This is a genomic window from Enterobacter cloacae complex sp.6700776 (assembly GCF_048284255.1).
GTDB lineage: Bacteria > Pseudomonadota > Gammaproteobacteria > Enterobacterales > Enterobacteriaceae > Enterobacter > Enterobacter intestinihominis.
In genome coordinates, this window is sequence record NZ_JBLVYK010000007.1 from 170,539 (window position 1) to 227,012 (window position 56,474).

Annotated in this window: 53 protein-coding genes and 1 tRNA gene (2 of these 54 only partly in view); 20 read left to right on the top strand and 34 right to left on the bottom strand. The window is 57.2% G+C overall.

Features of this window, described 5'->3' with window-relative positions; genetic code table 11:
- The 4 genes from mzrA to ACNQ0T_RS13345 all read right to left on the bottom strand — a co-directional run.
- Positions 1-265, bottom strand: the 5' portion of a protein-coding gene (gene mzrA, locus ACNQ0T_RS13330; protein WP_022649476.1) for an EnvZ/OmpR regulon moderator MzrA. 119 nt of this gene lie to the left of the window's left edge; only the first 265 of its 384 coding nucleotides appear in the window; the start codon lies at positions 263-265; the stop codon falls past the left edge of the window.
- Positions 266-267: 2 nt separating this feature from the next.
- Positions 268-930 carry a DedA family general envelope maintenance protein YqjA gene (gene yqjA / locus ACNQ0T_RS13335; RefSeq protein ID WP_022649475.1) on the bottom strand — a complete coding sequence of 221 codons (663 nt, stop codon included), beginning with the start codon at positions 928-930 and terminating at the stop codon, positions 268-270.
- A gap of 341 nt (positions 931-1,271) precedes the next feature.
- The gene (gene exuR / locus ACNQ0T_RS13340; RefSeq protein ID WP_063147859.1) at positions 1,272-2,048 is read right to left on the bottom strand and encodes a transcriptional regulator ExuR; all 777 of its coding nucleotides are present in this window, start codon (positions 2,046-2,048) and stop codon (positions 1,272-1,274) included.
- 196 nt (positions 2,049-2,244) lie between these two features.
- Entirely contained in the window at positions 2,245-3,543 is a 1,299-nt protein-coding gene (locus ACNQ0T_RS13345) for an MFS transporter (protein WP_022649474.1), read from the bottom strand.
- 475 nt (positions 3,544-4,018) lie between these two features.
- Between ACNQ0T_RS13345 and uxaC the strand changes: the two genes are divergently transcribed.
- Both uxaC and ACNQ0T_RS13355 read left to right on the top strand, forming a co-directional pair.
- On the top strand, positions 4,019-5,431 hold the full coding sequence (gene uxaC / locus ACNQ0T_RS13350) for a glucuronate isomerase (RefSeq protein ID WP_023307034.1): 1,413 nt from the start codon (positions 4,019-4,021) through the stop codon (positions 5,429-5,431).
- Positions 5,432-5,448: 17 nt separating this feature from the next.
- Positions 5,449-6,936: a UxaA family hydrolase gene (locus ACNQ0T_RS13355; protein ID WP_063163510.1), complete on the top strand. Its 1,488-nt coding sequence runs from the start codon at positions 5,449-5,451 to the stop codon at positions 6,934-6,936.
- 139 nt (positions 6,937-7,075) lie between these two features.
- Here ACNQ0T_RS13355 and sstT read toward each other — a convergent pair whose 3' ends face one another.
- From sstT to ACNQ0T_RS13375, 4 genes are all read right to left on the bottom strand, one after another.
- Positions 7,076-8,317 carry a serine/threonine transporter SstT gene (gene sstT / locus ACNQ0T_RS13360; RefSeq protein WP_023298692.1) on the bottom strand — a complete coding sequence of 414 codons (1,242 nt, stop codon included), beginning with the start codon at positions 8,315-8,317 and terminating at the stop codon, positions 7,076-7,078.
- A 275-nt stretch (positions 8,318-8,592) separates the two neighbouring features.
- Positions 8,593-9,558 carry a TerC family protein gene (locus ACNQ0T_RS13365; RefSeq protein ID WP_022649470.1) on the bottom strand — a complete coding sequence of 322 codons (966 nt, stop codon included), beginning with the start codon at positions 9,556-9,558 and terminating at the stop codon, positions 8,593-8,595.
- A 252-nt stretch (positions 9,559-9,810) separates the two neighbouring features.
- Positions 9,811-10,809: a Gfo/Idh/MocA family protein gene (locus ACNQ0T_RS13370; RefSeq protein WP_022649469.1), complete on the bottom strand. Its 999-nt coding sequence runs from the start codon at positions 10,807-10,809 to the stop codon at positions 9,811-9,813.
- 70 nt (positions 10,810-10,879) lie between these two features.
- Positions 10,880-11,383, bottom strand: coding sequence for a M48 family metallopeptidase (locus ACNQ0T_RS13375; protein WP_023298690.1), 504 nt, complete (start codon positions 11,381-11,383; stop codon positions 10,880-10,882).
- Positions 11,384-11,466: 83 nt separating this feature from the next.
- Here ACNQ0T_RS13375 and rlmG point away from each other — a divergent pair, with 83 nt between their 5' ends.
- A complete protein-coding gene (rlmG, locus tag ACNQ0T_RS13380) occupies positions 11,467-12,603 on the top strand; it encodes a 23S rRNA (guanine(1835)-N(2))-methyltransferase RlmG (RefSeq protein ID WP_023298689.1) in 1,137 nt (378 codons plus the stop codon).
- Positions 12,604-12,685: 82 nt separating this feature from the next.
- Here rlmG and ACNQ0T_RS13385 read toward each other — a convergent pair whose 3' ends face one another.
- The 3 genes from ACNQ0T_RS13385 to lsrR form a co-directional block, all read right to left on the bottom strand.
- Positions 12,686-14,707: an FAD-dependent oxidoreductase gene (locus tag ACNQ0T_RS13385; RefSeq protein ID WP_417930129.1), complete on the bottom strand. Its 2,022-nt coding sequence runs from the start codon at positions 14,705-14,707 to the stop codon at positions 12,686-12,688.
- Positions 14,708-14,904: 197 nt separating this feature from the next.
- Positions 14,905-16,491: an autoinducer-2 kinase gene (lsrK, locus tag ACNQ0T_RS13390; RefSeq protein WP_063152832.1), complete on the bottom strand. Its 1,587-nt coding sequence runs from the start codon at positions 16,489-16,491 to the stop codon at positions 14,905-14,907.
- 33 nt (positions 16,492-16,524) lie between these two features.
- On the bottom strand, positions 16,525-17,496 hold the full coding sequence (lsrR, locus tag ACNQ0T_RS13395) for a transcriptional regulator LsrR (protein WP_022649464.1): 972 nt from the start codon (positions 17,494-17,496) through the stop codon (positions 16,525-16,527).
- 215 nt (positions 17,497-17,711) lie between these two features.
- On the opposite strand from lsrR, the gene lsrA reads away from it, so the two are divergent.
- From lsrA to lsrG, 6 genes are read left to right on the top strand one after another with little or no spacing between them, the layout of a single operon-like run.
- Entirely contained in the window at positions 17,712-19,199 is a 1,488-nt protein-coding gene (gene lsrA, locus ACNQ0T_RS13400) for an autoinducer 2 ABC transporter ATP-binding protein LsrA (RefSeq protein WP_417930141.1), read from the top strand.
- Positions 19,196-20,227 carry an autoinducer 2 ABC transporter permease LsrC gene (gene lsrC, locus ACNQ0T_RS13405; protein WP_150312440.1) on the top strand — a complete coding sequence of 344 codons (1,032 nt, stop codon included), beginning with the start codon at positions 19,196-19,198 and terminating at the stop codon, positions 20,225-20,227. Before lsrA ends, lsrC begins: the two co-directional genes overlap by 4 nt.
- Positions 20,228-21,205, top strand: a complete 978-nt coding sequence (gene lsrD / locus ACNQ0T_RS13410) for an autoinducer 2 ABC transporter permease LsrD (protein WP_023298683.1) — start codon at positions 20,228-20,230, stop codon at positions 21,203-21,205.
- 1 nt (position 21,206) lies between these two features.
- On the top strand, positions 21,207-22,208 hold the full coding sequence (gene lsrB, locus ACNQ0T_RS13415) for an autoinducer 2 ABC transporter substrate-binding protein LsrB (protein ID WP_046620839.1): 1,002 nt from the start codon (positions 21,207-21,209) through the stop codon (positions 22,206-22,208).
- Between the two features lie 11 nt (positions 22,209-22,219).
- The gene (gene lsrF, locus ACNQ0T_RS13420; protein WP_022649459.1) at positions 22,220-23,107 is read left to right on the top strand and encodes a 3-hydroxy-5-phosphonooxypentane-2,4-dione thiolase; all 888 of its coding nucleotides are present in this window, start codon (positions 22,220-22,222) and stop codon (positions 23,105-23,107) included.
- Positions 23,104-23,397, top strand: coding sequence for a (4S)-4-hydroxy-5-phosphonooxypentane-2,3-dione isomerase (lsrG, locus tag ACNQ0T_RS13425; protein ID WP_022649458.1), 294 nt, complete (start codon positions 23,104-23,106; stop codon positions 23,395-23,397). Before lsrF ends, lsrG begins: the two co-directional genes overlap by 4 nt.
- Positions 23,398-23,590: 193 nt before the next feature.
- On the opposite strand, the gene ACNQ0T_RS13430 is transcribed toward lsrG, so the two are convergent.
- Positions 23,591-24,280 (bottom strand): B3/4 domain-containing protein, encoded by a 690-nt coding sequence (locus ACNQ0T_RS13430; RefSeq protein WP_023298680.1) that lies wholly within the window; start codon positions 24,278-24,280, stop codon positions 23,591-23,593.
- 42 nt (positions 24,281-24,322) lie between these two features.
- Between ACNQ0T_RS13430 and ACNQ0T_RS13435 the strand changes: the two genes are divergently transcribed.
- Complete coding sequence (locus ACNQ0T_RS13435) at positions 24,323-24,925, top strand: helix-turn-helix domain-containing protein (RefSeq protein ID WP_045308009.1); 603 nt, start codon at positions 24,323-24,325, stop codon at positions 24,923-24,925.
- A gap of 85 nt (positions 24,926-25,010) precedes the next feature.
- On the opposite strand, the gene ygjG is transcribed toward ACNQ0T_RS13435, so the two are convergent.
- Complete coding sequence (gene ygjG, locus ACNQ0T_RS13440; protein WP_022649457.1) at positions 25,011-26,390, bottom strand: putrescine aminotransferase; 1,380 nt, start codon at positions 26,388-26,390, stop codon at positions 25,011-25,013.
- A 422-nt stretch (positions 26,391-26,812) separates the two neighbouring features.
- Between ygjG and ACNQ0T_RS13445 the strand changes: the two genes are divergently transcribed.
- Both ACNQ0T_RS13445 and ACNQ0T_RS13450 read left to right on the top strand, forming a co-directional pair.
- Positions 26,813-28,333 (top strand): PAS domain-containing methyl-accepting chemotaxis protein, encoded by a 1,521-nt coding sequence (locus ACNQ0T_RS13445; RefSeq protein WP_063146541.1) that lies wholly within the window; start codon positions 26,813-26,815, stop codon positions 28,331-28,333.
- 239 nt (positions 28,334-28,572) lie between these two features.
- A complete protein-coding gene (locus ACNQ0T_RS13450) occupies positions 28,573-30,132 on the top strand; it encodes a methyl-accepting chemotaxis protein (protein ID WP_126315194.1) in 1,560 nt (519 codons plus the stop codon).
- On the opposite strand, the gene ACNQ0T_RS13455 is transcribed toward ACNQ0T_RS13450, so the two are convergent.
- Positions 30,129-30,623: a PadR family transcriptional regulator gene (locus ACNQ0T_RS13455; protein WP_284097913.1), complete on the bottom strand. Its 495-nt coding sequence runs from the start codon at positions 30,621-30,623 to the stop codon at positions 30,129-30,131. The genes ACNQ0T_RS13450 and ACNQ0T_RS13455 overlap by 4 nt on opposite strands.
- A 145-nt stretch (positions 30,624-30,768) precedes the next feature.
- Between ACNQ0T_RS13455 and ACNQ0T_RS13460 the strand changes: the two genes are divergently transcribed.
- Positions 30,769-31,533: a siderophore-interacting protein gene (locus ACNQ0T_RS13460; protein ID WP_048966113.1), complete on the top strand. Its 765-nt coding sequence runs from the start codon at positions 30,769-30,771 to the stop codon at positions 31,531-31,533.
- Here ACNQ0T_RS13460 and ACNQ0T_RS13465 read toward each other — a convergent pair whose 3' ends face one another.
- Together ACNQ0T_RS13465 and ACNQ0T_RS13470 are read right to left on the bottom strand one after the other, a co-directional pair.
- Positions 31,534-32,703 carry a DNA repair protein gene (locus tag ACNQ0T_RS13465; protein WP_284097914.1) on the bottom strand — a complete coding sequence of 390 codons (1,170 nt, stop codon included), beginning with the start codon at positions 32,701-32,703 and terminating at the stop codon, positions 31,534-31,536.
- A gap of 112 nt (positions 32,704-32,815) precedes the next feature.
- Positions 32,816-33,532, bottom strand: a complete 717-nt coding sequence (locus tag ACNQ0T_RS13470; RefSeq protein ID WP_417930130.1) for a hypothetical protein — start codon at positions 33,530-33,532, stop codon at positions 32,816-32,818.
- 716 nt (positions 33,533-34,248) lie between these two features.
- Between ACNQ0T_RS13470 and ACNQ0T_RS13475 the strand changes: the two genes are divergently transcribed.
- A complete protein-coding gene (locus tag ACNQ0T_RS13475; protein ID WP_023298674.1) occupies positions 34,249-34,410 on the top strand; it encodes a hypothetical protein in 162 nt (53 codons plus the stop codon).
- A gap of 50 nt (positions 34,411-34,460) precedes the next feature.
- Here ACNQ0T_RS13475 and ACNQ0T_RS13480 read toward each other — a convergent pair whose 3' ends face one another.
- The 3 genes from ACNQ0T_RS13480 to ACNQ0T_RS13490 form a co-directional block, all read right to left on the bottom strand.
- A complete protein-coding gene (locus tag ACNQ0T_RS13480; RefSeq protein WP_250116158.1) occupies positions 34,461-34,856 on the bottom strand; it encodes a hypothetical protein in 396 nt (131 codons plus the stop codon).
- A 103-nt stretch (positions 34,857-34,959) separates the two neighbouring features.
- Positions 34,960-35,766 carry a Zygote formation protein zyg1 gene (locus tag ACNQ0T_RS13485; protein WP_417930132.1) on the bottom strand — a complete coding sequence of 269 codons (807 nt, stop codon included), beginning with the start codon at positions 35,764-35,766 and terminating at the stop codon, positions 34,960-34,962.
- A gap of 628 nt (positions 35,767-36,394) precedes the next feature.
- Positions 36,395-36,470, bottom strand: a tRNA-Ile gene (locus ACNQ0T_RS13490).
- Between the two features lie 124 nt (positions 36,471-36,594).
- On the opposite strand from ACNQ0T_RS13490, the gene mug reads away from it, so the two are divergent.
- The gene (mug, locus tag ACNQ0T_RS13495) at positions 36,595-37,101 is read left to right on the top strand and encodes a G/U mismatch-specific DNA glycosylase (protein ID WP_023298636.1); all 507 of its coding nucleotides are present in this window, start codon (positions 36,595-36,597) and stop codon (positions 37,099-37,101) included.
- Between the two features lie 101 nt (positions 37,102-37,202).
- Here the strand turns inward: mug and rpoD are convergent, their stop codons facing one another.
- The 3 genes from rpoD to rpsU all read right to left on the bottom strand — a co-directional run bounded on the left by rpoD (position 37,203) and on the right by rpsU (position 41,277).
- Positions 37,203-39,047 carry an RNA polymerase sigma factor RpoD gene (gene rpoD, locus ACNQ0T_RS13500; RefSeq protein WP_006812010.1) on the bottom strand — a complete coding sequence of 615 codons (1,845 nt, stop codon included), beginning with the start codon at positions 39,045-39,047 and terminating at the stop codon, positions 37,203-37,205.
- 153 nt (positions 39,048-39,200) lie between these two features.
- Complete coding sequence (gene dnaG / locus ACNQ0T_RS13505) at positions 39,201-40,946, bottom strand: DNA primase (RefSeq protein ID WP_003862574.1); 1,746 nt, start codon at positions 40,944-40,946, stop codon at positions 39,201-39,203.
- Positions 40,947-41,061: 115 nt separating this feature from the next.
- Positions 41,062-41,277 (bottom strand): 30S ribosomal protein S21, encoded by a 216-nt coding sequence (rpsU, locus tag ACNQ0T_RS13510; protein ID WP_001144069.1) that lies wholly within the window; start codon positions 41,275-41,277, stop codon positions 41,062-41,064.
- A gap of 236 nt (positions 41,278-41,513) precedes the next feature.
- Between rpsU and tsaD the strand changes: the two genes are divergently transcribed.
- Positions 41,514-42,527: a tRNA (adenosine(37)-N6)-threonylcarbamoyltransferase complex transferase subunit TsaD gene (tsaD, locus tag ACNQ0T_RS13515; protein ID WP_022649449.1), complete on the top strand. Its 1,014-nt coding sequence runs from the start codon at positions 41,514-41,516 to the stop codon at positions 42,525-42,527.
- Positions 42,528-42,614: 87 nt separating this feature from the next.
- On the opposite strand, the gene ureG is transcribed toward tsaD, so the two are convergent.
- The 10 genes from ureG to plsY form a co-directional block, all read right to left on the bottom strand.
- Entirely contained in the window at positions 42,615-43,232 is a 618-nt protein-coding gene (ureG, locus tag ACNQ0T_RS13520) for an urease accessory protein UreG (RefSeq protein WP_023298635.1), read from the bottom strand.
- Between the two features lie 9 nt (positions 43,233-43,241).
- Positions 43,242-43,916: an urease accessory protein UreF gene (locus ACNQ0T_RS13525; protein ID WP_417930134.1), complete on the bottom strand. Its 675-nt coding sequence runs from the start codon at positions 43,914-43,916 to the stop codon at positions 43,242-43,244.
- Positions 43,916-44,455, bottom strand: coding sequence for a HupE/UreJ family protein (locus tag ACNQ0T_RS13530; protein ID WP_003862561.1), 540 nt, complete (start codon positions 44,453-44,455; stop codon positions 43,916-43,918). The genes ACNQ0T_RS13525 and ACNQ0T_RS13530 overlap by 1 nt, the downstream gene beginning before the upstream one ends.
- A 9-nt stretch (positions 44,456-44,464) precedes the next feature.
- Positions 44,465-44,929, bottom strand: coding sequence for an urease accessory protein UreE (gene ureE, locus ACNQ0T_RS13535; RefSeq protein ID WP_023306979.1), 465 nt, complete (start codon positions 44,927-44,929; stop codon positions 44,465-44,467).
- Positions 44,930-44,938: 9 nt separating this feature from the next.
- Complete coding sequence (ureC, locus tag ACNQ0T_RS13540; RefSeq protein ID WP_045308002.1) at positions 44,939-46,642, bottom strand: urease subunit alpha; 1,704 nt, start codon at positions 46,640-46,642, stop codon at positions 44,939-44,941.
- The gene (locus tag ACNQ0T_RS13545; RefSeq protein ID WP_045308001.1) at positions 46,635-46,949 is read right to left on the bottom strand and encodes an urease subunit beta; all 315 of its coding nucleotides are present in this window, start codon (positions 46,947-46,949) and stop codon (positions 46,635-46,637) included. The genes ureC and ACNQ0T_RS13545 overlap by 8 nt, the downstream gene beginning before the upstream one ends.
- A 10-nt stretch (positions 46,950-46,959) precedes the next feature.
- A complete protein-coding gene (locus ACNQ0T_RS13550; protein ID WP_003862556.1) occupies positions 46,960-47,262 on the bottom strand; it encodes an urease subunit gamma in 303 nt (100 codons plus the stop codon).
- Positions 47,263-47,272: 10 nt separating this feature from the next.
- Positions 47,273-48,100, bottom strand: a complete 828-nt coding sequence (locus ACNQ0T_RS13555) for an urease accessory protein UreD (protein WP_058646838.1) — start codon at positions 48,098-48,100, stop codon at positions 47,273-47,275.
- Positions 48,101-48,255: 155 nt separating this feature from the next.
- On the bottom strand, positions 48,256-49,722 hold the full coding sequence (locus ACNQ0T_RS13560) for an MFS transporter (protein WP_417930135.1): 1,467 nt from the start codon (positions 49,720-49,722) through the stop codon (positions 48,256-48,258).
- Positions 49,723-49,814: 92 nt separating this feature from the next.
- On the bottom strand, positions 49,815-50,429 hold the full coding sequence (plsY, locus tag ACNQ0T_RS13565; RefSeq protein ID WP_017384031.1) for a glycerol-3-phosphate 1-O-acyltransferase PlsY: 615 nt from the start codon (positions 50,427-50,429) through the stop codon (positions 49,815-49,817).
- 107 nt (positions 50,430-50,536) lie between these two features.
- On the opposite strand from plsY, the gene folB reads away from it, so the two are divergent.
- Positions 50,537-50,905, top strand: coding sequence for a bifunctional dihydroneopterin aldolase/7,8-dihydroneopterin epimerase (gene folB, locus ACNQ0T_RS13570; RefSeq protein WP_063149085.1), 369 nt, complete (start codon positions 50,537-50,539; stop codon positions 50,903-50,905).
- Positions 50,906-51,012: 107 nt separating this feature from the next.
- Positions 51,013-51,834, top strand: coding sequence for an undecaprenyl-diphosphate phosphatase (gene bacA / locus ACNQ0T_RS13575; protein WP_417930136.1), 822 nt, complete (start codon positions 51,013-51,015; stop codon positions 51,832-51,834).
- A 13-nt stretch (positions 51,835-51,847) separates the two neighbouring features.
- Here the strand turns inward: bacA and ACNQ0T_RS13580 are convergent, their stop codons facing one another.
- Positions 51,848-53,089, bottom strand: coding sequence for a multifunctional CCA addition/repair protein (locus tag ACNQ0T_RS13580; protein WP_023298627.1), 1,242 nt, complete (start codon positions 53,087-53,089; stop codon positions 51,848-51,850).
- Between the two features lie 60 nt (positions 53,090-53,149).
- The gene (locus ACNQ0T_RS13585) at positions 53,150-53,770 is read right to left on the bottom strand and encodes a TIGR04211 family SH3 domain-containing protein (RefSeq protein WP_001303390.1); all 621 of its coding nucleotides are present in this window, start codon (positions 53,768-53,770) and stop codon (positions 53,150-53,152) included.
- 237 nt (positions 53,771-54,007) lie between these two features.
- Between ACNQ0T_RS13585 and ACNQ0T_RS13590 the strand changes: the two genes are divergently transcribed.
- Complete coding sequence (locus ACNQ0T_RS13590; protein ID WP_063163859.1) at positions 54,008-55,309, top strand: inorganic triphosphatase; 1,302 nt, start codon at positions 54,008-54,010, stop codon at positions 55,307-55,309.
- Positions 55,310-55,330: 21 nt separating this feature from the next.
- Positions 55,331-56,474, top strand: partial view of a bifunctional [glutamate--ammonia ligase]-adenylyl-L-tyrosine phosphorylase/[glutamate--ammonia-ligase] adenylyltransferase gene (gene glnE / locus ACNQ0T_RS13595; protein WP_154051798.1) — the 5' end (the start) only. Its footprint extends 1,712 nt past the window's final position; the window shows 1,144 of its 2,856 coding nt (coding positions 1-1,144); its start codon is at positions 55,331-55,333; the stop codon falls past the right edge of the window.

Below are 56,474 nucleotides of genomic sequence, written 5' to 3' on the forward strand. Positions count from 1 at the left end.
CCGCGGCGCTTTGCGCACTGGAGTCAAATTTTATCAGCAGCACATCGTCTTGCGGCGTGATGCTCTTAAAGCGGATCCCGTTAGCGTCCAGATGATGCCAGATGGAAAAACCATCCGGCACGCTGGTTCCTTGACTCACAGGACGGATAGTCAGCGTCGACTCCTGGTGCTGTAGGGCAGACCATAGCAGGATGAGAGCGCTGAACATCATTAGCGCGACGATGGCGTAAGAGAAGCGGCGCAGCGCGAGCGGGGAGATAACCATCGTTAACCCCTGGCTCCGTATTTCTTTTTCCACAGTACGACCAGTGAACCGACCAGGCCAAACACCAGCAGGACGACGGGCAGCAGCATCAGGCAAGACATCAGCTGGTCTTCATATTTCATAAAGACCGGCGTTTTACCGAGCGCGTAGCCGAGCGTGGTCAGGATCAGAACCCACAGCAGGCCGCTCATCCAGTTAAAGAACTGGAAGCGCGCGCTGCTCAGGCCGGACAAGCCCGCAATGGTCGGCAGCAGGGTGCGTACGAATGCGATAAAGCGGCCAATCAGCAAGGCGGAGAGCCCGTGCTTATGGAAAAGGTGGTGCGCTCGCTGGTGATAATGTGCCGGAAGATGCGAAAGCCAGTTCTGAACGATTCGCGTGTTGCCCAGCCATCGCCCCTGAATATAACTCACCCAGCAACCCAGGCTGGCGGCAATGGTCAACAGCAGAACCGTTTGTGGGAAAGCCATCGCCCCTTTTGCACAGAGCACCCCAACCAGCACCAGCAGGCTGTCGCCCGGTAAAAAGGCAGCAGGCAGCAGACCGTTCTCAAGGAACAGGATCATAAATAACACAAAGTAGAGCATGCCAATCATGGACGGGTTGGCCAGCGTTTCGAAATCCTGAGCCCAGAGGGCGTTCAGTAGTTGGGTCAAAAGTTCCATTCAGTGTTCCTGGAAATCGGTTAACGTCACGCCTGTCATTCGGGAAAACAGCACGGCGACATTGTTATGATTTCATTATGGTCGCTCGCGGACACAATGATGTGTGGCCAACACTGTTCCCTGTTAATTGGCTGGTTAGCAAGCACTAACTTACAAAATAACGAAGTGAATCCAATTGTAACAAAGCCCGACGTTCTGCGTCACAGAATTTGAGGGGAAACACGATTTTGGCGTAAGCCACGGAGGGGAGCGAGAGATTTTACAAAGGCTGACACTATAGAGGTTTTCTTACCCTGTCTGGCCGGAAGGCGCGGCGGTGCGCCTGCCAGCAGTTCAGGAGGTTATTTTGCGATATTGGTCGCGGTATCGAGGTGAACCACCGGATTATCAGCAAAAAGATAGCGGTCAGCGTTAAATTCAAAGTCATCACTCGTTTCATTAAAAAGCATCTGCTTGGTGTTCTCCAGATGCTGCCACATTGCCAGTTTCGCCGCATGCGGATCTTTACGAATCAGGGCCTTAAGAATCTGGTCGTGGTCGTCACACCAGTTATCTACCGTGCGGGAATCAATGTGATCGTGCAGTTTCTTCCAGTACGGGTTGTGAACGCGCTGAGTCCACATTTTTTCAACGATTGCCGCCAGCGCCGTGTTTTGAGTCGCAAGGGCGACCTGGACGTGGAATTGCAGGTCCCATTCGGAATCGCGGAAACATTTTTCTTTACGCGCATGATCCTGGATTTCCATCAGCTTCATGATGTCCTGCTTGGTGACCTGCGTCGCTGCGAATTCTGCGATATTGCTTTCAATCAGCTGGCGAGCCTGGAGAAGCTCAAACGGACCGTAGCTGGCAAATTCCAGACTTTCGTCCGGCGTGGGGGAGTGTTTCGCCTGGCTGGAAATCACGTGAATACCGGAACCTTTGCGTACCTCAACATACCCTTCAACTTCCAGCATGATGATGGCTTCGCGGACCACCGTGCGGCTGACGCTTTTTTCATCCGCAATAAAACGCTCAGCGGGAAGTTTATCACCGACAAGATAGACCCCTTGCTCGATGCGATCTTTCAGCTCGGCGGCAAGTTGTTGATATAAACGACGTGATTCGGTGATTTCCATATGCGCTCCAGGCAGGGTACGGCGAATGATTTGTTATACCACTTTTGCTTGCCACTCTCCAGATTTCGCCATTAAAAAAGCCGCCCGGAGGCGGCTTTTGCGACGTTTTTGCCGGGTGGCGCTACGCTTACCCGGCCTACGGTTTTATCGTGTGTTGTAGGCCGGGTAAGGCGGAGCCGCCACCCGGCACAACAAGCTAACTCTGCGTCGCCGGTCCCCCAAGGGACTCTTTCGCCAGTTCCTCGGCGGATTTACTCTTCAGCACCGTCCAGATAACCACTGCACCCAGCAGGTCGAAGATGGCCAGTACCGCGAACAGCGGGCTGAAGCCGATGGTGTCTGCCAGCGCGCCGACCACGAGGGCGAACAGGGTACTTGCGGTCCAGGCGGCCATCCCGGTCAGACCGTTGGCGGTGGCAACTTCGTTACGACCAAACACGTCGGACGAGAGCGTAATCAGTGCGCCAGACAGAGACTGGTGAGCAAAGCCCCCGATACACAGCAGGGCGATAGCCACGTAAGGACTGGTGAACAGGCCAATCATGCCAGGGCCAATCATCAGCAGGGCGCCCATGGTGACCACCATCTTACGGGACACAATCAGGTTCACGCCAAACCAGCGCTGGAACAGCGGTGGCAGGTAGCCGCCGACAATACAGCCCAGGTCTGCAAACAGCATTGGCATCCAGGCGAACATCGCGATCTCTTTCAGGTTAAAGCCGTAGACTTTGAACATGAACAGCGGGATCCAGGCGTTGAACGTACCCCAGGCCGGTTCCGCCAGGAAGCGTGGCAGGGCGATACCCCAGAACTGACGGGTACCCAGGATCTGCCAGACGGACATTTTTTTACCGTTGTCGGTCTGATGATGAGATTCCTGACCATTGATAATGTAGTCACGTTCTTCGGTAGACAGCTTTTTCTGATCGCGCGGGTGTTTATAGAAGATCAGCCACGCCATGGCCCAGGCAAAACTCAGCACACCGGAGATGATGAACGCCATTTGCCAGCTGTGCATCACAATCGCCCACACCACCAGTGGCGGAGCAATCATCGCCCCGATGGAGGAACCCACGTTGAAGTAACCGACAGCGATTGAACGTTCTTTTGCCGGGAACCATTCAGAGCTGGCTTTCAGACCCGCAGGGATCATCGCCGCTTCGGCAGCACCTACCGCACCACGCGCCAGCGCCAGCCCGCCCCAGCTGCCAGCCAGCGCCGTCGCCCCGCAGAAGACGGCCCATGCTACAGCGAAGAAGGCATAACCAATTTTTGTACCCAGAATATCAAGAACATAACCTGCAACAGGCTGCATTACGGTGTAAGCGGCAGAATACGCCGCAATGATGTAAGAGTATTGTTGTGTGGAGATATGTAACTCTTCCATCAACGTTGGCGCCGCTGCTGCCACGGTGTTACGTGTCAGGTAGCCCAGCACGGTGCCGAGCGTCACCAGTGCGATCATGTACCAACGTAACCCTTTAATTTTACGCATGTAAAACCTCATCGTTATGTTATTTCCGTGTCGGGACACGGCAACAACTCAACCGTTGCCGGGAGCTGTTCTGTAACGGGAGGGGCGTAACCGGGAACCTGTCCCGGAACGGCCCGAACCTTGCCATAAGTCATCGTGCTAAGTCGGCTTCCGTACCGTTAAATCCGATGTAACAAACACCGGTAATGCATTCCGTCGGCTTATAATTTGCGACGGCGAAAAGATAACTTGTCATACAACTTTAAAAGGTGAGTGACATCACAAAAGAGTGAATCTTTGTAGGGATATTATGAGGCGTGCGCAAAGCCAGATCTGGCGCGGCCTGCAAGAAGGTTTACCCCTTTGAGGGTAATTTATTTGTCGACGTTTATTGATCTAACTCACGAAAAAAACGTCGGACTCTGGAAATTGGTGTGATAACTTTGCAGCATCTGAACATAAGCTTTCTGACGCTCCCGTAATGAGGAAGACGATAATGACACCGTTTATGACCGAAGATTTCCTGTTAGATACCGAATTTGCTCGCCGCCTGTACCACGACTACGCAAAAGATCAGCCGATTTTCGACTACCACTGCCATTTACCGCCGCAACAGGTTGCCGAAAATTACCGTTTCAAAAACCTGTATGATATCTGGCTGAAGGGTGACCATTATAAATGGCGCGCGATGCGCACCAACGGCGTGGCCGAGCGCCTGTGTACCGGCGACGCGACCGATCGCGAGAAGTTTGACGCCTGGGCCGCTACCGTTCCCCACACCATCGGTAACCCGTTATACCACTGGACGCACCTCGAACTGCGTCGTCCTTTTGGTATCACCGGCAAGCTGCTCTCTCCCGCCACGGCGGATGAAATCTGGGACCAGTGCAACGAACTGCTGGCGCAGGATAGCTTCTCGGCGCGCGGCATCATGCAGCAGATGAACGTGAAGATGGTGGGCACAACCGACGATCCGATCGACTCCCTGGAGCACCACGCGGTTGTCGCGAAGGACAGCACCTTTGACATCAAAGTGCTGCCAAGCTGGCGTCCGGATAAAGCCTTCAACATTGAGCTGCCGACCTTTAATGACTACATGACGAAGCTGGCGGAAGTATCGGATACCGATATCCGTCGTTTCGCCGATCTGCAATCCGCGCTGACCAAACGTCTGGATCACTTTGCCGCACACGGCTGTAAAGTGTCTGACCACGCGCTGGACGTGGTGCTGTTCGCGGATTCCAGCGAAGCCGAGCTGGACAGCATCCTGGCGCGTCGTCTCTCCGGCGAAGCCCTGAGCGAGCATGAAGTCGCCCAGTTCAAAACCGCGGTGCTGGTGTTCCTCGGTGCGGAATATGCCCGTCGCGGCTGGGTTCAGCAGTACCATATCGGCGCGCTGCGTAATAACAACCAGCGTCAGTTTAAACTGCTGGGCGCGGACGTGGGCTTCGACTCCATCAACGACCGCCCTCTGGCGGAAGAGCTGTCAAAACTGCTGAGCAAACAGAACGAGCAAAACCTGCTGCCAAAAACCATTCTCTACTGCCTGAACCCGCGCGATAACGAAGTACTGGGCACCATGATCGGCAACTTCCAGGGCGAAGGGATGCCGGGCAAGATGCAGTTCGGTTCCGGCTGGTGGTTTAACGATCAAAAAGACGGCATGGAGCGTCAGATGACGCAGCTGGCGCAGCTCGGCCTGTTGAGCCGCTTCGTTGGCATGCTGACCGACAGCCGCAGTTTCCTCTCCTATACCCGCCATGAATATTTCCGCCGCATTCTGTGCCAGATGATTGGCCGCTGGGTGCACGCGGGCGAAGCGCCAGCGGATATCCAGCTGCTGGGCGAAATGGTGAGAAACATCTGCTTTAACAATGCGCGTGACTACTTCGCCATTGAACTGAACTAAGGCCGTTTGAGGTTGATATGCAATACATCAAAATCCATTCGCTGGATAACGTTGCCGTCGCGCTGGCCGATTTAGCCGAAGGGACGGAAGTGACCTTCGACAACCAGTCGGTGACGTTACGCCAGGCCATTGGACGTGGACATAAGTTTGCCCTGATCCCCATCGCGAAAGGGGAGAACGTGGTGAAGTACGGTTTGCCCATCGGTCATGCGCTGGCGGATATTGCGCCGGGTGAATACATTCATTCCCACAATACCCGCACCAATCTCAGCGATCTGGACGAGTACAGCTATCAACCTGACTTCCAGCCAGAAGAAGGACAGGCGGCCGATCGTGAGGTACAGATCTACCGCCGCGCCAGCGGCGAGGTGGGGATCCGCAATGAGCTGTGGATCCTCCCGACTGTCGGCTGCGTGAACGGGATCGCGCGTCAAATTCAGACGCGTTTCCTGAAAGAGACTAATGATGCTGAAGGCACCGACGGCGTGCATCTGTTCAGCCACACCTACGGTTGTTCCCAGCTGGGCGACGACCACATCAATACCCGCACCATGCTGCAAAACATGGTGCGCCACCCGAACGCGGGCGCGGTGCTGGTGATCGGCCTCGGCTGCGAGAACAATCAGGTCGACGCCTTCCGCGACACGCTGGGCGAATTTGACCCTGAGCGCGTGCACTTTATGGTGTGTCAGCACCAGGACGACGAAGTGGAAGCGGGCGTTGAACAGCTGCATCAGCTGTACGAGGTGATGCGTCACGACAAGCGCGAGCCGGGCAAGCTGAGCGAACTGAAGTTTGGCCTGGAGTGCGGCGGATCTGATGGCCTTTCCGGCATTACCGCTAACCCAATGCTGGGTCGCTTCTCGGATTACGTGATTGCCAACGGCGGCACTACGGTGCTGACCGAAGTGCCGGAAATGTTCGGCGCAGAGCGCATTCTGATGAGCCACTGCCGCGACGAAGAGACCTTTGAGAAGACCGTCACCATGGTCAACGACTTCAAACAGTACTTCATCGCCCATAACCAGCCGATATACGAGAACCCCTCGCCGGGTAACAAAGCGGGCGGGATCACCACGCTTGAAGAGAAATCCCTGGGCTGCACTCAAAAAGCGGGCGCCAGCCAGGTGGTGGACGTGCTGCGCTACGGTGAGCGGCTGAAAACGCACGGCCTGAACCTGCTCAGCGCACCGGGCAACGATGCGGTCGCCACCAGCGCGCTGGCAGGCGCGGGCTGTCACATGGTGCTGTTCAGTACCGGGCGCGGTACGCCGTACGGCGGGTTTGTGCCGACGGTGAAAATCGCCACTAACAGCGAACTGGCGGCGAAGAAAAAGCACTGGATCGACTTTGACGCGGGCCAGCTGATCCACGGCAAAGCGATGCCGCAGCTGCTGAGCGAATTCGTGGACACGATTGTGGAATTTGCCAGCGGCAGGCAGACCTGCAACGAGAAGAACGACTTCCGCGAGCTGGCGATCTTTAAGAGTGGTGTGACGCTATAAGTCGGGTGCGGGCTGGTGCCCTCACCCCGGCCCTCTCCCACAGGGAGAGGGTGCAAACACTAAAAACGGCAACACATGTTGCCGTTTTGCATTTACCTTGTAGGCCCGGTAAGGCGTAGCCGCCACCGGGCTTTTCTTTTTAACTGCGCAGGGCGTTCTTCGCTAAACGCGCATCTTCCGCCTGACAGGCTGCGGCGGTAAACAGCACGTCGGTAGAGGAGTTCAGCGCGGTTTCGCAGGAATCCTGCAATACGCCGATAATGAAACCGACCGCGACAACCTGCATGGCAATCTCGTTCGGAATACCGAACATGTTACAGGCCAGCGGGATCAGCAGCAGAGAGCCGCCCGCCACGCCGGATGCGCCACAGGCACACAGTGATGCAACGACGCTCAGCAGCAGCGCGGTTGGCAGATCTACCGGAATACCCAGCGTATGCACCGCCGCCAGCGTCAGCACGGTGATGGTAATCGCCGCACCGGCCATGTTCACGGTTGCACCCAGGGGAATCGACACCGAATAGGTATCGCGGTCCAGGTTCAGCTTCTCCGCCAGCGCCATGTTCACCGGTATGTTCGCCGCTGAGCTGCGGGTGAAGAAGGCATACACGCCGCTCTCGCGCAGGCAGGTCAGCACCAGCGGATACGGGTTGCGGCGGATCTGCCAGAACACCAGCAGCGGGTTGATCACCAGCGCCACCAGCAGCATACAGCCGACCAGGACGACCAGCAGCTGCGCGTAGCCCCACAGTGCGTCGAAACCGGTGGTGGCCAGCGTCGAAGAAACCAGACCAAAGATACCGACTGGTGCAAAGCGAATCACCAGCTTCACCATGAAGGTCACTGCATTGGACAAATCGTTAACCAGGTTTTTCGTGGTCTCGTTGCCATGACGCAGCGCGAAGCCCAGACCAATCGCCCAGACCAGGATGCCAATGTAGTTTCCGTTCATCAGTGCGGTGATGGGGTTAGAGACCATGCTCATCAGCAGGCCGCGAAGGACTTCCACAATCCCGGACGGCGGGGTGATATCACCGGCCGCGCTGGTCAGGTGCAGCGTGGACGGGAACAGGAAGCTAAACACAACGGCCGTTAAGGCAGCAGAGAAGGTTCCCAGCAGATACAGGAACAGAATAGGGCGAATGTTGGTTTTTTGTCCGTGCTGGTGGTTGGCAATCGACGCCATCACCAGCATCAGCACCAGTACCGGGGCGACGGCCTTCAGTGCGCCAACGAAAAGGGTGCCGAGCAGTCCCGTCGCTTCCGCCGCAGGTTTTGACACCATCGCCAGCAGAATACCCAGTACCAACCCGACCAGAATTTGTTTTACAAGACTGCCCTGCGCCAGGCGCGCAAGCAGGCCCTTAGATTGTGTGCTCATACGTTATTCCTGAGTGAAATTGCGTTCCATCCTGGATGTGCTCTAAGTCACATTTGTATCCGGATGTAAGTATTTGTTTGCCTGGTTGAGTATCAGGGAAAGCAGCGAAAGGCGGAAGCGTAAAATGCTGGATTTTACGTGTTGCGTCATGTTTTTTAACTATTGGTTAACGAAAGTGCCGGGTGGCGCTGCGCTTACCCGGCCTGCATTGCATTTCCCCCTCTCCCCGTGGGAGAGGGGTGGGGTGAGGGCATCAGCCCGCACCGAACGTTGCACTAAGCCTGCTGCTTCTTATCGTGCTGGCGGTTAACCCAGGTATTGATAATCAGCGTCACCAGCAGAATGCCAAACACCACGCCGAGCGAAATGGCGATCGGGATATGGTAGAAATCAACAATCAGCATCTTGATACCGATAAAGACCAGAATCACCGACAGACCGTACTTCAGCATTGAGAAGCGCTCTGCCGCGCCCGCCAGCAGGAAGTACATCGCACGCAGGCCGAGGATCGCGAACAGGTTCGAGGTCAGGACGATGAACGGGTCGGTAGTGACCGCGAAGATAGCCGGGATACTGTCCACCGCGAAAATCACGTCGCTCAGCTCGACCAGAATCAGCACCAGCAGCAGCGGGGTGGCGAACAGCAGGCCGTTCTTACGCACGAAGAAATGCTCGCTCTCGATCTTGTCCGTCATGCGCAGATGACCCCGGATCCACTTCACCAGCGGCTTATCACCGATACCGGTATCGTCTTCTTTCGCCAGCGCCATTTTGACCCCGGTGAACAGCAGGAACGCACCAAACACGTACAGCAGCCATTCGAACTGGGTAATCAGCCAGCTACCGGCGAAGATCATGATGGTACGCAGGATGATGGCGCCCAGCACGCCGTATACCAGCACGCGGCGTTGCAGGGCCGCAGGCACGGCGAAGTAACTGAACAGCATCAGCCAGACGAAGACGTTATCAACCGCCAGCGCTTTTTCAATCAGATAGCCGGTGAGGAAGGCGAGTGCCTGAGGATCGGCCACCGCGCGACCTTCGGTTGAGGCCAGATACCACCAGAAGGCGGCGCAGAAAAGAAGTGAGAGGGTAACCCATACCAGCGACCAGACGGCGGCTTGCTTAACGCTCATGCCGTGTTCGCCGCGACGACCCTGCAAAAAGAGGTCGATCGCCAGCATGATGAGCACGACAACCGCGAATCCGCCCCACAGCATTGGAGTGCCGACAGAATGCATACTATTTTCCTTACACATAAAAAAACAAAAACGGCTATGGTCAGAAGACGATAGCCGTTAGCTTTTTATGCATAGACCTCGCCTTCCGGCAAGGTCTCACTTACAACCACGAAGGTTGCCCGGCGACCGGATGCGGTTTTGCACGCATCGTAATGACGATCCACCGGCGAAGAAGTTACTCCCCTTTGCAGGTAACAAATTATGTCAGACCATCGATTTCGTCAATGGTCTGCACGATTTCATTACACAGCTTTACGCGACGGCTTCCACATTCACGCCGTCTGCGGGGAAGATTACGCCGGTCTGTCGGCGGATCTCCGTTTGCAGCTTCGCCGTGGTGCGGCTGATCGCCAGTCCCGGGTGGTTCACTTCGTTGTCTTCTACCAGACGGGCGAAGACCTCTGCCTCATAAAGCATAGTGTTAATATGCTGAGGCTGCGTCAGCTCCTGCGCTTTTCCGCCGCGCGGAACGATGCTGAGCTTCTGGCATTCGGAGATTTTTTCGATCACCAGCGAGCCGTCTTCGCCCTGAATTTCGCTTGGCAGCACGGAGTCGCTGACCTTCGAGTGCTGCAACGTCACGCTGAAATCACCGTAGTCCAGCACCACAACGCCGTGTGCATCCACGCCGCTCTCCAGCAGGCTGGCGGTGGCCGTCACGCCGTGTGGTTCCCCCCACAGCGCAACCGCAGAGGCCAGGCAGTAAAAACCGATATCCATAATCGAGCCATTCGAGAAGGCCGGGTTAAAGGTGTTCGGGTTTTCGCCGTCCAGATAGCGCTGGTAGCGCGAGGAATACTGGCAGTAGTTGATAAAGGCTTTACGCACTTTGCCAATTTTCGGCAGGGACTGCTGCAACAGCAGGAAGTTGGGCAGGCTGGCGGTTTTGAACGCTTCAAACAGCACCACCTGGTTTTCGCGGGCAAGCGCAATGGCGGCTTCCACTTCGTGGATATTCGACGCCAGCGGCTTCTCGCAGATCACATGCTTTTTATGGCTGAGGAACAGCTTCGTTTGCGGGAAGTGCAGAGCATTCGGGCTGGCGATATAGACCGCGTCAATGGCGTCGCTTTGCGCCATCTCATCGAGTGAGGTGAACAGATGTTCAACCAGGTAGTCATTCGCAAAACTTTGCGCCTGCTCAAGGCTGCGGGAATAGACTGCGGTGAGCTTATATTTGCCGGTTTCGTGGGCGGCGTCGACGAACTGGCGCGTGATCCAGTTCGTACCGATGACTGCGAAACGTATCATAAACGTTTACGTACTCCGTAGCAGGGAACCTAAAGCCACTGTAGCACGTCCTCATGACATTTCGCGTGCGCTACTGCGCATTACTCTTTAACGATAAATGCGTCAGCCACAAACGGGTATCAAACTCCAGCTGGTGGTACTGCGGCTCCATATGGCAGCACAGGGAATAGAACGCTTTGTCGTGATCTTTCTCTTTCAGGTGCGCCAGCTCGTGCACCACGATCATCCGCAGAAAGGCTTCCGGCGCATTGCGAAAGACGGTCGCGACGCGGATCTCCGCTTTGGCCTTCAGCTTGCCGCCCTGCACGCGGGAGATGGCGGTATGCAGGCCGAGCGCGTTTTTCAGCACGTGGATCTTGTTGTCGTACATCACCTTGTTGATCGGCGGGGCGCTCTTCAGATACTGGCTTTTCAGATCCTGCGTATACTGCCAGAGGGCTTTGTCAGTCGCGAAATCATGCGTGCCCGGGTAGCGTTTTTCCAGCACCGCGCCGAGCTTTCCCGCGGCGATCAGGTCGCGAACCTGGGATAGTAATTGCTCCGGGTAGCCCTGGAGATAAGTCAGCTGGTTCATCAAAACCCCAAAATAGTGTGAAAACGGGTATACTCACGCACCCTTTTCAGGGATACGCCAAATTTTACCATTCAGGAGGGCCGATGAGCCACTTAGACAACGGTTTCCGTTCACTCAACCTTAAACGTTTCCCGGAAACGGACGACGTGAACCCGCTTCAGGCGTGGGAAGCGGCGGATGAATATCTGCTGCAGCAGTTGGATGAGACTGAAATCCGCGGCCCGGTTCTGATCCTGAATGACGCGTTTGGCGCGCTGGGCTGTGCGCTGGCGGAACATGCGCCTTACAGTATCGGCGATTCTTACTTAAGCGAGCTGGCGACGCGTGAAAACCTGCGTCACAACGATATCGACGAATCCAGCGTGAAGTTCCTCGACAGCACCGCGGACTACCCGCAGGCGCCAGGGGTGGTGCTGATTAAAGTGCCCAAAACCATGGCGCTGCTGGAGCAGCAACTGCGCGCGCTGCGTAAAGTCGTGACGCCAGAAACGCGCATCATCGCGGGCGCCAAGGCGCGTGATATTCACACCTCGACGCTGGAACTGTTCGAGAAAGTGCTCGGCCCGACCACTACGACGCTGGCCTGGAAAAAAGCGCGCCTGATCAACTGTACCTTCAGCGCGCCGGAACTGGCCGACGCGCCAGAGACCCTGAGCTGGAAGCTGGAAGGGACCGACTGGACCATCCACAACCACGCGAACGTCTTCTCCCGTACCGGTCTGGATATCGGCGCACGCTTCTTTATGGAACATCTGCCGGAAAACCTGGAAGGGGAGATTGTCGATCTCGGCTGCGGTAACGGCGTGATTGGCCTGACGCTGCTGGCGAAGAACCCGGAGGCCAGCGTGGTGTTCAGCGACGAATCTCCAATGGCGGTGGCTTCAAGCCGTCTGAACGTGGAAACCAATCTGCCGGAGGCGCTGGATCGCTGCGAGTTTATGATCAATAACGCACTGTCCGGCGTAGAGCCTTTCCGCTTCAACGCGGTGTTTTGCAATCCTCCGTTCCACCAGAAGCACGCCCTGACGGATAACGTCGCGTGGGAGATGTTCCACCACGCGCGCCGCTGCCTGAAAATCAACGGCGAGCTGTATATCGTGGCCAACCGCCATCTGGACTACTTCCACAAGCTGAAGAAGATTTTCGGTAACTGCGTCACCATTGCGACAAACAACAAGTTTGTGGTGCTGAAGTCGGTGAAGCTGGGGCGTCGTCGATAAGATCGTTTTGCCTGGCGGCGTTTCGCTTGCCCAGGCCTACGGTTTTGTAGGCCCGGTAAGCGCAGCGCCACCGGGCAAGAAATCAAATCGCTAATGCCAATGTTGTCCCCTGCGCTATTGCCCGCCGCGCATCCAGCTCCATCGCCACGTCGCACCCGCCAATCAAATGTACCGTTTTCCCTGCCTCACGCAGCGGATCGGCCAGATCGCGCTTCGGCTCCTGCCCGGCGCACAAAATCACATGATCCACGTCCAGCAGCTGCGGCTCACCGCCGATCAGAACGTGTAGCCCGTCGTCGTCGATCTTCTGGTAGCTCACCCCCGGGATCATCTTTACCCCGCGCGAGAGCAGGGTGGCGCGGTGGATCCAGCCTGTGGTTTTCCCCAGCCCTTCACCCGGCTTGCTGGCTTTACGCTGGAGCATCACGATCTGACGCGGGCTTTTCGGCAGCTGCGGACCTTCCGGGCGTAAACCGCCGGACTGACTGAGACTGGTATCAATGCCCCATTCCACGCAGAACTCAGCGATGTTCTGGCTGGTGGCTTCGCCCGGCTGGCTTAAATACATCGCAGTATCAAAACCGATCCCGCCGCAGCCGATGATCGCCACCTTCTCGCCAACCGGCGCTTTGTCGCGCAGCACGTCCAGATAGCTCAATACCTTCGGATGATCGATACCCTCGATCGCAGGGGTGCGCGGGGCGATCCCACTCGCGAGGATCACCTCGTCGAAACCGATCAGATCCGCCGCGCTGACAACCTGATTGAGCCGCAGATCGACGCCCGTCACCTCGATCATCCGGCGGTAATAGCGCAGCGTTTCATAGAACTCCTCTTTGCCGGGGATCTGTCTGGCGATAGTAAACTGCCCGCCGATTTCCGCCAGCGCATCAAACAGCGTCACGCTGTGCCCACGCGAGGCGGCATTGACCGCAAACGCCAGGCCAGCGGGTCCTGCGCCCACCACGGCCAGACGCTTCTTGTTGGTCGCAGGAACGATCGGCATTTTGGTTTCATGGCAGGCGCGGGGATTCACCAGGCAGGAGGTGACCTTGCCGACGAAGATCTGATCCAGACACGCCTGGTTACAGCCGATACAGGTGTTGATCTCATCCGCACGGCCGCTTTGCGCTTTGGAGAGCAGTTCGGCATCCGCGAGGAACGGACGCGCCATCGACACCATATCGGCGTCGCCGCGGGAGATCACATCGTCCGCCACCTGCGGATCGTTAATGCGGTTAGTGGTCACCAGCGGAACGGAGACTTTGCCTTTCAGCTTGCGCGTTACCCAGCTGAACGCCGCACGCGGCACCGGCGTGGCGATGGTGGGGATGCGCGCTTCGTGCCAGCCAATCCCGGTGTTGATAATGGTGGCACCGGCGGCTTCAATCGCCTGCGCCAGCTGCACGGTTTCGTCGAAGGTGCCGCCGCCTTCCACCAGGTCGAGCATCGACAGGCGGAAGATGATAATAAAATCCGCACCCGCACGTTCACGCACCGCACGCACCACCTCCACGGCAAAACGCATGCGGCGGGCATAGTCGCCGCCCCATTCATCCTCGCGCTGGTTGGTGCGCGCGGCGAGAAATTCGTTGATCAGATAGCCCTCGGAGCCCATCACCTCCACGCCGTCATAGCCCGCTTCACGCGCCAGCGCGGCGCAGCGGGCGAAGTCCTCAATCAGCGCCAGGATCTCGTCATGGCTGAGGGCATGGGGAGTAAAGCGGTTAATCGGTGCCTGAATAGCCGAGGGGGCAACCAGGTTCGGCTGATAGCTGTAGCGCCCGGTATGCAGAATTTGCAGGGCGATTTTGCCGCCCTCGTTGTGAACCGCGTCGGTCACAATGCGGTGGTGCGGCAGCTGTGTCGCATCGTTCAACACTGCGCCGCCCTCCATCGTCACTCCGGAAGGGGCAGGGGCTACGCCGCCGGTGACAATCAGCGCCACCCCGTGGCGCGCGCGCTCGGCATAGAAGGCTGCCAGACGTTCAGCCCCGTCCGGACGCTCCTCCAGCCCGGTGTGCATTGAGCCCATTAACACGCGGTTTTTGAGGGTAGTGAACCCCAGATCGAGAGGGGCGAATAACGACGGGTAGCGGCTCATAGTCTCTTCCAGTGTAAAATTATTGTTATGTGGTCGGATGAGTTACTAATTTAGCCAGCGGCGGCAGAAAGGTAAAAGCGGGATCGAATGATTGTGATAGATCTCAAAGAACTTCACCCCTCACCCCGGCCCTCTCCCCAGAGGGGAGAGGGTGAAAGGCCGCACGGAGCAGTCCCCTCTCCCCTCTGGGGAGAGGGTTAGGGTGAGGGGCGTGTGTCGCGCATCAGGCCCGGCGCCTGCCACATCGAGGTTGTCAGCCCGCTGTCCACCAGCCCGAGCTGGTCCGCGTATACCGCCTGCCATTTCTGCATCATGCCGTCGTACAGCTCGCGGTGCGCCGGGTTTGGCGTGAACTCGCGGCTCCACTTCACCAGCCGCTCGCCCGTCGAGGCCATATCCGCGAACAGCCCCGCGCCAGCTCCTGCGGCAATGGCGCAGCCGAGCGCCGTTGCCTCTTTGACTTCTGGCACGCGCACCGGCAGGCCGGTGACGTCGCTTAAAATCTGGCTCCACAGGGCGCCCTTTGCGCCGCCGCCGGCAAACACCAGGCTCTCAAACGTCACGCCGGAGAAGCGCGAAATCTGCGCCAGGTTGCAGGCCGAGACGATCGCCGCGTTCTCTTCCAGCGCGCGGAACAGCGTCGCTTTGTTGCACTTTTCCGGGTCAATGGAGAGGTTAATAAACGACGGCGCGGCGTGGTACCACTGTTTGAAATGCATCGCGTCGGAGAAGATCGGCATCACCCCGTGGGAGCCCGGCGGGACGCGGCTCGCCATCTCTTCGAGCAGGGAGTAGGGGTCCATTCCCATGCGTTCGGCAATCAGCTTCTCTTCGGCGCAGAAGGCGTCGCGGAACCAGCGCATGGTCAGCCCGGTAAAGAAGCTGATCGACTCTGCCTGCGCCATGCCGGGGATAACGTGCGGGTTTACGCGGATGTTCATCTCAGGGTCGGTGCGCACCTGCGGCAGGTTCACCACCTGTTGCCAGAAGGTGCCGCCCAGCACCGCCGTTTGTCCGGCGCGCACCACGCCCAGCCCCAGACAGCCCAGTTGCACGTCGCCGCCGCCCATCACCACCGGGGTGCCCTCGCGCAGGCCGCTCTGTTGTGCGGCTGCTTTGGTGATGGCCCCCAGCACGGTGCCGGTCTCTTTTACCGGGGAGAGGATATCGGCGCGCAGCCCGGCCATGTCGAGCAGCGCCGGACGCCAGTCGCGGGAGAAGAGATCCAGCATGCCCGTCGTGCCCGCATTGGACGGGTCCACCGCCAGCTCGCCGGAGAGCTTCGCCGCCAGCCAGTCGCTGATCATAGTGATGGTGGCGGCTTTACGATAAATATCCGGACGATGGTGCGCCAGCCACAGCAGGCGCGGCATGGCGCTGAGGGCAAGCGTCTGGCCGGAAACGTCATACACTTCGGATTCAAACCGGTAGTCGTGGATCTCTTTGAGTTCAGCTACCTCTCGGCTGGCGCGGGCGTCGACGTTGGCGCAGGCCCAGATAGCCTCGCCGTTGCGGTCGTACAGCACAATCCCTTCGCGCATCGAACAGCAGGCGACGGACTGAATATCCGCCGCGCTCAGGCGCGCGCGCTCCAGCGCCTGATGAATACACCGGCAGGCCAGCTGCCAGTTGGTGTCGAGGTCGAACTCCATCGAGCCCGGCACGTTCTCGACGCTCAGGTGTTTCCACTCGGCCTGGCCAACGGCAATCTGGTTGCCCTGCAAATCGAAAACAACGGCGCGAACGCTGCCTGTCCCTGCATCTAACGCTAAAAGGTAACTCATGAGCATGCCTCATTGTTAGCGCAGGGAGGGCTCTTAAATGGCCAGAGCCAGCACCGCGCGGGCTGTCGTCTCTTCCGTCACCAGGCCATTAATACGGCGGCCCTTAAGTGCGGCATAAATCGCATCGGCTTTCTCTTCCCCCCCGGCCACGCCTACGATGGTGGGCAGCTGTGCCAGTTCATCGAGCGTGACGCCCAGTAGTTCTTTGTGGATCTCCAGCTCCTCGACGCATTCCCCTTCGGCATTGAGGAAATAGCCAAGGATATCGCCCACCGCGCCCTTGCGGGCGTACATCAACTGTTCACCTTCGCTGATATAGCCGGAGCGCAGTATCGTCGCGTCACGGCGCTGGTTCACCGAGCCAATGCCGACCACCGCCACGTCAGCGGCGGTGGCGGCGAGGATCACGTCCCGCACGCTGGTTTCGCGCTTTAAGATCCCGGCGACTTCAGCGGATGACACGCGAAGCGGGGCAGGGATCATGCTGACGCTACAGGCCGCATCCAGCTGGCCGATACCGGTCATATACGGCCCCACGCCGCCGGAGAGCGTCACCAGGCGGATCTGCTGTGAGCTAATAAAGCCGCTCAGGTGTTGCAGGCTGCTCATGGTGGTTTCACCGAAGCCCACCGCTAACAGCTGGCCGGGCTCCAGCACGCCCATCAGCGACTGGGCCGCGCCAATGCCTAACCGCACGTTCATCGGCGGCGTATTCAGGGCGGGCATCACGCGCACCAGCTTCAGGCCAAATCGTTGTTGCAACTCGGTTTCCAGCGCCAGGCAGCCCTCGTAGCGGGAGTTTATCTGCACGCGGATCACCCCGGACTGACGGCCTTTCTCCAGCAGGCGGGAGATCTTCAGGCGCGGCAGCCCGAGCCGCTCGCCGATGTCGTTCTGGGTCAGCCCGTCGTGGTAGTAGCACCAGGCCACGCGCGCCACCAGCTCCTCTTCCGCCAGTGCCAGCCCGGCAAACCGTCCTTCTTCCGCAGTGCGTTTATCGCTCATAGTTGAACTCTTATAAAAATTTAGATCATATGTTCGTGATGGTGCGGCGTGAAAATGTGAGCCACGCGACAAAATGGATCTTTTCGATCCTTTCCGGTTTATCTGAATCTCAATCGATAAAACTGTGATCCCTGCACGGTTGTAAATATAGTTCACCGTCTACGCTTTTGAACATTATTAAATCTAAAAATCATTTGTTCAATAGCGGAGCGATGATGACACCACTTCTCGAGGCACGTGACATCTGCAAACAGTTCTCTGGCGTGCCTGTGTTAAAAGGCATTGATTTCACGCTGCTTGCTGGGCAGGTGCATGCGCTGATGGGCGGTAACGGCGCGGGAAAATCGACGTTGATGAAAATCATCGCCGGGGTTGAAACGCCGGATCGCGGTGAGCTTTCGGTTGCGGGCGAGTCTTTTGCACGGCTTACCCCGTCGCAGGCGCACCGGTTAGGCATTTATCTGGTGCCACAGGAGCCGCTGCTTTTCCCCAACCTGACGGTGCGGGAAAACATCCTGTTTCGTCTGCCGCGCGAACGAGATCGGGAAAAGCGGCTGGCGGAGAAACTCCAGCAGCTGCAATGTCAGCTTAATCTTGATGCCGCTGCCAGCACTCTGGAAGTCGCGGATCAGCAGATGGTGGAGATCCTGCGCGGGCTGATGCGCAACGCCAGAATTCTGATCCTCGACGAACCCACGGCATCGCTCACGCCGGGCGAGACCGAACGCCTGTTTCGCCAGATCCGCGCGCTGCAGGATCTCGGCGTTGGCATTGTTTTTATCTCGCACAAGCTGCCGGAAATTCGCATGATTTCGAGCCACGTCTCGGTGATGCGCGACGGCGCGGTGGTGCTGAGCGGCGAAACCGGGCACTTTGACGATAACGCCCTGATCGCCGCCATGACGCCTGTCAGCCGGGAAAAGTCGCTAAGCGATACGCAAAAGCTGTGGCTGTCGCTGCCGGGCAACCGCCGAACCCAGGCGCAGGATTTCCCGGTGCTGCGGGTGGAGGATCTCACCGGGGAAGGGTTTATTGATCTCAGCCTTGAGATTTATGCCGGGGAGATTGTCGGTCTGGCCGGGCTGGTGGGGTCCGGGCGTACCGAGTTTGCCGAAACGCTTTACGGCCTGCGTCCGGTACGCGGCGGGCGGGTGTGGCTGGAGAACCAGGAGATCACCGCCGTTCCGGTCAGTTCCCGTCTGGAAAAAGGGCTGGTTTATCTGCCGGAAGACAGGCAGGTGTCCGGCCTGTTTCTCGACGCGCCTGTCCGCTGGAACACGGTGGCGCTGAACGAGCCGTCGCTCTGGCAGCAGCGAAAGCGGGAGTCTGCGGTGGTGGAGCGTTACCACCGGGCGCTGGGGATCAAGCTCAACCATGCGGAGCAAACCGTGCGCACGCTCTCCGGTGGTAATCAGCAGAAGGTGCTGCTGGCGCGCTGTCTTGAGGCCAATCCGCTGCTGCTGATCGTCGATGAACCGACGCGCGGCGTGGACGTATCGGCGCGCGCCGATATCTACCAGCTGCTGAAAAGCGTGGCGGCGCAGAACGTGGCAGTGCTGATGATCTCAAGCGATCTCGATGAATTTCCCGGCCTCGCGGATCGGGTGCTGGTAATGCATCAGGGCGTGCTCAGCGGCGAACTGCCGCGCCAGGCCGTCAGCCTCGATCGGATGATGGCGCTGGCGTTTGGAGGGCAATCATGAAGATCTTACTGAAAAACCGCGAGCTGAGCGCGTTTCTCGCCATTCTGGCCCTGTTCGCCGTGCTGGTGGCGCTGAACCCGTCCTACCTTAGCTTACAGACGCTGGGGATGATCTTCGCCAGTTCGCAGATCCTGATTTTGCTGGCCATCGGCGCGGCGCTGGTGATGCTGACCCGTAATATCGACGTCTCCGTCGGCTCCACCGTCGGGCTGTCCGCCATTGCCGTCGGCGTGGCGCTCAACAGCGGCTACAGTCTGCCCGTTTCCATTCTCTTCGCGCTGACGATTGGCGCGCTGGCGGGGGCGTTCAACGGTTTTCTGGTGGTGGGGCTGCGCATTCCAGCGATTGTCGCCACCCTCGGCACGCTGGGGCTGTATCGCGGGGCGATGCTGCTCTGGACCGGCGGGAAGTGGATAGAAGGGCTGCCGCCGGGGCTGAAATCCCTCTCTGAGCCTGCCGCCGTCGGCATTTCGCCGCTCGGCATGCTGGTGTTGATTATTGCGGCCACAGGCGCGTGGACGCTGTCGCGCACCGCCTTTGGACGTAATTTTTACGCCGTGGGGGATAACCTCACCGCCGCGCGCCAGCTGGGCGTGGCGGTGAACCGCACCCGCATGATCGCCTTTACCCTCAACGGCATGCTGGCGGCCTGCGCCGGGATCGTCTTTGCCGCGCAGATAGGCTTTGTGCCCAACCAGACCGGCAGCGGGCTGGAGATGAAAGCCATCGCTGCCTGCGTGCTGGGGGGCATCTCGCTGCTGGGCGGCACCGGCACGCTGGTCGGTGCGTTCCTCGGCGCGTTCTTCCTCACCCAAATCGATACCGTGCTGGTGCTGTTCAGGCTCCCGGCGTGGTGGAACGACTTTATCGCCGGGTTGGTGCTGCTGGGCGTGCTGGTGCTCGACGGGCGTCTGCGTCAGGCACTGGCGCGGCATCAGCGGGCGCTGAAATACAGCCGTTTCCAGCCCGGTAACAAAGGGGGGAAGCACGTCACCCCGTTTCCCAAACGCAAAAAAGAGGTGGCGTGAATGAGGCTTAACTGGGAAAGCGCGCTGCTGATTTTACTGGTGCTGGAGATCCTGCTCTTCGGCGCCATCAACCCGCGCATGCTCGACATCAATATGCTGCTGTTCAGCACCAGCGACTTTATCTGCATTGGTATCGTGGCGCTACCGCTCACGCTGGTGATTATCAGCGGCGGGATCGACATCTCCCTCGGCTCAACCATCGGCCTGTGCGCTATCGCGCTGGGGGTGATGATGCAGGCGGGGTGGCCGATGGCGGTCGCCATCCCGCTGACGCTGCTGCTCGGCCTGCTGTGCGGACTGTTGAATGCGGCGCTGATCCACTACACCGGTATCAGCCCTTTAGTGATCACCCTCGGCACGCTCTACCTCTACGGCGGCGGGGCGCTGCTGCTCTCCGGCATGGCGGGCGCGACGGGCTACGAGGGGATCGGCGGCTTTCCGGACAGCTTCACGGCGTTCGCTAACCTCACGGTGTTGGGCCTGCCGATCCCGCTGGTGCTGTTCGCGGTGATTACCGCTTTCTTCTGGCTGATTACCCATCGCGGGCGCTTTGGTCGGCATCTGTTTTTAATTGGCCAGAATCCGCGCGCGGCGCGCTATGCGGCGCTGTCGGTGAACGGTATGCCGTATGCGCTGTACGGCCTGGTGGGCGTGGCCTCGGCGATTGCCGCGCTGGTGATGGTCTCCTATTTCGGCTCCGCGCGTTCGGATCTGGGGCGCGATTTACTGATGCCTGCGCTCACCGCCGCCGTGCTCGGCGGAGCGAATATCTACGGCGGCTCAGGTTCGGTTGTCGGTACGGCGCTGGCGGCGCTGCTGGTGGGGTACCTGCAACAGGGTTTACAGATGGTTGGCATCCCCAACCAGGTGTCGAGCGCGCTGTCAGGGGCGCTGCTGGTTGTGGTGGTGATGGGGCGTTCGCTGAGTCTGCACCGTGAATGGGTGCGTTCTCTCTTCAGAAAACTATCCGGAGCGTAAGATGAAAACAAAACTGCTCGTCCTGGCAATGGCCCTCAGCTTCGCTTCGGCGCAGGCGGCGGACCGCATTGCCTTTATCCCGAAACTGGTGGGTGTGGGATTCTTCACCAGCGGCGGCAACGGCGCGAAAGAGGCGGGGAAAGATCTTGGCGTGGACGTGACTTACGACGGCCCGACCGAGCCGAGCGTCTCCGGCCAGGTGCAGTTGATCAATAACTTCGTCAACCAGGGCTATAACGCCATCATCGTCTCTGCCGTGTCGCCGGACGGTCTCTGCCCGGCGCTGAAGCGCGCGATGCAGCGCGGCGTGAAGGTCCTGACCTGGGATTCCGACACCAAACCGGAGTGCCGCAGCATTTACATCAACCAGGGCACGCCGGAACAGCTGGGCGGCCTGCTGGTGGAGATGGCAGGCAAACAGGTCACCAAACCGAACGCGAAAGTGGCGTTCTTCTACTCCAGCCCCACCGTCACCGACCAGAACCAGTGGGTGAAAGAGGCGAAGGCCAAAATCGAGAAAGACCATCCCCAGTGGCAGGTCGTCACCACGCAGTTTGGCTATAACGACGCCACTAAATCCCTGCAAACCGCCGAGGGGATCTTAAAAGCCTATCCGGATCTGGATGCGATCATCGCCCCGGACGCCAACGCCCTGCCGGCGGCGGCACAGGCGGCGGAAAACCTGAAGCGGGAAGGGGTGGCGATTGTCGGCTTCAGCACGCCAAACGTGATGCGTCCGTACGTTGAGCGCGGCACAGTGAAAGCCTTCGGCCTGTGGGACGTGGTGCAGCAGGGCAAAATTGCGGTCAATGTCGCCGATCGTTTGCTGAAAAAGGGCGATCTTAACCCTGGCGACAGCGTGGAGGTGAAAGATATCGGGACGCTGAAGGTCGAGCCGAACAGCGTGCAGGGCTACCAGTATGAGGCGAAGGGCAACGGCATCGTGCTGCTGCCGGAGCGGGTGGTGTTCACCAAAGAGAACATCAACAAATACGATTTCTGACGGGGGAGCAAATGGCTGATTTAGACGACATCAAAGACGGCAAGGATTTTGGCATCGGTACGCCGCAGCAGAATGTGCCGTACACCCTGAAGGGCTGCGGTTCGCTCGACTGGGGCATGCAGTCGAGGCTTTCGCGCATTTTCAACCCGCAGAGCAACCGCACGGTGATGCTGGCCTTTGACCACGGTTACTTTCAGGGACCGACCACCGGCCTTGAGCGTATCGATCTCTCCATCGCGCCGCTGTTTGGCGAAACCGACGTGCTGATGTGTACCCGCGGCATCCTCAGGAGCCAGGTACCTGCCGCGACGAACAAACCGGTGGTGCTGCGCGCCTCCGGCGGTAACTCGATTCTGGGCGAGCTGTCTAACGAGTGCGTGGCGGTGGCGATGGAAGACGCGCTGCGCCTGAACGTCTGCGCGGTGGCGGCGCAGGTCTATATCGGAAGCCCGTTTGAACATCAGTCAATCAACAACATCATCAAGCTGGTGGATGCGGGGGCGCGTTACGGCATGCCGACGCTGGCGGTGACGGGCGTGGGTAAAGAGATGGCGCGCGACGCGCGCTATTTCTCGCTCGCCAGCCGCATCGCTGCCGAAATGGGGGCCCAGTTCGTCAAAACCTACTACGTGGACGAGGGCTTTGAAAAAGTGACCGCCAGCTGTCCGGTGCCGATTGTTATCGCGGGCGGCAAAAAGCTGCCGGAGCATGAGGCGCTTGAGATGTGCTGGCGGGCGATTGACCAGGGCGCGTCCGGCGTGGATATGGGGCGCAACATCTTCCAGTCCAGCGCGCCGCTCGCCATGCTGAAGGCGGTGAAGAAAGTGGTTCACGAGAACATGAGCGCCCGTGAGGCGTTCCAGTTCTGGCAGGAAGAGAAACAGGGAGAAGCAAAATGAACGTGACGCTGGTGGAAATCAACATCAAACCCGAGCGGGTGGATGAGTTTCTGGAGGTATTTCGCGCCAACCACGAGGGGGCGATCCAGGAGCCGGGAAACCTGCGCTTTGACGTCTTGCAGGACCCGAGGGTGAAAACCCGGTTCTTTATCTATGAGGCCTATAAAGACGAAGAGGCGGTGTTGGCGCATAAGCAAACGCCACACTATCTGGCGTGCGTGGACAAGCTCGAAGAGTTGATGTCAGAGCCGCGCAAAAAACGCTGCTTTGTGGGGTTGTTGCCGGAGTAGCGTTTTGCCCGGTGGCGCTGCGCTTACCGGGCCTACGGGGGGATGGTGCGGTGTTTGCCCGGTGGCGCTGCGCTTACCGGGCCTACGGGAGGATGGTGCGGTGTTTGCCCGGTGGCGCTAACGCTTACCGGGCCTACGGGTACGGGGGGGTTGATTTTGTAGGCCGGGTAAGCGAAGCGCCACCCGGCGTTGTTCACGCCAGCTCCAGCAACTGAACACGCGCCGTCGCGCCCGGCATCAGCTTTTGCAGATTGCTCACCAGCTCATCGCCAGCTTCCTGTAATGCCGCCAGCGGCATCGACGGCAGGCTTTCGAGAATAAACCACATGGACTGCGCCTGGCTGTCCAGACGCGTGCGTATCCCCTGTCGCCAGTTCCAGCGGCGGCAGGTGACGCCAAGATCGTCACGCCAGATAACTTCGCCTGGTTCCGGGTTTTCGACTACCGGCTCACCCTCTTTAAAGGTATCAAACGGCTCGCTGCCGTCGGCCAGCGTCAGGCGCGGCGCACCCGCGTAAGCCGCCAGATTTTCTCCCCCCACCGGAATAGCGTAGCGGATGCTGATGGCATTATAGATATCCACCACCGGGTCGAGCGGCGGCAGCGAACCGTCTCTCATCACGCGCTTACGCAGAGCCGAGGCCGAGCAGGGCGTACGTTTGGGTTTTGCACCAAAGGCTTTAAACACCTCATCCCAGGCGGCGAGATGATTTTCTGCCCAGGGCACATCATCATTGAGCATCTGCTGGCAGACCTGCGCCAGCGCGGCGGGAGCAACCTCCGGTTGGGTGATCGGGGCGGCTTCAACCTGAATGCTCAACGCCCGAAAGCCGGGAGCGATCCCGACAAGTCGCGAATCTATTGACGGTGCTACAAGAGACATAAATAATCCTGTATTGACTGTTTTATACCATGGTAGTGACCAATGACTGATAAAGTCAATATAATGACCGACGCGGGCGCCGATGTTGCCCAGGTAAGCCTGGCCGTCGCGAACCGTATCCGCAGCTGGCGGAAAGAGAAAAAACTGTCGCTGGACGAGCTTTCTCGCCGCGCCAGCGTCAGCAAAGGCATGCTGGTGGAGATCGAAAAAGGGGCTGCCAACCCCAGCATTGCCATTCTGTGTAAACTGGCCGCCGCGCTTGGCGTTTCGGTGGCAGATATCGTTAATGTCTCCAGCGAGCCGCAGGTACACATTATTCAGGAAGAGGCGATCCCAGTTCTGTGGCAGGGCGCACAGGGCGGTTACGCCAGATTGCTGGCAGGCACCGCAGGCCCGGACATGATTGAGCTGTGGCAGTGGGAGATGCATCCGGGAGAAACGTTCACCTCTCCGGGACATCCGGCGGGAACGTTTGAGCTGCTGCACGTGAACGAAGGCGTATTAACCCTGACGGTGGACGAGACGGTGGCACAGGTTAATGCTGGCGCGTCGGCGGTGGCGAAAACGGAAGCGGCGCACGGCTATGCCAATGAAAGCGATACCGTGCTTCGCTTCACCATGACGGTGGCAGAGTTTCACCGATAAAAAGCAGCCCGGTGGCGCTGCGCTTACCGGGCCGACATCTGCAGTATGTTGTAGGCCGGGTAAGCGTAGCGCCACCCGGCGTTTTTTACGCCTCTTCCACGCTCACCCGCAGCGCCGCCAGCGCCTTACGCGCCGCCTTCAGCACCTGCTCACACTGCTCAATGGTGAGCGTCAACGGTGGCTCAATGCGGATGGTTTTCGAGTTGTTGAGCGTTCCCGCCACCAGTACCCGCTGGCGGAACATCTCGCTTGCGAAGCTATAACCGGTTTCGTTATCAACGAACTCAATCGCCATCAGCATCCCTTTCCCGCGTGCATCCTGTACCAAATCCGGGTATTCCCGGCCCAGCTGACGGAAGCCGTCCAGCAGCATGTCGCCTTTCTGCTCCGCCTGCGCAGGCAGGTTTTGCTCCAGCAGCACGTTGATGGTGGCCAGCGCTGCCGCACAGGCCAGCGGGTTACCGCCAAAGGTGGTGGTATGTAAGAACGGGTTGTCGAATAGCACCGAGAAGACCTCCTCAGTGGCGACCGTTGCGCCAATCGGCATCACGCCGCCGCCGAGCGCTTTCGCCAGGCATAAAATGTCTGGCTGAACGTTCTCATGCTCGCAGGCGAACATCCTGCCGGTGCGCCCCATCCCGGTCTGCACTTCGTCGAAGATCAGCAGCGCGCCAAACTCATCGCACAGCTGACGCACGGCGGGCAGATAGCCCTGCGGCGGGAGGATCACCCCGCCTTCGCCCTGAATCGGCTCCAGGATCACCGCCGCCACGTCGTCGCCGGTTTTACGGCATTCACTCAGCATGGTGCGCATGGCGTTGATGTCGCCGAACGGTACGTGGCGGAAGCCCGGCAGCAGCGGCATAAACGGTTTGCGGAAGGTGGATTTGGCGGTCGCCGACAGTGCGCCCAGGGATTTCCCGTGGAACGCGCCGCTGGTGGCGATAAAGGTGAATTTCCCGCGCGGCGACTGGTACGCTTTGGCGAGTTTAATCGCCGCTTCGACCGATTCGGTGCCGCTGTTGCTGAAGAAGCTGTATTTCAGCTTACCGGGCGTTAAGGCTGCCAGCGTTTTCGCGAGCATGGCGCGAAGCGGATCGAGCAGTTCCTGGCTATGGAGAGGTTGTTTCGCAAGTTGATTCTGTACGGCGGAAACCACAACTGGATTACGGTGCCCCACGTTGAAAATACCAAAACCACCCAGGCAATCGATAAACTCCTGTCCCTGGGTGTCGACAAGCGTATTCAGACTCCCCGCTTGCCACTCTACGGCTCCGTAATCCCCGCCGGCGGTAACAGATTTGCGATACTCCAGAAAACCAGGATTCACATGCTCTTTAAAGTAATCAATGACCTCACGGTTAAGTTGTTTCATCTCCTCATGATCAAGCGTTCGCTTTTCAATGAGATTCAGTGCGTGCGCGGTACAGGCAAGAGCCGAGGCGCTGGAAGGTAACCTGTTCAAAATATGCTCCCGGGGATCGCGTATCACATGATACTGAGTTAAGTATTGCAGGGATTACGCCACCTCAGATGCCTTAACAAAAATCGGGATAAACGCCAGGTGAAATCAGAGTTGCACAATATTTAATCATGCCATCGCGCGCCGCACGGGATAAGGGATAACGAGCCGGGGATGGGGTTTCGTCAATTGCACTGCTCCAGGGCAGGAAATGCGCCTTAAGTGTGCGCCGGAGGATCGTGCTTTGTAGGTAGTTTCGTGTCGAAAGTATTTTAAATCAATTAATTAGAAAAGCGTACGAAAAGTGCGGTTTAACCGAGATTTGCGATCTCAATCATATTTAACAACTAAAGATAAATTTTTTATCGCCGAAAAAACATAAGCCACAAAATTAACATTCAAATAACCTGCAAGGGATGCTCACTATGTCCTCTCCTGACTATGTCACCCAGAATGAATATCCGCTGGACGATGACACCACGCTTATGTCGACCACCGACCTCCACAGCTACATGACCCACACTAACGACACCTTTGTGCAAGTGAGTGGCTTTACGCTTCAGGAGCTGCTCGGGCAGCCGCACAACATTGTGCGCCACCCGGATATGCCGAAAGCGGCTTTTGCCGACATGTGGTACACGCTGCAAAAGGGCGAGCCCTGGAGCGGGATTGTCAAAAACCGACGTAAAAATGGCGATCACTATTGGGTACGCGCCAATGCGGTACCAATGGTGCGTAACGGTCAGATGACGGGCTATATGTCCATTCGTACCCGCGCCACCGAGGACGAGATCGCCGCGGTGGAGCCGCTTTATAAGGCGCTCAATGAAGGACGTAGCAAAAAACGCATTCATAAAGGGCTGGTGGTGCGCAAAGGCTGGCTCGGCAAATTACCGGCGATGCCGCTGCGCTGGCGCGTGCGTAGCGTAATGGCGGTACTTTTTGCGGTGATGGCCGCAACGCTGGTTGCCAGTGCCGCAGGCTGGGCTTCGCTGGTGGCGGCAGCCGTGGTGATGCTGCTTGGCACCCTGGTATTTGAGCAACAGATTGTCCGCCCGGTGGAAAACGTCGCAAGGCAGGCGCTCAGGGTCGCTACCGGCGAGCGTAACAGCGTGCAGCATCTTAACCGCAGCGATGAACTGGGGCTGATGCTGCGGGCCGTCGGACAACTGGGGCTGATGTGCCGCTGGCTTATCAACGACGTCTCCAGCCAGGTGGTGAGCGTGCGCGACGGCAGCGACAGGCTGGCGCAGGGTAATGAAGATCTCAACGACCGCACGCGCCAGACCGTGGCTAACGTGCAGCAGACCGTGGCAACAATGAACCAGATGGCGGCGTCGGTGCAGAGTAACTCTGAGACCGCAGCCGAAGTCGACAAGCTGTCGATGGCTGCCAGCAGCGCGGCCACGCAGGGCGGCACCGTGATGCAGACCGTAGTGAAAACCATGGATGACATTGCCGACAGTACCCAGCGCATTGGCTCTATTACCTCGCTTATCAATGACATCGCCTTCCAGACCAATATTCTGGCGCTGAACGCCGCGGTTGAGGCGGCACGCGCGGGCGAACAGGGGAAAGGCTTTGCGGTGGTGGCGGGCGAAGTGCGTCATCTTGCCAGCCGCAGCGCGAACGCGGCTAACGATATTCGCAAGCTGATCGACGCCAGCGCCAGCAAAGTGCAGTCGGGCGCCGATCAGGTCCACGCCGCGGGACGTACCATGGATGATATTGTCGAGCAGGTGAAAAACGTCACGCAGCTTATCGCGCAGATCAGCCACTCCACCTCCGAGCAGGCGACAGGCCTGACAGAGCTGACCCGTGCCGTGGCAGAACTGGACAGCATTACGCAGAAAAATGCTGACCTGGTCGAAGAGAGCGCGCAGATTTCCGCGATGGTTAAGCACCGGGCTGGACGTCTTGAAGATGCGGTTACCGTGCTGCATTAAGAAATGCATGCTTCGATAAAGCCGTTTATTCCTCCGGGGTAAACGGCTTTTTTGTTTTTCAGAATAAGTTATGTTGTTAATGAAATATTAAGTAACTAAAAAAAGCATCCGATTTTTAATTGCTCCGCCCCGGATTTATTGAAAGTGAGAAATAAAAAAACGATCAAAGTCATAAAGTTAGCGCGTTTCCTACCGATAACAGCGATCGTCTGAGAAATAATCACATCGATGGGGTAAATATGTTCATACATGACGTAAAGATCGGCACGAAATTATTTCTGGCGTTTGGATTATTTATTGTCCTGATGGTCGTCAGCGCAAGCTTGTCTCTGATGAGCCTGAATCGGGCAAACAATGGAATGCAAACCATTCTTACCAGCGACTATCCAACTACGGTAAAAGCGAACCAGTTAATCGACAACTTCCAGGAATTTATCAGCACGCAGCAGCTCATGCTGCTGGACGAACAGGGAACGTACACGACGCAATCAGAACAGCGTCTGAAGGCGATAAGCGAGCGCATCACCGCAATCCTGAGCGAGCTGGACAACGCTCTCAAGGATAAAAAATCCCAACAGGTGCTGGCGGACATCCACGGCGTACGCCAGCAATATCTTGACTCGCGCTACCGCATTTTGCAGGCCGTGCAGAATAACGACCGTGCGGGCGCGATAAACGAGATGATGACCAACACCCTGGACCTGCAACAGTCTTATAAAGCGAAAGTGCAGGCGCTGATTGCGATCCAGGATCATGAAATGCAGAGTGCGGGCGAGCAGGTGGAAGGCGATTTCCGCACTAATCGTCTGCTGCTGATCCTGATTACGCTTTTCAGCGTCGCGGCAGCCAGCCTGACTGGCTGGTTCATTGTGCGATCCATTACCCGCCCGCTGAACGACGCGGTGAATTTTGCGGAGGCCATCGCCGATGGCGATCTCACCGGCAGCATTACCTCGCACGGTAAAGATGAAACCGGACTGCTCCTCACCGCATTGATGGAGATGAAAACGCGCCTGCTGGAGATTGTGCAGCAGGTGCAAACCGGATCGGAAAACATCTCCAGCGCCGCCGCACAGATTGTCGCGGGCAACCAGGATCTGGCTGCCCGCACGGAGGAGCAGGCCAGTTCCGTTGAACAGACGGCCGCGTCGATGGAGCAGATTACCGCCACGGTGAAGAACACCGCGTCCCACACCGGAGAAGCGACGAACCTGTCTGCCGATGCGGCTGCCGTGGTCAAAAACAACGGCGAGATGATGAAGCAGGTCACCAGCAAAATGCGCCTGATTAACGAAACATCGAACAGGATGTCCGACATCATCGACCTGATCGACGCCATTGCCTTCCAGACCAACATTCTGGCGCTGAACGCGGCGGTCGAAGCGGCGCGCGCAGGTGAGCATGGTCGCGGCTTTGCGGTGGTGGCGGGTGAGGTACGCCAGCTCGCGCAGAAAAGTGCAACATCTGCGAGTGAGATCCGCCAGCTGATTGAAAGCTCCACAAGCCAGACGCAGGACGGCATGAACCTTGTGGAGAAAGCCAGCGGGCTTATCAACGGCATGGTCGGCAACGTGGAAGAGATGGACGTCATCCTGCGTGAAATTCGCCAGGCCAGCCATGAACAGACGGAAGGTATCTCGCAGATCAACAGCGCGATTGGCCTGATAGACGCCACCACCCAGCAGAACTCCGCGCTGGTGGAGGAGTCCGTTGCGGCGGCGGCATCCCTTAACGAACAGGCGATACATCTGAAAGAGCTGGTCCGCGTGTTCCGCGTGAGCGACGGCGTGCTGGCTTAATCCAGCTGGGAGATCTCCAGTGCCGCGCGGTCAATCACGCCGATAATCTGTTTTAACTGCGCGTCGCTGAGCTCTCCCTGATTAACCTTCAGATCCAGAACCGCTTTGAAGTTATCCAGCGCCCGCTTCATCTGTGGGTTTTTGCGCAGCTGGAACCCGACGGAGCGCGCCTTGATACGCGTCTGGATCTGCTCCAGCTGTTCCCGATTGTCATCCAGCCATTGCTGCCCGGCGGCGTTAATTGCAATCCGCTTACGGCCGTTCTCTTCTTCGGTAATGGTGATCAGCGCCTGATCCTGCAAGTAATCCAGCGTCGGGTAGATCACGCCAGGGCTTGGCGTGTAATGTCCCTGCGTCAGGTTCTCGATCTCTTTAATCAGTTCATAACCATGGCTCGCGTTGCGGGTCAGGATATCCAGGATCACCAGCCGCAAATCACCATGGCCAAAAAATCGTGGCCGGCGTCCGCCGCTGTCGTGTTCGTGTCGCATGTTTCTTCCTCAATTTGATATATCTAAACTATATCTAAGATATATTCAGATGCAATCTAAAAAATCTTGATTTCTGAGTTAATAGCAATCATTATCATTAAAAATTCATTCCGATATATCGTATTCACCTGAGAAGGGCATCAACATGGCATCTACCCGTTACCCTCAACGTGTCCGCAATGACCTGCGTTTTCGTGAGCTGAACGTGCTGCGCACTGAGCGAGTCAGCGCAGGATTTCAGCGCATTGTACTAGGCGGCGAGGCGCTGGAGGGCTTTAGCTCTCGCGGCTTTGACGACCATACCAAAGTCTTTTTCCCGGCACCGGGCACCCCTTTCGTGCCGCCTGTGGTGACCGATGAAGGCATCGACTGGGGCGACGGGGTGCGTCCGCAGGCGCGTGACTACACCCCGCTGTACGATGACGAAAAACACGAGCTGGCGCTCGATTTTTTCGTGCATGATGGCGGCATTGCCAGCAACTGGGCGGTAGAGGCGAAGGTGGGCGACAAGCTGACCATCGGCGGTCCGCGTGGTTCGCTGGTGGTGCCGGAAGATTACGCCTGGCAGTTGTACGTGTGCGACGAGTCGGGTATGCCCGCGCTGCGCCGCCGTTTAGAAAGCATCGCAAAACTGCCTGTTCCCCCGGCGATCCACGCCATCGTCACCGTGGGCGATGCGGCGTACCAGGACTATCTGGCGCACCTGAGCGGGTTCAACATCACCTGGGTTATCGGCCACAACGAGCAGGCGGTAGCCGACCATCTTGCAGCGCTGGCCGTGCCGGAAGAGGATTACTTTATCTGGCTGACCGGAGAGGGGAAGGTGGTGAAACGCCTGAGCCGTCAGTTTGAAACCGACGCAATTGACCCACAGCTGGTACGTGCCAGTGCGTACTGGCACGCCAAATAATCAGGCTGCGGGATCCAGCTGCGCTTCGCTCACCTGATGTTCGAGCGAGGCGCATACCTCTCTCAGCGCTTTCTCCTGCTGGGCAAAGTAGGCTTCCATATTGCTGAGCGACGAGACGAGCAGCCAGGACTCTTCCTTCTCCAGCTCTGCCAGCTCGTTCACCAGGGTGTCGATTTGCTCACGCACCTGCGCCATTTTTTTGCGAATACGTTCCAGGTCGTTCAGCCTGTCGCTCGCCATCATCGGTTCAAACCCTTGTTGCAGACGGGCGACCAGCGAGCGAATGGCCTTCACGTCGCCGCGCTGTTTGGCCTGGTTGAGTTGCACCATCATCCTGTTGGCTTCCTCTTTTAAATCATCGGCAACCAGATCCGGGTGGCATAGCTTGCTCGCCTGACGCCAGAGCCGCTTCAGCTCGTTCCGATCCTCTTCAGAGAGATCCTTGCCTTTACGCAGGCGCACCTCGGCATCATGATGCTGTTCTCGATACTTTTTGTACTCTTCGTTGGCCTCATCGCGCGCCTGACGTGCTGGCTCTTCTTCACGCGTTAAACCGGTCTCCAGCTCCATCGCTTCGGCCAGCAGGTTGGCAATCAGATTACTTTGCTGCTGAAGATGCTTGCGCGCCTCTGCCGCCTGAACGGAATCCGCAGGCAGATCTCGCCAGCGCCGGGTGAGCGTTGTCAGAACCTCTACGGCCTGCGCCATATAGCCCTGGCAGCGGCGGTAATCCTCTTCCCGACGACGCGTCTCCGCCTGCTGACGACGCAGGTTAAGCTCCGCCAGCGTTTTACGCAGGGCGAGGATCTGCTGCATCAACGGCCCGAGGCGGGAGAAATAGAGATCGTTGAATTCATCAAGCTGCTGTACCCGGGCGTTACGACGATCAATCAGATCGCGCAGACGCTCTTCCAGGGCTTTTAGCTCCAGCTTGCTGGCCGCCAGCTGCGGGTCACGCCACGGGGTAACGGCGCGCTGGCTTTGCAGCCAGGCGGTGATAGCGCGAAGGGCTGCGGTGTAGTTTTTCTGCTCAAGCGCCGCGACGATGGACAGGAGTTCATCGTCAAAGGCTTCCTCTTTGAGACGTTTCAACTGGCTCCGGATGATGTCGTCATCTTCCAGCTCAATGGCATTTTTAATGATTTCTAGCCGTTTGATCGGTGTGCTCATGATGCCTTTCGCTCTGGCGCTTAAGTATTTGAGTTAAGGTTAGTTGTTGTAAAAGCTACTGGAAATAATACACACGGATGATGATCGGCGCGATGGGGGATTTCTTTAGTTTTTAGGGTTTGTGAGGGGAAGCGACAGGCCGGGCTATGTGTGGTGGGCTCCGTATGTGCTTGCTGTATGGCCCGGTATCTTCCGCAAAGGCTTCAACGGCATCTGAAACGTCATCCAGTAAATCCTCTGGGATAACGACCGGTGCCCCAGGATCTGCTGGGTGCGCCGTGCCCACGGCTATCAAAATGTGGTTCAGAATGGTGAATGCGAATTTCGGATCCGAAGTTGACACGCTATTAACGAGGGAGAGTGCAGCTTGCGGCGTGGCGACATCTGCATTGCTTTCGATAAGCTCAATCACTGCCTCAAAAAGGGTTGCGGCATCAGTGAGGTCTTCAGTAATACCGTCGAGCGTCGAAATGACCCCAGCGAGGCTGGGCGGGTAAGTGATCGTTTCGGGTAAAAGTGCGCTGAGTTCAGAAACGAGCTGATTTATACGCTTTACTGCTGAGCGGTACAGCGTAGCAGAATCGGGCGGGGTAAGCCCACCAGCTTTGCGTACGCATTGCGCATTGAAAGCGTCGATCTGGTACTGTTGTTCAAGCATGAAGGCCTCTGAGAATGAAGATAAGCGGATCGCCGGATGCAACCACAGAACCGCAGGAGACCGGATCGCCCATGCACACAACTCCCATGAGGTTGAGGTGTACCAGGGGTGAGTAGATATAGCGACGCCATCAGGGGAGCTGTTTTTGTCGCTGTGCTTGTCAAATGGCATGCCATTCACCTGCGCAGGTATACCGTTAACTGTAAAGAACGTCTCCCCTGCGACGGCAGGGGGGGGGCGGGAAGCCTTCATGGCCTGAACAGATCGCGCCTTGAATTATGATGATGGGCATAGTGATGAGATTTGGTGGTTGAGTCAGAAAAGAGGCTAACAAGACTCCACTGGTCAAAGAGCTGGGTGCCAGAAACGAAAAAAGCCACCAAAAGGTGGCTTTCAACGCCTGCATATACAGGTAATTCGATACGCTGGAAGGGTTAGCGGCCCTTCGAAGTAAAACGTAGCTAGCGTTTCACTTTGCGTTATCCCTAGCAATCCAAGTTCACAAGGACAGTCTACCTTTTTGTCACTTCCTATCAAGTATTTTATTCACTTTTTGTAAACTTTAAGTCCTTGATGATGATAGTACATGCTTCAAAAAAGCAGTTGATATAGTGGCATTTTTTGGCACAATGTCACCCGTGAACCGAGTGCTGGATGTGTAGTGTTGGCAATGGGCATTCTCGCCCCTTAGATGCTTTCGAAAGAGAGCCACTAAATTGGCGAGATAGCTCTTGCCTTAGGCCTTTCAGCGGGTTAGCCCCCGCCGGGTATGAAAGCCTTACAACCACGCCGACCCTAGCAATCCAAGTTCACAAATTTTGATTGCACCCATTGTGAACGCCCGGATTAACTAAGGGAAAAAGGGTGCGGCTCCGCAAGGAGGCATAATGAACGTAAATCTTCGTGATCTACTTCTGTCTGTTGTCATCATTGTTGCGCTGGTGTTCGGGGGAGTTCAATTTAAGGCTGATAGTCTTAAGTTCAAAACCTTCGAGGCTCAAGGTGTTGAGTTTAACCTGCAAGGCGTGATGCCGCACACCAAGCAGTAAAAATACCGACAGGGCCGCTTGCGGCCCTGTCTCCTTTGATCCTGTTATTTTTAACAAGTGGTGACGTAAGGTCCGAATAGTTTCGTCTTGTAGGAATGGATATGGCAGGTCCCTACATGTACATTATCTTCATAGACATAAGCTGTCAGATGCTCGTATGATTTAGGCGCACTACCACCCTTATGCCACAAATTCGACTTTAGATAAAGATTCAAATTCGCATCGGAGACACCTTTTTTAATACGATCATTTGATGAATTTATTAAAGCCACATCAACCCTTGTTTTTAACTCATCGAAAGACTCCATTGCCCGTTGTGCATCTGTTATTGGTTTCCAGGTAGTGCATGGATCTTGGTCACACACATATATGTTTGCAATGGACTGATTCGCAAAAATAATTACGATTGCCAGAGAAACTAATATGATTTTGAATGGATTAACCATACGAAATCACCTCCAGTAAGTTGTATGGGTAATAGTGGAAGCTGAAATCACTAAGAGTTACTTATATAGGCTGCAATGTGCAGCCTATACTTTGTAACCAAAATTATTTACGCGGGTTGATCATTTCTTTGAAACGCTCAATGAGATTTAAATACTCTTCCGGTTGCTCAGTGAATCGCTTCGCATATTCAGCGATACTTTCAGGAGATACGAACAGGTATGTATTCGCTTCTTGCAGTTGTTCAAAAGTAGTCGAAACTGACTTGTGGCATGGAGAGTTCGTAAAGGTGCTATGCGATTTTTTAGACGCAAAGAACAAGCGCACTGTGACGCTTGGGGCACCAAAAAGCTCTTCACAGATGAAAAGGAGATGTCCGATCTTAGCTTCTTCCGCACGTTCAGACGCCTGAAACTCACCATTAACTGCACTCAGAACGCCTTTGGCAATTTCCATTGCGTTGCCAGAAGTCAGCCCTGGCAGCAACTGCTGAACAATCTGGGTATTTACAGTAACGCCGCTATTTTTAATCGTCATCATATTTCTGGTTTTCTGTACTTCAACAAAGAAGCCTGATTTGCCAATGACCGAGCGCCAGGTGTCATAGTCAAACAGTGATTTTTCACATGCGTTTAACCCTGCCGTCATTGCCGCGAATAAAACCGTTACACTATCGAATAGTTTTTTTGTTTTTTCGGTTAGTTCTGGTGAAGTTGAAACATAGAAAATGTTACCCGTCTGATTCATTCTGAATTGAGCGTCTTTTTCGATATCACCCCGATCATTGGTGAATAACATTTGCGCTTGTTTTTGGGCAAGTTCATGAGACTGGAATTTATATTCAGAGAGAGGTGCTGAGCCGCCTTCGTACATTGTATTGATGCTTTTAACCGCTTCTTCTACGATGTTCATACATATATCCTTATATCAGGTGGGACGAGTGAGGGCATAAGATTAAATAGATCTACTTATAGCTTCTATTTTTTTAAGCCCCTGCCTACGGATATTAATATGCTCGTTAGAAATGTCTTAGAATGTGATGGGGGTCTTAAAAATGACTCAATTATCACAAAAACAGATCAATTCTTGGTGATTAATTGGCTTGGTGAATATAACTCTCTGGGTTTATAACTTTCAATGATCTTTTTTATTACTTTTTGAGCGCTAAAGCACAGCAATAATATTGTTGACGCGATTTCGATTATCATCCTTACATGATATTTTTTGCTGGTTATCGAACTCATGCACCGTAAAGCCATTATCGCGGTAGAGCTCGTATAAGCTGGGCGCACCATTATTCGTAATGATGGTAATTGCCCCACGCTGGTGGGCTGCTTTCCGATACTCCACCATTAGCTCCTTCTTATCAAGCGGAACGAACCTCCGGAGTAATGAGTAAACCCCTCTTTGCCCGGGACAGGGCTTTATCAAAACCTTGATGAGCGGGAGACGCTCTTACTTTCGTGCGACACTCATGTATTGAGTAACAAAAAAGCCACTCAATTGAGTGGCTTAACTTGATGATTCTAAAGCTAAAATTTGGTGGCCCCTGCTGGACTTGAACCAGCGACCAAGCGATTATGAGTCGCCTGCTCTAACCACTGAGCTAAGGGGCCGTGGCGGTGAATTATAAAGTAACTCCCCTCATCAATCCAGCCATTCACACCTGCCTGCTGTTTTTATAAACAACGCATAATCAATCCTTTATACTTATCTTAAGATGCATAGACAGGAGTAGAGATGATCAATGATATTCTGGCCCCTGGCCTGCGGGTGGTGTTCTGCGGAATCAACCCGGGCAAGTCCTCGGCGCACACCGGTTTTCACTTTGCTCATCCGGGAAATCGCTTCTGGAAGGTGATCCACCAGGCCGGTTTTACCGACAAACAGCTTAAGCCGGAAGAAGAGCAGCAGCTGCTGGATACGCGCTGTGGCATCACCATGCTGGTCGAGCGTCCCACGGTGCAGGCGAGCGAAGTAAATCTGCATGAGCTGCGTACTGGCGGGCGGGAACTGGTGAAGAAGATTGAAGACTACCAGCCCGCAGCGCTGGCGATCCTCGGCAAGCAGGCCTACGAGCAGGCGTTCAGCCAGCGCGGTGCGAAGTGGGGTAAGCAGAACATTACCATTGGCGTAACGCAGGTGTGGGTGTTGCCGAATCCGAGCGGGCTGAACAGGGCGACGCTGGACAAGCTGGTGGAGGCGTATCGGGAACTTGATGAGGCGCTGGTGGTGAGGGGGCTTTAGCTCCTCTGCGGCCTGATGCCCTCACCCTGGTCCTCTCCTACAGGGAGAGGGAATAAACAAAAAAAAGCTCCCGATTGGGAGCTTTTTGCGGTTTACATGGGTTAGTCGTCCAGGAAGCTACGCAGCACTTCAGAGCGGCTCGGATGGCGCAGCTTACGCAGCGCCTTCGCTTCGATCTGACGGATACGTTCGCGGGTCACGTCAAACTGTTTACCCACTTCTTCCAGCGTGTGGTCGGTGTTCATATCGATACCGAAACGCATACGCAGCACTTTCGCTTCACGGGCGGTCAGGCCAGCCAGCACGTCGTGCGTAGCGGCACGCAGGCTCTCGGTGGTGGCAGAGTCCAGCGGCAGCTCGAGGGTAGTATCCTCGATGAAATCACCCAGATGCGAATCTTCATCATCACCAATTGGTGTTTCCATGGAGATTGGCTCTTTAGCGATTTTCAGCACTTTACGGATCTTGTCTTCCGGCATCAGCATGCGTTCAGCCAGCTCTTCCGGCGTCGGCTCGCGACCCATCTCCTGCAACATCTGGCGAGAAATACGGTTGAGCTTGTTGATGGTCTCAATCATATGCACCGGAATACGGATGGTACGCGCCTGGTCTGCGATAGAGCGGGTGATCGCCTGACGGATCCACCAGGTAGCATAGGTGGAGAACTTGTAACCACGACGGTATTCAAACTTATCTACCGCTTTCATCAGACCGATGTTGCCTTCCTGAATCAGATCCAGGAACTGCAGGCCACGGTTGGTGTATTTCTTGGCGATAGAGATAACCAGACGTAAGTTCGCTTCAACCATCTCTTTCTTCGCACGGCGGGCTTTTGCTTCACCGATGGACATACGACGGTTGATGTCTTTCACCTGCTCGATGGTCAGGCCGGTCTCTTCTTCAATCTGATGCAGCTTTTGCAGGCCGCGCTGTACGTCTTCTTTCACGTCGTGCAGCTTTTCAGACCACGGCTTGTTCATCGCGATAGCGGCGTTGAACCAGGTTTCGCTGGTTTCATTGCCGGTGAAGAGGGTGATGAAATTCTTCTTCGGCATTTTGCACTGTTCAACACACAGCTTCATGATGATACGTTCCTGGGTACGTACGCGATCCATCATCACGCGCATGCTGTTCACCAGGTAGTCGAACTGTTTTGGCACCAGGCGGAACTGTTTGAACACTTCCGACAGCTTCAGGATCTCTTCCTGAGCGGCAGCATGGCTGCGGCCTTTCGCTTTGATGGTGTCACGCGTCACTTCGTACTGAGTACGCAGCTCGGCAAACTTCTCGCGCGCCAGTTCAGGGTCGATGCTGTTGTCGTCGTCGCTGCTGTCGTCGTCTTCTTCTTCATCTTCGTCTTCGTCGTCATCCATCTCTTCCTGAGACAGCTCAGAACCGACGTGAGTGGCGGTTGGCGCCATATCTTCTTCAGCGTTCGGGTCGACAAAGCCAGTGATCAGATCGGACAGACGCGCTTCTTCCGCTTCAACGCGATCGTACTGCTCCAGCAGATAGGTAATCGCTTCCGGGTATTCGGCAACAGAGCACTGAACCTGGTTGATCCCGTCTTCGATGCGTTTTGCGATGTCAATTTCGCCTTCGCGGGTCAACAGTTCAACGGTACCCATTTCACGCATGTACATGCGGACCGGGTCAGTGGTACGCCCGATTTCAGATTCCACGCTGGACAGTACCTGTGCAGCAGCTTCTTCCGCATCTTCGTCAGTGTTGTTGGAGGTTTCAGCCAGCAACAGATCATCGGCATCCGGTGCTTCTTCCATCACCTGAATGCCCATGTCATTGATCATTTGGATGATATCTTCGATCTGATCTGAATCGACGATATCTTCCGGCAGATGGTCATTGACCTCGGCATAGGTCAGATAGCCTTGCTCCTTACCGCGTTGGACAAGAAGTTTCAGCTGTGACTGCGGGTTTTGCTCCATAAGACGGTATCCACACTTAATTCGTTTGATTGGTGTCGGCGATAGGGCTGCCAACCTTTAAAGCGAGGGCGTACTTATATTTTTGCCGCTGCCTCTCAGTGCGGCTGCCGGGGGCTTCCCGATCGATATTCGGCACTTAAGCCGTTAAATTTTTTATTTCTTCGCCAGTTCCTGGTTAATCATCCAGAGCTCCCGGCGTTCTTCGCTGCTTAAGCCATGGGTGCGCTCGCGAGCTATCAACTCTTCCTGGCGCAACTCAAGCATCGAATCAAACATATGGTTGAGTGAGTCGGTGAACGTTTTTTCTGCGATATCCTTATCTGCTATATCGTCCCACATCGACAGTTTTTCAAGGGTAGCGGCCTCTTTTGTGCCGCGATAATGCTCTAAAAGTTGTCCGGTGGTCAGACCTGGCTGAGACAAACAAGTGTTGACCAATTCTGAAAATAAGCCAAGTCCGGGCAATTTTTCGTGGTTCAAACCCGCCAGTGACGGCACTTGCGGAGCAAGTTCGGGGTTTTGCACCAGCAACCCTATCAGTATACGCATGGTTGTGCGTTTTAGCTGAGGCGCGGGGCGTACCGTGCCGTTTTCAGCCTGTTTAGGCATTAAACGTTCAAGCTGGCTGTCATCCAGAATGCCGAGCTTGTTGCCTAACTCCTGACGCAGATAGATGCGCAGCGTTTCGCCGGGCACCTGGCTGATTAACGGCAGCGCCAGCGTGCTGAGCTGCGCGCGCCCGTCAGGGGTACTCAAATCAACCTGCGGCATCAGGCTGTTAAACAGAAACGTGGAGAGCGGCTGTGCCTGCTCCATCCGCGCTTCAAATGCCGCTTTGCCCTCTTTACGCACCAGCGTATCCGGGTCTTCACCGTCGGGCAGGAACATAAAGCGTAGCTGACGCCCGTCGGTCATATACGGCAACGCGGTTTCCAGCGCTCGCCAGGCGGCGTCGCGTCCTGCGCGGTCACCGTCGTAACAGCAAATCACGTTGTTGGTGACGCGGAACAGCAACTGGATATGGTCCGCCGTGGTGGACGTTCCCAGCGACGCAACGGCATAGTTAATGTCGTACTGCGCCAGCGCAACAACATCCATATAGCCTTCGACGACCAGAAGACGCGGAGGTTCCGCATTATCCTGCTGTGCCTCATAAAGACCGTAAAGCTGGCGGCCCTTATGGAAAATATCGGTTTCCGGGGAGTTAAGGTATTTCGGCAGGGCATCACCCAGCACGCGACCACCAAAGCCTATCACCCGGCCACGCTTGTCGCGGATCGGGAACATCACCCGTTCACGGAAGCGGTCGTAGCTTCGTCCCTGGTCGTTGGTGACCAGCATGCCTGCGTCGATGAGGGATTTACGATCTTCGCTATTGCCGCCAAAACGCTTTAACACGTTGTCCCAGCCGGGCGGGGCGTAACCAATAGCGAAACGCGCAATCACATCGTCGCTCAGTCCGCGCTTGTTCAGATACTGACGCGCAGGCTCAGCCGCAGAGTGCTTAAGAGACTGTTGGTAAAACGAATTCAGGCCATCCATCAACTGATATAGCGTTTGCCGCTGATGGCGCTCGATCTGACTTGGCCCACTGCCTGCTTCATACGGCACTTCAAGGTTATGCATCGCCGCCAGCTCTTCGACGGTTTCAACGAACTCGAGCTTATCGTAGTTCATCAAAAAATCGACGGCATTACCGTGTGCGCCACAGCCGAAGCAATGGTAGAACTGCTTTTCACCGTTTACGGTGAAAGAGGGGGTTTTTTCGTTATGGAACGGACAGCACGCATGGTAGTTCTTGCCCTGCTTTTTTAGCTTCACCCGCGCGTCGATGAGATCGACGATGTCGGTTCTGGCAAGCAGGTCATTGATGAAAACGCGTGGGATTCTTCCGGCCATATGCCCCAAAAATTTAAGCGACTTATAAACGAAAACAAGCCGCGCATTCCTTCCGGAAGCACGGCCTTACGACTACAACTCTGTCTGTCAATTGAGGGCTGTGGCCCTCAACAGATTAGTACAGACGAGTACGGCGTGCGTTTTCGCGAGCCAGTTTCTTCGCGTGACGTTTCACAGCGGAAGCTTTAGCGCGCTTACGTTCGGTCGTTGGTTTTTCATAAAACTCACGACGACGAACTTCAGCCAGAACACCTGCTTTCTCGCATGAACGTTTGAAGCGACGCAGTGCTACGTCGAACGGCTCGTTTTCACGTACTTTAATTACCGGCATGTAACTCTCACCTTTAATAAATTCGGTTTGCCGCTGGCATCAACGCCAGCTTATTTCAAAATGGTGCGGAATTTTACTGCAAATGCTGCTGCTTTGTAAAGCACCGATGCGATTTTGAAAGGGACTTTTATAAGGGGGAAGAGTATACACGAGGCTTCTTCCTGGGGCGAACAAAGTTTTACATCAACCCGCCCAGGCTCTACACTGCGCGGTATTGAAACGAGGTAAAACAAGTCATGCGTGTACTGGGTATTGAAACATCCTGCGATGAAACCGGCATCGCGATTTACGACGACGAAAAAGGGCTTCTGGCCAACCAACTGTATAGTCAGGTGAAATTGCACGCTGACTACGGCGGCGTCGTGCCTGAACTGGCCTCTCGTGACCACGTGCGTAAAACGGTTCCCCTGATTCAGGCGGCACTGAAAGAGGCCGGGTTAAGTGCAAAAGATATTGATGCCGTGGCCTATACTGCAGGACCGGGCCTGGTTGGCGCGCTGCTGGTCGGCGCAACGGTAGGGCGTTCGCTGGCCTTCGCGTGGGACGTTCCGGCCATTCCGGTTCACCATATGGAAGGACATCTTCTGGCTCCGATGCTGGAAGCCAATCCGCCAGCGTTCCCGTTTGTGGCGCTGCTGGTCTCCGGCGGTCATACGCAGCTGATTAGCGTAACGGGCATTGGCAAGTATGAGCTGCTGGGCGAATCGATCGACGACGCGGCCGGTGAAGCCTTCGACAAAACTGCCAAGCTGCTGGGCCTGGATTATCCTGGCGGCCCGATGTTGTCGAAAATGGCCGCGCAGGGAACGGAAGGGCGCTTTGTCTTCCCGCGTCCGATGACCGATCGTCCGGGGCTGGATTTTAGTTTCTCCGGTCTGAAAACCTTCGCGGCGAACACCATTCGCAATAACGACGACAGCGAGCAGACGCGTGCCGACATCGCCCGCGCGTTCGAAGATGCGGTGGTGGATACGCTGATGATCAAGTGCAAGCGTGCGCTGGATCAGACGGGCTTTAAGCGCCTGGTGATGGCCGGTGGCGTGAGCGCCAACCGTACGCTGCGCGCGAAGCTTGCCGAAATGATGCAAAAGCGTCGTGGGGAAGTGTTCTACGCGCGTCCGGAATTTTGTACCGATAACGGGGCGATGATCGCCTACGCCGGGATGGTGCGCCTGAACGCTGGCGCCACGGCTGACCTGAGCGTGTCCGTGCGTCCGCGCTGGCCGCTGGCGGAGCTGCCTGAGGCGTAAGTCTTTTGCCCGGTGGCGCTGCGCTTACCGGGTCTGCAAAAATCGTAGGCCGGGTCAGGCGAAGCCGCCACCCGGCAATAAACCGCACTACATCCGCAGCATCCCTTTCTCTTCCAGAAACGCAATGATCGTCGCCAGCCCGTCACCCGCCTTCAGGTTGGTAAAGGTCCACGGACGCTCGCCGCGCATGCGATTAGTGTCGCGCTCCATTACCTCCAGGGACGCCCCCACGTACGGCGCGAGGTCGGTTTTATTGATCACCAGAAAATCGGATTTGGTGATCCCCGGCCCGCCTTTGCGCGGGATTTTTTCCCCCTCGGCCACGTCGATCACGTAGATGGTGAGGTCCGCCAGCTCCGGGCTGAAGGTCGCGCTCAGGTTATCCCCGCCGCTTTCGACGAAGATCAGATCCAGATTGCCGAACTTCTCGCTCAAGGCTTCCACCGCTGCCAGGTTCATTGAGGCATCTTCGCGGATGGCGGTGTGCGGACAGCCGCCCGTTTCCACCCCTACGATGCGCTCTGGCTCAAGCGCACCCGCCTCGGTCAGGATGCGCTGATCCTCTTTGGTGTAGATATCGTTAGTCACCACCGCAAGATGATAGGTGTCGCGCATCGCCTTGCAGAGCGCTTCCAGCAGGGCGGTTTTGCCCGACCCTACCGGGCCGCCCACGCCAACGCGCAGGGGATGTTTGTAATCAGCCATATTGACTCCTCAGGAACGGAATAGTCGTGAATATTGGGTTTCGTGGCGCGCGGAGGCGATGGCGGACAGCGGCGTAGCTGCCCCCAGCGCGTCGTCGCCACGTAAAAATGCCTGTTCAAACCCGGCGGCAAAATGGTCGCTCAGGTCGATAATCAGCTGTTGTGCGGCCTGCTGCCCAAACGGCACCAGCTTGACGCCCGCCATCACCGCGCTCTCAATCCAGCTGTAGCCGAGGCTCAGCGCCAGCTCGCGCGCGCTAATGCCCCAGCGCACGCCGAGCCACGCCATACCGCCGAGCTGGCTCTGCATCAACAGCGGCATCCATTCTGGCGGGCAGGCGGGTTCCCAGCTTTTAACCAGGCGCGTAAAGGCTGCGCCGCGGTTGCGTTCTTCCTCGCGCAGTTCGCGCGTTTCCCGACAGGCGAGGAGGTATGCCGTCCAGCGTTTTGCTGTCGCGACCTCCTGCTTCTCGCAGGCATGATACAGGCGGATAAACAGCGGCAGGTCGACGCAGAAAAAGCTCTGCTCCATCTGCTGGATCTGCCAGCGCCTGAAGGCCTCAGCGTCCGTGATCCACCCGGCCTCGACAGCCCACTCCAGCCCCTGTGACCAGGTAAACGAACCGACCGGCAGGCTACTGCTGGAGAGCTGCATCAGGCGCAGCCGCTGGCGGGCGTGCTCCATCAGCTCATCAACGCCAGCAGGGCAGAGACGATCAGCCCGCCGCCGAAGGTTTTACGCAGGCCGTCGTGACGGCGCAGCAGCAGCCCTGCCGCGAAGCTGGCGCACAGCACCGTGGCACTGGCTAACATAAATCCGCTGGTAAAGAGCCAGAAGCTGTGGCCGGACATCTCCACGCCGTGCGCCCAGCCATGGAACATCGCCAGGGCTGGAACCGCCAGCAGCAGGCGATTTTCAGTCTTAAACATCATCACGCCGCAGACCGCCAGCGAGGCGATAATCAGCATCTCCATGCCGCTAAAGCCGCCGAGCAGGCTGCCCGCAACGGCGCCAGCAAGCATCATGCCGAGCGTTGCTAACGGCAGCAGCAGCTTGCGGCCGCTCAGGGCGGACAGCACGCCAGCCCCCGTCAGCATCAGCAGGTGATCCAGCCCGGTCAGCGGATGGAGAAAACCTGCCTGAAAGCTGTCGGTTCCGTGCCCGGGATGGGCAAGCGCCGGAACGGAAAAGGCCAGCAGAAACAGCGGTAAATACTTACGCATGATGAGTCCTTAATGTGAATGAGCGTGGGAGTGGCCATGGCTGTGGGCATCGCTGGTGTAAGCGCCCGCTTCCGGTTCAAAGGGCAGGCTGGCGAAGGTCACCTCCAGCCCGAACTGACGTAGCATGTCGTCGAGAACGTGATCGTGGTGGTAGCGCAGTTCGCCGGGCATGATTTGCAGCGGTACGTGGCGGTTGCCCAGGTGATAACAGGCGCGGGCGAGCAGGAAAGGGTCGGCGCAGCGCACCACGGAAACCGACTCCGGGGCGGCGATCACTTCGATCACTTCGCTGCCGTCGTCGGTAGTCAGCAGGTCGCCCCCGCGCAGCAACAGGCCGCGCGGCAGCATTAGCCCGGCTTCGCGACCGTCGTTCAGCGCCACGCGGGCGCGGCTTTTCACCCGCACGTCAATCGGCAGCGTGACGCTGGCGGTAATCGGGTGCGCGTGGTCCAGGCGTTGGGTTAAATAAATCATCATCACTCCTCAAAACAGAAAATAGCGTTGCGCCATCGGCAAAACTTCTGCCGGTTCGCTGGTGATCAATTCGCCGTCGACGCGAACCTCATAGGTTTGCGAGTCAACGGTGATATTCGGCTGTAAATCGTTGTGGATCATGTCGGCCTTTTTCACCGTCCGGCAGCCTTTCACCACCGCAGTGGCGCTTTGCAATCCGAGCCGCTGCGGAATGCCGCTGGCATCAGCGGCCTGCGAGACAAACGTCAGCCGCGTGGCGTGGCGTGCGGCACCAAGTGCACCAAACATCGGGCGGTAATGCACCGGCTGCGGCGTGGGGATCGAGGCGTTGATGTCGCCCATCGGCGCGCAGGCGATCATCCCGCCTTTGACGATGGTGGCCGGTTTGACGCCAAAGAAAGCGGGGGACCAGACCACCAGATCCGCCAGCTTGCCCGCCTCAATAGAACCGACCTCATGGGCGATGCCGTGGGTAAGAGCCGGATTAATGGTGTATTTGGCGACATAGCGCTTCACGCGGAAGTTGTCGTTCTCGCCTGTCTCTTCCGGCAGTGCGCCGCGCTGCACCTTCATGCGGTGCGCCACCTGCCAGGTGCGGATAATCACTTCCCCCACGCGGCCCATGGCCTGTGAATCTGACGAGGTGAGCGAGAACGCGCCGATATCGTGCAGCACGTCTTCGGCGGCGATGGTTTCCCGACGAATACGGGATTCCGCAAACGCCACGTCCTCGGCGATATCCGGGTCGAGATGGTGACAGACCATCAGCATGTCCAGGTGCTCGTCGATGGTATTCACCGTGTAGGGCAGTGTCGGGTTGGTGGAGGAGGGCAAAATATTCGGGTGCGCGCAGGCGGTGATGATATCCGGCGCATGGCCGCCGCCCGCCCCTTCGGTGTGGAAGGTGTGGATGGTGCGCCCGGCGATGGCGGCCAGCGTGTCTTCGACAAAACCGGACTCGTTCAGCGTGTCGCTGTGCAGCGCCACCTGAATATCCATCTCTTCAGCGACCTCCAGCGAGCAGTTGATTGCCGCAGGCGTCGCGCCCCAGTCTTCGTGGATCTTAAGCCCGATGGCGCCAGCCGCGATCTGCTCGCGCAGCGCGTCCGGGTTTGAACCGTTCCCTTTGCCCAGCAGGCCAATATTCACCGGCAGCGTATCGGCGGCCTGCAACATGCGGGCGATATACCACGGCCCCGGCGTGCAGGTGGTGGCGTTTGTACCTGCCGCAGGGCCGGTGCCGCCGCCGATCATGGTGGTGACGCCAGAGACCAGCGCCTCTTCCGCCTGCTGCGGACAGATCCAGTGGATGTGGGTGTCGATCCCGCCAGCGGTGACGATCTTCCCTTCTGCGGCGATCACCTCCGTTGCCGCGCCAATCGGGATCGTCACGCCGGGCTGAATGTCCGGGTTTCCGGCTTTGCCGACGGCGAAGATCCGCCCATCTTTTATGCCGATATCCGCTTTCACAATCCCCCAGTGATCGACAATCAGCGCGTTGGTGAGCACCAGATCCACGCAGTCGTCGGCGGTCATCTGCCCCTGTCCCATGCCGTCGCGGATCACTTTTCCGCCGCCGAATTTAACCTCTTCGCCGTAGATCGTGAGATCGTCCTCCACTTCGATCCACAGCTCGCTGTCGGCCAGCCGCACTTTATCCCCGGTAGTGGGGCCGAACATATCGGCATACGCCTGGCGTGAAATCTCAGTCATGTTTCACCTCGCCCATGACCTCGCCGCGAAAACCAAAAATGCGCTGCGCGCCCGTCACCTGCACCAGCGCCACTTCCCGCTTCTGGCCGGGTTCGAAGCGCACGGCAGTGCCGGCCGGGATGTTGAGTCGGTAGCCTCGGGTGGCTTCGCGATCGAATTTCAACGCCGGGTTGACCTCGTAAAAGTGGTAATGCGAGCCGACCTGGATCGGCCTGTCGCCGTGGTTTTCCACGATCACACTTCGGGTTTCGCGCCCGACGTTGAGCGCAATGTTGCCGGACTGGATCCGGTATTCGCCAGGGATCATCACGCGCTCCTTACACGATCGGATTGTGGACGGTGACGAGCTTGGATCCGTCCGGGAAGGTGGCTTCCACCTGGATATCCGGGATCATCTCCGGCACGCCCTCCATCACCTGATCGCGCGTCAGGACGTGGCGGCCGGCTTCCATCAGCGAGGCGACGGTTTCGCCATCGCGCGCGCCTTCCATAATAAAGGCGCTGATCAGCGCGACCGATTCCGGGTAGTTGAGCTTTACCCCGCGCGCGAGGCGGCGTTCGGCAACCAGCGCGGCGGTGAACAGCAACAGCTTGTCTTTTTCTCTGGGAGTCAGTTCCATAGCGTTTCTCTTATGTCTGCCAGATACGCGGCGAACAGGCGGTTTTGGGGGTTAAAAGCGGGCGAAGCGACTGCCAGATATCGCGCATCACCCGCTGGCAAATGAGGTTGTCGTGGGAGAGAAAACGCACCGACAGCAGGTCGTCGGTGAGCGTCGCCCCGCCAAAGTTTTCCAGCGGGGCGAGCCGCTCGCGCACTGTATCAAGATGAGCTTCCCGGGCCGGGTAGAACAGCAGCGTGCCGACCCACGAATGGCCTGCGGCGGGCGACAGATCGCCATCGTTAAGATGCAGTCGCTCAATCAAACGCGGCTCGCCATCCACCCACACCTCAAGGCGGCTCTCCAGCGTGCCGTGGCTGAAGGTTTCGTTTATCACCGGACGGCCCAGACAGTACAGCTCCCACGCCAGCAGCGTGCTGGTGGCCTTAAGATGGAAGACGGAACGCAGCGCGGCGTTAGCGCCGGGGAAAATTATGGTGTCCTGCGGCAGCCACTCCAGCGTGGCCTCTTCGTCGAGGTAAAATTGCTGATTCAGACAGGCCAGCGGGCCGCTGCTGCGATAGAACTTGCTGGCGCCGGGCATGGTGATGAGGGCATGGCTTTTGGCGTCGAGCCGCACGGAAATATCCAGCGTATCCCCGCCCACAATCCCGCCTGGTGGATGCAGCAGGTAAAGATGGCAGGTCTCGCCTTCAGGGTAAAACGGGCGCTGAACGGTGAGCGGCCCGGTGTGACGCGCGGAATGGAGGAGGGTTTTCTCAGGGGTATAACAAAACTGGAGGGCAAGCGTGGCCTGCCAGCCTTTGTATGAATTATCAGTGACCTGAGTTGCTAACATGGTGCTTCCATTTCCACACTATCGGGGTACGTTTCAGTATGCCCTGGCGGAAATGAAGGCTGTCATATGAGTCGCTTATGGATAAAAAACCGGCTCATGTGAGCCGGTTTCAGTAATGTAGGCCGGGTAAGCGCAGCGTCACCCGGCAAGAAAGGCTAGCGATAATCCTCTGCATCCACATCATACCCCGACGGCTCCCAGCGGATCGCCAGCAGCGATACCAGGCCGATAAACGGCGCCAGCGCAATCACCCAGAACACGGCGGTATCCAGCGACGCGACCAGTAGCGGGAACAGAAACAGTGACAGCGTTGAACTACTGCGCATCAGCGTCTGGTTAAGCCCCACGCCCACGCCGCGCAGCGAGGTCGGGTAGCTCAAGGAGGCAAACGTCATGGTATGCGCACCCGGACCAAAACCCTGGCCAAACAGGAACAGCGCCAGCATCGCGACGGCGACCACGCCTTCCGTGGCCCCGTCAGGGCGGCCAATCAGCGCCAGACCGAGCAGCGCCACCAGCTGGCAGGCGTAACCCGCCAGTGACATCCGCCACGCGCCGAAGCGCGGAACATAGCGCACTGCCAGCAGCCCGCCGACAAACGCAAACAGCAGGTTAAGCGCCAGCGAGATCAGAATGGTGGTCAGCATCGACTGCACAAAGAAGCTGGAGATGATCACCGGCAGGCCAAAGGCTACGGCGTTATAGGCGAACGAGGAGACAACCGACAGCAGCGTGGCGAGCGTGGTACGCCGCAGATAGATACCGCGGAACAGATTCAGGTAGTTCGACCATTTTGCCTTATTGACCACCGGCGCGGGCTGGTCAAGCACATCCTGTGGCACGTGGGCATTAATGTTGTACGACTGCCGCAGGATGGACGCCGCCTCTTTCAGATTGCCCTGATTCGCCGCCCAGACCGGGGATTCGCTCATATAGCGGCTGCGGATGGCGATAATCACCAGCGCGGGCACCGCGCCAAAGCCAAGGATCAGACGCCAGAGCCAGTCGCTATGGCTTTCCGGCAGCACGGCGTAAAAGAAGAGCACCAGAAGATAAGAGATGCTGATGGCCGCGTACCAGGTGGGGCACCACATTGCGACGCTGGAGGCTTTATTCCCCGGGCCTTTCAGCCTGGCGAACTCGCTGAGAAACGCCATCGCGACGGGAAGGTCGATCCCAACGCCAAGACCCATCACAAAGCGCGCGCCCGCCAGCACATATTCGTTCGGGGCCAGCGCACAGGCGATAGCGGCAACGACAAAGAACACCATGTCGGCCATAAAGACGCGGTAGCGCCCGATTTTATCCGTAAGATAGCCGCCGAGCAGCGCCCCGACAATCGCACCAAAGGTAATCGCCGAGGCCACCATGCCGGTACCGGCGGGCGTCAGGTTAAATTCGCGGGTGATGTCTTTGATGCCGAATGCCAGCGCGCCGAGATCGTAGGCATCGAGGAAAATTCCCCCGAGCGCGATACCGACCACGATGCGGGCATTGGCCCGGCCCTGAGAGCCGTCATTAACGAGACGTGAAACGTCCGATGCGCTGCGCACCCACTTGATGTCGCCATCCGGGGTGCTTCCTGCCGTTGAAAGGGGAGTTGTATCTGTGATTTCTGCCATTTTCTTTTTGTGTGGTTGTGTTGTGTCTCTAACAGTTACCACAGGCAGAAGGTGACAAAAATCACATTTGGTTATAAGGCATAACGAACGGTTTACTGAGCGTCTTTCTTTTTACGCCTGAGCTTCGTCCAGATCTTGGTTTCCTTACGCCGCCACAGGCGCTGAATGTTGTCGTGGTGGCGCAACAGGATCAGACACGAGAGCATCGACACCGGGAAGGTAAACTGCGGTTTAAACCACCAGACATAAAACGGGGCGATCAGTGCGCTGACGATGGCGCCCAGCGACGAATAACCGCTCAGCAGGATGGTCAGCAGCCAGGTGCCCGCCATCACGCCGGTGAGATCCCAGCCGATCGGCGCAATCGCGCCAAACGCGGTTGCAACGCCTTTACCGCCTTTAAAACCAAAGAAAACGGGCCAGATATGGCCGACGCAGGCGGCGATAGCAATCAGCCCCAGCCAGAAGGGTGTGACGCCCAGCGCATACGCACCCCAGACGGGGAGCATTCCTTTCAGAACATCAAAAATCAAAACCGCTACGGCTGCTCCCTTGCCGCCAATTCGTAGTACATTGGTCGCCCCCGGATTCCCGGAACCACTTTCACGCGGGTCAGGCAACCCGGCGATGCGGCAGACCAGAATGGCGCTGGAGATTGAGCCGCAAAGGTAGGCGAGGATAATCATTCCAGGCGCGATTGCACTCATAACGCTGTTCCGTTTTGAAAATGTATCTGTATTCTCAGCATCTGTGGATAATACGCATAATTCGCCGGAAGTGGTATCCGGTTTAGCCAAAAAGCAGGCAGGTCGTGATGGATATTGTATTTATAGAGCAACTTTCGGTAATCACCACAATTGGTGTTTACGACTGGGAACAGACCATCGAGCAGAAACTGGTGTTCGATATCGAAATGGGCTGGGATAACCGCAAGTCAGCAAAAAGCGATGATGTGAATGACTGTCTGAGCTACGCCGACATCAGTGAAGCGGTCATCGGCCACGTGGAAGGGCAACGATTTGCGCTGGTGGAACGCGTGGCGGAAGAGGTAGCGGACCTGCTACTGAGCAAATTTAACTCCCCGTGGGTGCGCATCAAACTAAGCAAGCCGGGCGCGGTGGCGCGCGCCGCCAATGTGGGCGTGATTATCGAGCGTGGCACAAATCTGAAAGGAAAGATTTAACGTCATAATTGCTAAACCATTTTAGGTTATATCGGTCTTAAAGCTGTATCTTTCACGGTTGTCCGCGTGGGACACCGTTTTTTTTATATATTTTTAGGGGTTTATAGATGAGCGATATGCACTCGCTGCTGGTGGCGGCAATTCTGGGTGTGGTCGAAGGATTGACGGAGTTTTTGCCGGTGTCCAGTACGGGCCATATGATTATCGTTGGCCATCTCCTGGGCTTTGAAGGCGATACCGCAAAGACGTTTGAGGTGGTGATTCAGCTGGGCTCTATTCTGGCGGTGGTCGTCATGTTCTGGCGTCGTCTGTTTGGTCTGATCGGCATCCACTTCGGGCGTTTACCGCAGCGTGAAGGAGAGGGCAAGGGGCGCCTGACGCTGATTCATATTCTGCTGGGGATGATCCCGGCGGTGGTGCTGGGGCTGGTGTTCCACGACACCATAAAATCGCTTTTCAACCCGATTAACGTGATGTACGCGCTGGTTGTCGGCGGCTTCCTGCTGATTGCCGCCGAAGTGCTGAAGCCAAAAACTCCGCGTGCAGAAGGTCTGGACGATATGACGTATCGCCAGGTGTTTATGATTGGCTGCTTCCAGTGTCTGGCGCTGTGGCCGGGCTTCTCCCGTTCAGGGGCAACCATTTCCGGCGGGATGCTGATGGGCGTGAGCCGTTACGCGGCGTCTGAGTTCTCGTTCCTGCTGGCGGTACCGATGATGATGGGCGCCACCGCACTGGATCTCTACAAAAGCATCGGCTTCCTGACCGTAGGCGACATTCCGATGTTCGCCGTGGGCTTTATCACCGCCTTTATCGTGGCGCTGATTGCCATCAAAACCTTCCTGCAACTGATTAAGCGTATCTCGTTTATTCCGTTCGCGATCTACCGCTTTATCGTCGCGGCTGCCGTGTACGTGGTCTTCTTCTGATGACCGACCGCCCTCAGTCTTTCGGCTGAGGGCAACGTTTTTCCTTCCACGCCGCAACCGCATCAATCCGCCGTTTCGTCAGCTCTTCGCGGATCTCCGGGCCTTTAAACCCTGCCTCCACCACCTCTTTCGTTGGCACCGCTTTTGCGATTTCCCACGCCTCGCGCAGCAAACGACCCTGCGGATAATCGGACGCTTCAAACCCGGTACGGCCGCGCACGTCCGCTTCGCTGGTCAGCGCAATTTGCTCCACGCGCTGCGGCTTGCGCCAGGCGTCGATGTTATCGAACAGCCTGACGATGGTGGCGGGTTTCAGGATCGGAAAGGTGTGGATCAGGTCGTGGAACTCGGCGACCAGTTTTGCCAGATCGCGAATGTCATTCGGCACGCGCAGGCGCTGGCAAAGCCCTTCAACCAGCTTTACGCCAGCCGGACCGTGCCCGTGGTGGCGTGGCCACAACTCCTTTGGCGTTAACCCCTTGCCGAGGTCATGGCAGAGGGTGGAAAAGCGCACGTCCACTTCAGGGCTGAGCATGGCGGCCATGCTCAGGGTCATCAGAGTGTGAATGCCGGTATCAATTTCCGGGTGCCATTTCGCCGGGGCGGGCACGCCAAACAGCGCGTCTATTTCCGGGAACAGCACTTTCAGCGCCCCGCAGTCGCGCAGAACCTGGAAAAAGACCTGTGGATTACGGGTAGTCAGGGCGTTTTCGGTCTCTTTCCAGACGCGTTCTGGCGTCAGGTGTTCCAGCTCGCCCGCGTCGGTCATGGCCGTCATCAGCGCCATCGTCTCGTCGGCGATACGGAAGCTCAGATGGGCATAACGGGCGGCAAAACGCGCCACGCGCAGTACGCGAAGCGGATCTTCAGAAAAGGCGGGGGAAATATGGCGTAAAAGACGATCGCGCAGATCGTTCTGGCCGCCGTAGGCGTCGATGATATGTCCGTTTTCGTCCTGCGCCAGGGCGTTAATGGTGAGATCGCGGCGCAGTAAGTCCTGCTCCAGCGTGACATCCGGCGCGGCATAGCAGGTGAAGCCGGTATAACCGGAACCCGATTTCCGTTCGGTACGCGCCAGGGCGTACTCTTCGCGGCTTTTCGGATGGAGGAACACAGGAAAATCGCGGCCTACCTGCTGGTAGCCCGCGTCAATCATCGCTTCGGGCGTGGCACCGACCACGACCCAATCTTTATCTTTGACCGGCAGACCTAATAACGCATCACGTACCGCACCACCGACCAGATAACTCTTCACGCCAACACTCCCGTTTTCTCTTTTCGCAAGATGATACGTAAGTGTGGCAGAGAAGACGAGTTAGTTCATCCAGCGGTCTTTACGTTTACGGCTTGGGATAAGGTGAGGAAGCACCAGACCCAGCACCAGACCGACGCCCAGCACCCCGCCGCCATACATAAACCACTGCATGATGATGGTGCGTTGTTTGTCATCCAGCTGTAGATTCGCGGCGTTCACTTTCTTCTGCGCGACGATGAGCTCATTTTTCAGCTTCTGATTTTCGTCTTTCAGACCGGCGATCACGCTGTCGCTTTGCGCCACTTTCTGCTGCATCTCTGCGGTGCGCTGGTTCCAGGTGCCGTCAATGTTGTTCAGCTTATCGGTCAGGGTTTTCACCTGATTTTCCAGGTCCGGCACGCGGGTGCGCAGGCTCGGCACCGTGCTCAGCTCTTTCAGCGGGATCCATGAGGTGCGGCCAGAGCTGTCACGAACCTGACCGTAATTGGTGTCTGCGTTAGTTTGCAGCAGAGTCACTTCCTCGCCGGCATTTACCGTACCCACGAGGCGATAATTGTCTCCAGGGCCGCTGCGTACCCAGGTATTCAGTTCATCAGAAACGTAACGTTTCTCTTCAGCGTGGACCGCGGTTGCGGCGCTAAAAGCGAGTAAAGTAAGTCCAATCAGGCGTAATTTAAGCATATCAGTCGTTATTTTCATAAAAAGTGGAACGATAGTAGTGGTATCAGTGTCGCTACGCAAAGGATTCATCATCAATCGGAATCATCTGTGTCATGATTTCCACCGCTTTAAACTTTTACGCCCGTCAAATTGCTCATTGCGTGGCAATTTGGCGCAAAATACTATGTACTGACAAACAAATGGCGAGGAAGTTCGCCTTCATCGACGCGTCTGTGACGCACGCAAAAGTACAAGGCTATGGCACAAGAGATCGAATTAAAGTTTATCGTCGAAAAAGACAGCGCTGACGCGCTCCGCCAGCATCTGAATACGCTGTCCGGCGAGCACCATGAACCCGTACAGCTGCTCAACATCTATTACGAAACGCCGGACAACTGGCTGCGCAGCCACGATATGGGCCTGCGCATCCGTGGTGCGAACGGGCGCTACGAGATGACGATGAAAATCGCCGGTCGCGTGGTGGGCGGTTTGCACCAGCGTCCGGAATACAATATCGACATCAGTAAGCCAGAACTTGAGCTGGATCGTTTTCCGGCGGAAGTGTGGCCGGAAGGGACGCTGCCCGCAACGCTGTCGGCAGAGGCGCAACCGCTGTTCAGCACCGATTTCTGGCGCGAGAAATGGCTGGTGACGGAAGGCAAGAGCCGCATTGAGATTGCGTTTGATCGAGGTGAAATTAAGGCTGGTGAAGAGCAGGAGCCGATCTGCGAATTGGAACTCGAACTGCTGGAAGGCGACGCGAGCGACGTGCTGAAGCTGGCGCGCAAGCTGGTGAACCAGCCTGGCCTGCGTCAGGGCAGCCTGAGTAAAGCGGCGCGCGGCTATCACCTGGCCGCCGGGAATGCGCCGCGCGTGCTGCGAGAAACCCCGATTCTGCGCGTTGTGCCGAAAGCCTCCGTTGAGCAGGGCATGGAAGCGGCGCTGGAGCTGGCGCTCTCTCAGTGGCAGTACCACGAGGAGCTGTGGGCGCGTAACGTGAAAAATGCCAAAAAACAGGTGCTCGCTGCTATGGGGCTGGTGCGTCACACCCTGGCGCTGTTCGGCGGTATTGTACCGCGTAAAGCCAGCGCTCACTTACGTGATCTGCTCACTCAAACCGAAACGCTGATGCTTTCTGACGTGTCGGCACAAACGGCGATCTACAGCCCGCAAAACGCCAGCGCGAAACTGGCGTTGACCGAATTTCTGGTGACGCGCGGCTGGCGCATTTTCCTCGATGCGAAAGGGCAGACTAAAATCGCGGAAAACTTCAAACGTTTTGCGGATATCCACCTCTCCCGTCACGCGGCCGAGCTGCGAACCACCTTCGCGCATCCGCTGGGCGACCAGTATGGCGATCAGCTTCCCCGCCTGGCGCGTAACATCGACAGCATGTTGCTGCTGTCAGGTGCGTATGAGGGCGTGAAGGCGCAGGCCTGGCTGGAGAACTGGCAGGGGCTTAAGCATGCCATCGAGACCCGTCAGCAGATTGAGATCGAGCATTTCCGCAACGAGGCCATTTCGCAGGATCCGTACTGGCTGCACAGCGGAAAACGTTAATTCTGGCAAGGAACCCCTGATATGCCGCTTTCTTCGCAGTTACAGCAGCACTGGCAGACCGTTTGTGAACGCCTGCCTGAGTCGTTACCCGCGTCGTCGTTAAGCGAGCAGGCGAAAAGCGTGCTCACGTTCAGTGATTTTGTGCAGGAGAGCGTCAGCGCTAACCCGGACTGGCTGGCAGCGCTGGAAAGCGCGCCGCCGCAGGCTGACGAGTGGCGGCATTATGCTGGCTGGCTGCAAACCGCGCTGGCAGAGGTGGCAGATGAACCCACGCTGATGCGCGTTCTGCGTCAGTTCCGCCGCCGGGTGATGGTACGCATTGCCTGGGCGCAGGCGCTGGAGCTGGTGAGTGAAGAGAGCACCTTGCAGCAGTTGAGCGAGCTGGCGCAGACGCTGATCGTCGCCGCGCGGGATTGGCTCTACGCCGCCTGCTGTAAAGAGTGGGGCACGCCGTGCAGCGAAGACGGGGTTCCGCAACCGCTGTTGATACTGGGGATGGGCAAGCTGGGCGGCTGCGAGCTCAATTTTTCCTCAGACATCGATCTGATTTTTGCCTGGCCGGAAAACGGCTCCACGCGCGGCGGTCGTCGCGAGCTGGACAACGCCCAGTTCTTTACCCGCCTCGGCCAGCGGCTGATTAAGGCGCTGGATCAGCCCACCCAGGATGGTTTTGTCTACCGCGTGGACATGCGTCTGCGTCCGTTTGGCGACAGCGGGCCACTGGTGCTGAGCTTTGCCGCGCTGGAAGATTATTACCAGGAGCAGGGGCGCGACTGGGAGCGTTACGCGATGGTCAAAGCGCGGATCATGGGCGACAGCGACGATGCCTACGCCAACGAGCTGCGCGCCATGCTGCGCCCGTTCGTGTTCCGCCGCTACATCGACTTTAGCGTGATCCAGTCCCTGCGAAATATGAAAGGGATGATTGCCCGCGAGGTGCGTCGCCGTGGCCTGAAGGACAACATCAAGCTCGGCGCGGGCGGTATTCGTGAGATCGAATTTATCGTCCAGGTCTTCCAGCTGATACGCGGCGGGCGCGAACCTTCTCTGCAATCCCGCTCGCTGCTGCCAACGCTCAGCGCTATCGATCAGCTGCATCTGCTGCCGGAAGGCGACGCGCAAACGCTGCGTGACGCTTATCTCTTCCTGCGTCGTCTGGAAAATT

Excerpts from the sequence above, each read along its gene's own strand:
- yqjA (WP_022649475.1), bottom strand. The coding sequence starts at position 930 with ATGGAACTTTTGACCCAACTACTGAACGCCCTCTGGGCTCAGGATTTC.
- exuR (WP_063147859.1), bottom strand. The coding sequence starts at position 2,048 with ATGGAAATCACCGAATCACGTCGTTTATATCAACAACTTGCCGCCGAG.
- ACNQ0T_RS13345 (WP_022649474.1), bottom strand. The coding sequence starts at position 3,543 with ATGCGTAAAATTAAAGGGTTACGTTGGTACATGATCGCACTGGTGACG.
- uxaC (WP_023307034.1), top strand. The coding sequence starts at position 4,019 with ATGACACCGTTTATGACCGAAGATTTCCTGTTAGATACCGAATTTGCT.
- ACNQ0T_RS13355 (WP_063163510.1), top strand. The coding sequence starts at position 5,449 with ATGCAATACATCAAAATCCATTCGCTGGATAACGTTGCCGTCGCGCTG.
- sstT (WP_023298692.1), bottom strand. The coding sequence starts at position 8,317 with ATGAGCACACAATCTAAGGGCCTGCTTGCGCGCCTGGCGCAGGGCAGT.
- ACNQ0T_RS13365 (WP_022649470.1), bottom strand. The coding sequence starts at position 9,558 with ATGCATTCTGTCGGCACTCCAATGCTGTGGGGCGGATTCGCGGTTGTC.
- ACNQ0T_RS13370 (WP_022649469.1), bottom strand. The coding sequence starts at position 10,809 with ATGATACGTTTCGCAGTCATCGGTACGAACTGGATCACGCGCCAGTTC.
- ACNQ0T_RS13375 (WP_023298690.1), bottom strand. The coding sequence starts at position 11,383 with ATGAACCAGCTGACTTATCTCCAGGGCTACCCGGAGCAATTACTATCC.
- rlmG (WP_023298689.1), top strand. The coding sequence starts at position 11,467 with ATGAGCCACTTAGACAACGGTTTCCGTTCACTCAACCTTAAACGTTTC.
- ACNQ0T_RS13385 (WP_417930129.1), bottom strand. The coding sequence starts at position 14,707 with ATGAGCCGCTACCCGTCGTTATTCGCCCCTCTCGATCTGGGGTTCACT.
- lsrK (WP_063152832.1), bottom strand. The coding sequence starts at position 16,491 with ATGAGTTACCTTTTAGCGTTAGATGCAGGGACAGGCAGCGTTCGCGCC.
- lsrR (WP_022649464.1), bottom strand. The coding sequence starts at position 17,496 with ATGAGCGATAAACGCACTGCGGAAGAAGGACGGTTTGCCGGGCTGGCA.
- lsrA (WP_417930141.1), top strand. The coding sequence starts at position 17,712 with ATGACACCACTTCTCGAGGCACGTGACATCTGCAAACAGTTCTCTGGC.
- lsrC (WP_150312440.1), top strand. The coding sequence starts at position 19,196 with ATGAAGATCTTACTGAAAAACCGCGAGCTGAGCGCGTTTCTCGCCATT.
- lsrD (WP_023298683.1), top strand. The coding sequence starts at position 20,228 with ATGAGGCTTAACTGGGAAAGCGCGCTGCTGATTTTACTGGTGCTGGAG.
- lsrB (WP_046620839.1), top strand. The coding sequence starts at position 21,207 with ATGAAAACAAAACTGCTCGTCCTGGCAATGGCCCTCAGCTTCGCTTCG.
- lsrF (WP_022649459.1), top strand. The coding sequence starts at position 22,220 with ATGGCTGATTTAGACGACATCAAAGACGGCAAGGATTTTGGCATCGGT.
- lsrG (WP_022649458.1), top strand. The coding sequence starts at position 23,104 with ATGAACGTGACGCTGGTGGAAATCAACATCAAACCCGAGCGGGTGGAT.
- ACNQ0T_RS13430 (WP_023298680.1), bottom strand. The coding sequence starts at position 24,280 with ATGTCTCTTGTAGCACCGTCAATAGATTCGCGACTTGTCGGGATCGCT.
- ACNQ0T_RS13435 (WP_045308009.1), top strand. The coding sequence starts at position 24,323 with ATGACTGATAAAGTCAATATAATGACCGACGCGGGCGCCGATGTTGCC.
- ACNQ0T_RS13445 (WP_063146541.1), top strand. The coding sequence starts at position 26,813 with ATGTCCTCTCCTGACTATGTCACCCAGAATGAATATCCGCTGGACGAT.
- ACNQ0T_RS13450 (WP_126315194.1), top strand. The coding sequence starts at position 28,573 with ATGTTCATACATGACGTAAAGATCGGCACGAAATTATTTCTGGCGTTT.
- ACNQ0T_RS13455 (WP_284097913.1), bottom strand. The coding sequence starts at position 30,623 with ATGCGACACGAACACGACAGCGGCGGACGCCGGCCACGATTTTTTGGC.
- ACNQ0T_RS13460 (WP_048966113.1), top strand. The coding sequence starts at position 30,769 with ATGGCATCTACCCGTTACCCTCAACGTGTCCGCAATGACCTGCGTTTT.
- ACNQ0T_RS13465 (WP_284097914.1), bottom strand. The coding sequence starts at position 32,703 with ATGAGCACACCGATCAAACGGCTAGAAATCATTAAAAATGCCATTGAG.
- ACNQ0T_RS13470 (WP_417930130.1), bottom strand. The coding sequence starts at position 33,532 with ATGCCATTTGACAAGCACAGCGACAAAAACAGCTCCCCTGATGGCGTC.
- ACNQ0T_RS13475 (WP_023298674.1), top strand. The coding sequence starts at position 34,249 with ATGAACGTAAATCTTCGTGATCTACTTCTGTCTGTTGTCATCATTGTT.
- ACNQ0T_RS13480 (WP_250116158.1), bottom strand. The coding sequence starts at position 34,856 with ATGGTTAATCCATTCAAAATCATATTAGTTTCTCTGGCAATCGTAATT.
- ACNQ0T_RS13485 (WP_417930132.1), bottom strand. The coding sequence starts at position 35,766 with ATGAACATCGTAGAAGAAGCGGTTAAAAGCATCAATACAATGTACGAA.
- mug (WP_023298636.1), top strand. The coding sequence starts at position 36,595 with ATGATCAATGATATTCTGGCCCCTGGCCTGCGGGTGGTGTTCTGCGGA.
- rpoD (WP_006812010.1), bottom strand. The coding sequence starts at position 39,047 with ATGGAGCAAAACCCGCAGTCACAGCTGAAACTTCTTGTCCAACGCGGT.
- dnaG (WP_003862574.1), bottom strand. The coding sequence starts at position 40,946 with ATGGCCGGAAGAATCCCACGCGTTTTCATCAATGACCTGCTTGCCAGA.
- rpsU (WP_001144069.1), bottom strand. The coding sequence starts at position 41,277 with ATGCCGGTAATTAAAGTACGTGAAAACGAGCCGTTCGACGTAGCACTG.
- tsaD (WP_022649449.1), top strand. The coding sequence starts at position 41,514 with ATGCGTGTACTGGGTATTGAAACATCCTGCGATGAAACCGGCATCGCG.
- ureG (WP_023298635.1), bottom strand. The coding sequence starts at position 43,232 with ATGGCTGATTACAAACATCCCCTGCGCGTTGGCGTGGGCGGCCCGGTA.
- ACNQ0T_RS13525 (WP_417930134.1), bottom strand. The coding sequence starts at position 43,916 with ATGGAGCACGCCCGCCAGCGGCTGCGCCTGATGCAGCTCTCCAGCAGT.
- ACNQ0T_RS13530 (WP_003862561.1), bottom strand. The coding sequence starts at position 44,455 with ATGCGTAAGTATTTACCGCTGTTTCTGCTGGCCTTTTCCGTTCCGGCG.
- ureE (WP_023306979.1), bottom strand. The coding sequence starts at position 44,929 with ATGATTTATTTAACCCAACGCCTGGACCACGCGCACCCGATTACCGCC.
- ureC (WP_045308002.1), bottom strand. The coding sequence starts at position 46,642 with ATGACTGAGATTTCACGCCAGGCGTATGCCGATATGTTCGGCCCCACT.
- ACNQ0T_RS13545 (WP_045308001.1), bottom strand. The coding sequence starts at position 46,949 with ATGATCCCTGGCGAATACCGGATCCAGTCCGGCAACATTGCGCTCAAC.
- ACNQ0T_RS13550 (WP_003862556.1), bottom strand. The coding sequence starts at position 47,262 with ATGGAACTGACTCCCAGAGAAAAAGACAAGCTGTTGCTGTTCACCGCC.
- ACNQ0T_RS13555 (WP_058646838.1), bottom strand. The coding sequence starts at position 48,100 with ATGTTAGCAACTCAGGTCACTGATAATTCATACAAAGGCTGGCAGGCC.
- ACNQ0T_RS13560 (WP_417930135.1), bottom strand. The coding sequence starts at position 49,722 with ATGGCAGAAATCACAGATACAACTCCCCTTTCAACGGCAGGAAGCACC.
- plsY (WP_017384031.1), bottom strand. The coding sequence starts at position 50,429 with ATGAGTGCAATCGCGCCTGGAATGATTATCCTCGCCTACCTTTGCGGC.
- folB (WP_063149085.1), top strand. The coding sequence starts at position 50,537 with ATGGATATTGTATTTATAGAGCAACTTTCGGTAATCACCACAATTGGT.
- bacA (WP_417930136.1), top strand. The coding sequence starts at position 51,013 with ATGAGCGATATGCACTCGCTGCTGGTGGCGGCAATTCTGGGTGTGGTC.
- ACNQ0T_RS13585 (WP_001303390.1), bottom strand. The coding sequence starts at position 53,770 with ATGCTTAAATTACGCCTGATTGGACTTACTTTACTCGCTTTTAGCGCC.
- ACNQ0T_RS13590 (WP_063163859.1), top strand. The coding sequence starts at position 54,008 with ATGGCACAAGAGATCGAATTAAAGTTTATCGTCGAAAAAGACAGCGCT.